A 55,535-nucleotide genomic window follows, 5' to 3' on the forward strand; every position below is an offset into this window, starting at 1 on the left:
CGGCATGGTCTACGTGCTCGAGGGAACCAGCGTGTCGCTGGCCCTGATGGCGGCCGACCAGATCCAGAAGCCGCTCGGGCTGCCCGATTCCGCCTTCAGCTACTTGCGCTCGCACGGCACGCTGGACCAGGTACACACGGCGCATTTCGCGCTGTTGATGGATCGGATCGAGGACACCCGGGACCAGGCCGACATCGTGCATGCGGCGCGCGCCTTCTTCCGGCTGTATGGCGATGTCTTTCGAAGCCTGCCGCTGCCGAAGACGAATGGGTTCGCCGTATCCTCGGCGGGGGTGGCACGGGGGGAGGGCGCGTGAAACCCAGAGACGCGCGGGTCCTGCTGACAGGCGCCGGCGGTGGCATCGGCCAGGCACTTGCCATGCAACTTGTAAAAGCCGGCGCGTCGGTGATGCTGGTGGGCCGCTCGCCTGCGCGGCTCTCCGCGCAGGCCCGCACGCTGATGCGCGAGTGCAACGTGCCGCGGCTGCAAATAGAGTGGTACGCCGCAGACTTGGCGCGTGTCGCGAGCCTCGGCGGCATCGCCGACGTGGCCGCAGGCTGGGCTTGCAACGTGGTGGTGCATGGGGCGGGTGTGCCGGCATTCGGCCGGCTCGAATCCTTCAGCGCGGCGGAGATGGGCCAGGTCCTGCACCTCAACCTGCTGGTGCCGATGCTGCTGACCCAGGCGGTGCTGCCGCATCTTCGCAGCCTTCCCCATGCCCGGATCATTTGTCTCGGCTCGGTGCTGGGGCGACTCGGCCTTCCGGGCTTCAGCGTGTACAGCGCGAGCAAGTTCGGCCTGCGCGGCTTTGCAGAATCGCTGCGCCGGGAACTCGGCGATACCCGCGTGGGGGTGCAGTACCTGGGGGCGCGCAGCACCCGCACCGCCTTCAACAGCGCGGCGGTGCAAAGCTACAACGACGCCACGGGCACGGCGATGGACAGGCCGGAGGTCGTCGCCAGCGCATTGATCGAATTGCTGGAGAGCGGCGCACCTGAGCGCTTCCTGGGTTTTCCCGAAAAGCTGGCCGTGCGCCTCAATGGCCTGGCGCCTACCCTGCTCGATGGCGCGTTCGACAAGCATCGCCGCAGCCTGCCGCCGGCCGGGGCGCCGCGGCCGCCGACCCTGGATTGCAAGGACATCGAGGGCACCATCTCCGTCGACGACAGCCACTCGCTGAAGAACAGCACGCTTTGAACAACGAAGGACCACAGATGATGAGCCGACCCGCTTTCCATCAGGCTGCGAGGCGCCATGCCCCCAGGCGTCGATGGCTGATCGCCCTCGCTGCACTCGTCCCGGTCACCGCACTGATGCCGAAGGCGGCGCGGGCCGCTGGCGCCGACGGGGCGGTCGCCGAACTGCAGCACGATTGGGAGGTGATTCGCTACCAGACCCCGCAGTCCGAGCGTGAGAAGCGTTTCGAGGCATTGGCCGCCAAGGCGCGGAAGGTGAGCGAAGCCTATCCCGACCACGCGGAGCCGCTGGTCTGGGAGGGCATCATCGTGAGTTCCTGGGCGGGTGAGAAGGGCGGACTCGGCGCCCTCGGGCTGGTGAAGCAGGCCAAGGACCTCTACGAGGCGGCCATCGCGATCAATGGCAAAGTGCTCGACGGCTCGGCCTACAACAGCCTGGGTGTTCTCTACTACAAGGTGCCGGGCTGGCCGGTGGGTTTCGGCGACAAGGCCAAGGCCAACGAGTTGCTGCAGAAGGCGCTGTCGATCAACCCGAAAGGCATCGATCCGAATTTCTTCTACGCCGAGTACCTGGTGGAGGTCAAACAGCCGGAGCAGGCCTTGCCCTATCTCGAACGCGCGCTCGAGGCGCCTCCCAGGCCCGGTCGGCAAGTGGCGGACAGCGGCCGGCGCGAGGAGGCCCGCGCCTTGATGGAGAAGATCAAGGCCAAGTAGGCAAGCCGCGGCGCCGCAGCCTCAGCGGCAGGCGGCCTCGAACTGCAGCGTCATCTTGACGCCCTGGCCGTTCGGGCCGGTGCCGAGGATCAACTCGAGTCCGTGCAGTTCAGCGATGCGCCGGACGATCGAGATGCCCAGCCCGCTGCCGCCCTCATGTTGGCCGTCGGGACGGTAGAAGCGCTCTCCGAGGCGCATCAATTGCTCGGGCGACAGCGGTGACCCCTCGTTCTCGATCTCGAGGTGCTCGCCGCTGAAGCGAAGCAGCACGGTCGTGCCCGTCGGCGCATAGCGAACGGCGTTGTCCAGCAGGTTGCGCAGCATCACCGTGAGCAGGTGCTCGTCGCCCAGCAGCGGCAGGGGATGGATGCCGCGCGGGGGCCAGTCGCAGGCCAGCTCGATGCGGCGGCGCTCGGCCAGCGCCAGACAGTCGCTCATGGCCTGCTCGACGATCTGGGGCCATTCAACTTCGGTCGCGAGCGACGGCTGCACGCCCGATTCGACGCGTGACAGCGACAGCATCTGCGTGACCAGCCGCCCCATGCGATCCAGGCCGACCCCCAGCTTCGCCTCCGCCTCCGCGCGCTCGGCGGTGCTGCCGGAGCGGCGCACCACGTCCCATTGCGCGCGCAGGACCGCCAGCGGCGTGCGCATTTCGTGGGCTGCGTCCGCCGTGAAGCGGCGCTCGCGGACCAACAGCTGTTCGATGCGTGCGAAAAGCCCGTTCATGGCGCCCAGCAGCGGCTTCAACTCGGCTGGCGCGCGATCGCCTGGCACCGGCCGCAGGTCCTCGGCCTTGCGGCCCGCAAGTTCGGCCGTGAGCTGGTGCATCGGCGACAGGGCGCGGCGCACCGCCCAGGCCATCACGCCGAGAAGGATGGGCAGCAGCAACACCCACGGCACCACCTGGGAGAGCGTAAGGCTATACACGAGTTCGTCGCGTTCGTAGGCGCCCTGACCGGCCGCGACCAGCCATCGGCCGTCGAAGGACTGCAGGTAATACACACGCCAGGCCCGGCCGTTGATCTCCTGGTCGACGAAGCCACTGGCGTCGGCGCGGTGCGGCAGTTCGGCGCCTTCGCGGTCGGAGATCATCAGGCGGCCCTGGGTGTCCCAGACCGCCACCGCGAGGTCGCGCACGTCGGATGCCCCGGCCTCCCTGCTGCCCTCGCCGGGGGCCGGCGGCAGCGGCGCGGGTGTGCGGGGGTAGTTGGTGCCCAGCGTCGATTGGATTTGCCGGGCGAGCCTGATCAGTTCGGTGTCGAAGAGCTCGTTGACTTCATGGCGGGCGCGGCTGATGGAGAAGTACAGCCCCACGAACCACACCAAAGGCGCGCAGACCAGCAAGTAGATGAGAAGGCGGCGCTGGAGGCTCATGAAGACTCGCCCGAACCAAGTGCGTAGCCGACGCCGCGCACGGTCCGGATGATGCCCGGATCGATCTTGCGCCGCAGGTGGTGAATGTGCACCTCGAGTGAATTGCTTTCCGGCTCGGCACCGCTCCAGTCGTAGAGCTTCTCGCGCAGGTGGGCCTTCGAGAGCACGCGCTGCGACTGGTTCAGCAAGGCCTCGAGCACCGCCAGTTCGCGTCCGGTGAGGTCGACCTGCTTGCCTTTCCAGCGCACCACCTTGCTGGCCGGGTCGTACTCGAGGTCGCCCTGCTGCCACACGGCTTGTGCCTGGCCCGCGGCGCGCCGGAACAGCGCTCGCAGGCGGGCGGCCAACTCGTCGATCGTGATCGGCTTGACGAGGTAGTCGTCGGCACCCGCATCGAGTCCGGCGATGCGCTGCTCGATGCCGTCGCGGGCGGTAAGGATCAGGATCGGCAGCTTGACGCCGCGGCCGCGCCAGTGCTCCAGCCACACCATGCCATCGCCGGCCGGCAGGCCGAGGTCGAGCACCACCGCATCGAACGGCGCGCCCGAGAGTGCCATGTCGGCGTCGGACCCGTTGCCGAACCAGTCGACCGCGTGGCCGAGTTGCCGGAGGCCGGCGGCCAGCGCGTCGCCCAAAAGGACATCGTCCTCGACGATCAACACACGCATGGAAGAACTCCGTGCCGCCAAACCCGGCAGCTCACCGCCATTATGCGAAGACACCGCATCAGACGGCCGTGCCGACCAGCGCTCCCACCGCCGCGGTCACCCCCATCACAAGCGCTCCCCAGAAGGTCACGCGCCAGGCGCCGATCGGCATGCTGGCGCCTCCGGCCCGCGCCGCGACGGCACCCAGCAATGCCAGGAATGCAACCAACAGGCTCGCCACCCAGGGCATCAGCCGTCCCGGATTGGCCACCGCGGCAACGACCAGCGGCAGTGCAGCGCCCAACGTGAAGCTCGCGGCCGACGCCACAGCCGCCTGCAAGCGCCGAGCGCTGGTCGCGTCAAGAATGCCCAGCTCGTCACGCGCAGGGGCGCCGAGGGCGCCGTGGGCCATCAGCTGTTCGGGCGACTTGCCGAGCCAGCGCATGGTGAAGCCTGCGCCCGACATAGATGGCCGGATCATGTTCGAGTTCGGTACGCTCTCGCGACAGGTCCGCGCGCTCGGTGTCGGACTGCGAATGCACAGAAACGTACTCCCCGGCGGCCATCGACATCGCCCCGGCCACCAGCCCGGCGACACCGGTGATCAGCACGCTGCCGTGCGTCGCGTCCGCGGCAGCGACGCCGATGATCAGGCTGGACGTGGAAACGATGCCGTCGTTGGCGCCGAGAACGGCGGCGCGCAGCCAACCTGTGCGCGTGGTGCGATGGCGTTCGGCATGGTGTCGCCAAGGTCTTTTCATCGGACTGGGGGCGCTGTCGCAGAGGGGGACTTTTGCGCGTCGTCTTCGGCGCCATTCGGCGCGAAGAGATCCAGGGCCGAACTGGCGGCCGATGCATCCAGCTTGAGCCGGTTGTCGTCAAACGCCTGGTAGAAGCCGAATTCGAGCGCGACAACGCCTGCGGCCAGGACCAGCATGACCGCCACCATCAGCGCGCCGGCAAACCTGGACGCCTGCGGGGCATTGCCCGAGCCCTCGGTTGTATTCATGGCCTTCTCCATGGAAAAGTCGACCTCGCAGCCCGACAGCTGCGACGGCCGGATGATCTCTGCCGGAGATTTGTTTTACGTTAAGGAGAGGCACGCCAGCGGGTCGACCTCGCGGCGGCGGCCTGTCATTAAACTAGCCGGATGACCGCCCAGGCCCCCTCCATCGTGCTCGGCTGCATCGCCGACGACTTCACTGGCGCTACCGACCTCGCCAACAACCTGGTGCGCGCGGGCATGCGCGTGGTCCAGACCATCGGCGTGCCGCAGGCGCCGCTCGCGGCCGACGTCGACGCCGTGGTGGTGGCGCTGAAGTCGCGCACCATCCCGCCGGCGGAAGCTGTGGCGCAATCGCTGGACGCGCTGCGTTGGCTGCAGGCGCAGGGCGCGCGGCAGATCTACTTCAAGTACTGCTCCACCTTCGACAGCACGCCCGCCGGCAACATCGGGCCGGTCACCGAGGCGCTGATGGATGCGCTTCAATGCGACTTCACGATCGCCACGCCGGCCTTCCCGGACAACAAGCGTACCGTCTTCAAGGGCTATCTGTTCGTGGGCGACGTGCTGCTCGACGAGAGCGGCATGCAGAACCACCCGCTGACGCCGATGACCGATGCCAATCTGGTGCGGGTGCTGCAGGCCCAGACCCGGCGCAAGGTCGGCCTGATCGATCACGTGGCGGTCGCGCAGGGTGCCGAGGCCGTCGGTGCGCGCATCGCGCAGCTGCGCAGCGAGGGTGTCGCCATCGCGATCGTCGACGCGGTCTCCAACGACGACCTGCTGCGCCTCGGCCCCGCCTTGGCCGCGATGCCGCTGGTGACCGCCGGCTCGGGCGTGGCGATCGGCTTGCCGGCCAACTTCGGCATCGCGCCGTCGTCGACCGCCAGTGCGCTGCCGGCGGCCGGCGGCCTTCGGGCCGTGGTGTCCGGCAGCTGTTCACTGGCGACCAACCGGCAGGTGGCCGACTTCGTCGCCGCCGGCCGGCCGGCGCTGGCGCTCGATCCGCTGCAGCTCGCGGCCGGCGGCGACGCGGTCGGCCAGGCGCTGGCCTGGGCCGCGCCGCTGCTGCCGGAGGGGCCGGTGCTGATCTATTCCACCGCCGAGCCTTCGGCCGTGAAGTCGGTCCAGGGACGCCTGGGTGTCGAGGAGGCCGGCGCCATGGTCGAACGCGCGCTCGCCGCGATCGCGCGTGGCCTGGTCGAGCGCGGCGTGCGGCAACTGGTGGTGGCGGGCGGCGAGACCTCCGGCGCCTGCGTGCAGGCGCTCGGCATCGCACAGCTCCAGATCGGCGGCCAGATCGACCCCGGCGTGCCCTGGTGCCACGCGGCGAGCGCGGCGGCCGGGGGGGCGGGCCTGCACATCGCGCTGAAGTCGGGCAACTTCGGCAGCGACGATTTCTTTTCCAAGGCCTTCGGCGCGCTGCGATGAACGAACACCGCGCCCGCGACGAAATCTGCCGCGTCGGCCGCAGCCTGTTCGAGCGAGGCTACGTGCACGCCACGGCCGGCAACATCAGCGTGCGGCTCGACGATGGCTTCCTGATCACGCCGACCGATGCCTGCCTCGGCTTCCTCGATCCGGCCAGGCTGGCGCGGCTTGACGGCAGCCTGCGCCAGACCCACGGCGACCGGGCCAGCAAGACCATGGCGCTGCACGCCCGCATCTATGGCGCCGCCAGCGCCTTCGATGCCGGCACGCGCTGCGTGATCCATACCCACAGCACCCATTGCGTGGCGCTCACGCTGCGCGAGACCGGTGGCGAGCTGCTGCCGGCACTGACGCCCTATTTCGTGATGAAGGTCGGCCGCGTGCCGGTGATCCGCTACCACCGTCCCGGCGCGCCCGAGGCTGCGGCACAAGTGGCCGAGGCGATCGAGCGCTACGGCGCCGCGGGCACGCCGATTCGTGCCGTGATGCTCGAGCGGCTCGGCCCCAACGTCTGGCAAGACACGCCGGCCGCGGCGATGGCGGTGCTCGAGGAACTCGAGGAAACGGCGCGGCTCTGGGCGCTTGCGCGCGCGGGGGGCGATCCGCCGAAACCGCTCGGCGAGGCCGAGATCAACGAACTGCGGCGCAGCTTCGGTGCCCGCTGGTAGCCGGTCCGCGACGCGTCGCTAGTGGACGAACATCTTCCGATGAAGGCGCCGCAACGACCACCAGATGCTCAGCGCCACGACGGGAATCGCCAGTGCGGCCGTTGTTTCAGGTGACAGCGGCCATCCGATCTTCTGGGCGCCCTTGGCCAGGTAGCTGACCAGGCCGACGATGTAATAGGTGATGGCGGCCACCGAGAGTCCTTCGACGGTGGCCTGCAACTTCAGTTGAAGGTCCTGCCGGCGGTTCAGGGCTTCGAGCAGGGCCTGGCTGCTTTGCTGCTGCTCGATCTCTACCCTGGTGCGCAACAGATTGCTCATCCTGGAGACCCGCTGGGACAGCGAGTCCTGCCGCCGGACCGCCCATTCGCAGGTCTTGCGCGCCGGCGTCAGGCGCCGCTCCATGAACTCGGCGATGCTCTGGAGTCCGTCCAGCCTGGCTTCGGCAATCTGGACGATGCGCTGGTCGAGCAACTCGAAATAGGCGCTGCTGGCGGAAAGTCTCGAATGCGTGGCCGCATGCTGGCTCTCGACCTCGCCGGCCAGGCGCGTGAGCCGGTCCAGCAGGGCCGGTTCCGCGTCACGCTCGGCGCTGCGGATGGCTTGCGCGAGCGCCGCCAGCTCGCCCTCCGCGCTGCCCAGCGCCTCGCCCGCTTGCCGCGCCGCCGGCAAGCCGAGCAGGGCTGCCATCCGATACGTCTCGATCTCGAGGATCCGCTGCACCAGCCGTCCGAGCCGGCGCGGCTGGAGCGCGTCGGCGAAAAGCAGGATGCGGGACGAGCCGTCCGCGTGGATGGCGAAGTCCGTGAACACCTGCGCCTGCTCGCCCGCCACGCTGGAACCCACCAGCGTCTGCTCGTTGAGCAAGTCCGCGACGCGGGCGTCGCCAGCGCTTCCACGTCCCCGGAATACCCAGAGATCGAGGCTGCAGAGGCACTGCCCGGGAAGCCCGTGGAGCCAGTCCTGCGGCACGGCACCGATCGCACTGGCCGGCTGGCGAGGATGCTGCGCTTCGGCGGGTCCGGGCACCGTGAAGGTCCAGGTGACGAACTCCGTGTGCAGCTCCCAGCGCAGCCGGACCGATCCGAACTCGACCCGCAGGTGCGTGGTGGCGACGTCAGGGGGCGCCAGATGATGGTCGCGCAGAAGGCTCGCAAGATGGGCGCGGCTCTGCGCCCGCTGCTGCGCATCCGCCAGCATCACGATATGCGCGATGCCCAGGGCGCCGGTCAGCGCTTCCGGCGGCCGGGCATGGACTTCGTTGTGCAGCTCCACGCGTTGCGGGTGCTGAATGACGCGGCTGTTGGATGGCATGGGCGACGAGCTCGAGACCTGGCGATGCGCAGAGCTGCGAGCTTAATGCCTGTGCGTCATGCCGAGGCGCGCCGCTCTGCCCTCACGATCAGGAGGAGGTCCGGCGGAGTGCCTTGTAGACGGCATCCAGCAACTTGTTCTCGGGATAGGGCTTCTGCAGAAAATCCACGGCGCCATCTCTGATGGCCTGGACCGCCGTCGGGATGTCGACGCTGCCGCTGATGAACACGATCGGTATGTCAATGCCCAGCTGGCGCAGCCGCTGCTGCAGCGCGCGACCGTCCATTTGGCGCATGTGCAGGTCGAGGACCAGGCAACCCTGCCAGGTGGGGTCGAAGGCGGCCAGGAATTCGACCGCTGAACCGAAGGCCGCGACCGCGAGTCCGGCCGCGCTGACGAGTTCGCGAACGGAGTCGCGACAAGCCGCATCGTCGTCGATGACAAACACTGTGGGCTGGCTCACCTCTTCCCCCTCGAAGGCCGTGCTGGGCGCCCGGTTGCTCAGACCGGGCGCATTCTTGTTGCTCGAAGCGTTGTCAAGTTAGCCGAAATCCGAATGCGGCGACATTGGTCCTTGGTGCATCGCAGCCCGAGCCTGACGTGTCTCCTCCACAGTTTTGATGAGGTTCCTTCCGCGGCAACAGGTGGCGCGGCCCGGCTCGTGCCATCGGGGGGGAGGCTGTGGCAGAACGGCCACAACCGGACCTTCCGGCGCACTGCCGGTGAATATCATCGGGTCGCAAACACGAAGGGATGGTTCCGCACCTGACGGTTGCCCACGGGGACCCCTCCGAGGCCGCCGCGGTCGCTGCAGAGTGCAGGGGCGTCTGGATGCATTTGGCGCCGTCGACGCAGACCGTGAAGGATTCCTCAAAATGACCCGCCGCGCCTGGCTCCGGCGTTCTCGGCCGGCGCCGCAGACGGGCATGCTATGGCTTCAACACTTCCTCATCGTTCACCATTGAGGCTTCCTTTTGCCGTTGCCGGCGTGACTCAATTCAACATCAGTGGCGTCAATCCATGATTACCTTGCGGCAGCTCATTTTCCTCTGCCTGCTGTTCTTGTTTCAGGTCGCGATATTCGGTTGGATCGAGTGGCGCTGGGGTGCACGACGGATCGAATGGCGCAAGGTCCTGCTCGCGGACTTGACTGCGGTCCTCTTCTTCGCGCTCGTAGTGCGACAGGCAGCAGGCTACCTGAATGGCTGGACCGGCATCTATGGCCCTTGGCCCGCAGCAATCGGCTCCTGGCCACTGCCGGTGCGTCTGGTGCTCTACCTGTTGGTCGCTGATTTTGGCGCCTACTGGATGCACAGGCTGGTGCACCTCAAGCCTCTCTGGCGGGTGCACCGCTGGCACCATTCGCCAACCCACATGTACTGGCTGGCCGGCAGCAGAACCTCCATCCTCCAGCAAGCGATATTCAATCTTCCCTATATTTTTGCCAGTCCGATTCTCGGCGTGTCTCCATTCTGGCTGGCCAATGCGCTGTTCTTCTTCTATGCGACGACCAACGGCTGGATGCACCTGAACGTGACCTGGCGCCTGCGCGGCCTCGACTGGATACTGGTCACGCCGCAAAGCCATCACATTCACCACAGCGACGACCCGTTGCACTACGGAAGCAACTTCGGCGTTCTGCTCTCGATATGGGACAGGATGTTCCGAACATTCACCAGCCCGAAAGACCTGTCTCCCGACTCGCTGAGGTTTGGCATCGGTGAGAAGGTTCCCGTCGCGAGGCTTGCCATCGGTCTCTAGCAAGTGTTGTCGACCGGGCACACCAGCACGAAGCTCTAAAGCGCGAAAGCGCGTACAGGTAGGATGCACGCATGGAATCCGCTGATGCCGCCACCTTTGATGAGTCCTATTACGCGCGCTACTATTTCGACAAGAAGACCAAGGTAGCCGACCCGCGGCACGTCGAACGGTTGGGTGCCTTCGTGAGCGCCTACCTGAAGTACCTGCGCGTCCCTGTCCAACGCGTGCTGGACGTCGGTTGCGGCGTTGGGCTGTGGCGGGATATCGTGGCCCGTCACTTTCCGCAGGCGACCTATCAAGGCGTCGAGATCAGCGAATACCTGTGCGCTCGCTACGGCTGGGAACGCGGCTCGATCGTCGACTACCAGGCTCAGGCGCCATTTGACTTCGTCATCTGCCAGGGCGTTCTGGCCTATCTGAGTCCTGTCGACCTCAAGCGTGCCTTGCGCAATCTCGGGACGTTGAGCCATGGCGCGCTCTACGTGGAGGCGGTGACGCTGGAGGACTACGAAAATGACATCGTCGACGAAGACCTCACAGACCCGCTCCTCTTTCGGCACCGCGCAGAGCTGTACCGGCAGGGGCTGTCGAGGAAGTTCAAGGGCTTGGGCGGCGGCCTATGGCTCAGCCGACGGGCCGATGTGCCGCTCTTTTCGCTGGAATGTGCGGTGGAATGACCGGTCATTGGGCAACGGCCTACGCGGGAAGCCGGCGCCCGCCGTCTTGAAGCCCCGCTGCGAGGGCGGCCCAATGACAAGAATCGCGCTGACTATTGTGGACAATGATTCCGTCACCACCGGGCTTGCCCCATCCGCTGCCTGCTCCCCGCAGGTCGACGCAAGAGATTCGCTGCCCGGCGGCACGCCGCTGGCCCCCAGTCGACCATGAACCATGATGTAGGCCTCGTGCTCCCGAACTCCCTGACCGCTGTTTTCGAGTCGCGCTGTACCGAACACTCAGACCGTCTCGCCTTCGTCTTCCTGAAGGATGACCTGTCCCCCGCTGAACAGTCGAGCTATGGGGATCTGTCGATCGACTGCCACCGCCTGGCCGCCCGTCTGGGTGCGCTCGCCCGGCCGGGAGAGCGCGTCCTGCTGGCCCTGCCGCCGGGTCTCGATTTCGTGCGTGCGTTCTGGGCCTGCGTGCTCTGTGGTTGCGTCGCGGTGCCGGTTCCGGCCCCCGACCCGGTGCGGCTGCTGCGTTCGGCGCCGAGACTGCGCGGCATCCTCGAGGACACCGGCGCCGCGCTGGTATGGACCGCAGCCGACCTGCTCGACAGCGCGCGCCAGGCGCTCGAGCCGTCCCTGTTCACTGCGGCGCGATGGATCTCGTCGGCCGAACTCGAGACGGTCGAACCCGGCATGCCTGGCCAGTTGCCGTTCGTCGACGCCGACGCATTGGCCTACCTCCAGTACACCTCGGGATCGACGCTTGCACCACGTGGCGTGCGCATCAGCCATGGGCAGGCGCTGGCCAACGTGCTGGCGCTCCACGTGGCGGGCCAACTCGACACCCATTCCCGCACGCTGACCTGGCTGCCGCACTTCCACGACTATGGGCTGGTCTGCGGGCTGCTGGTGCCCTTCCATGCCGGCGCCACCAGCTGGCTGATGTCGCCGCTGACCTTCCTGCGCCGACCGCTCAGGTGGCTCGAAGCCGTCGACGCCCTGCGCATCACGCACACCGGGGCGCCGATGTCGGCGTACGTGGCCTGTCTGCGGGCGCTCGCCGGTGCGCCGCTGGCCAGTGATCTTTCGTCGCTGGTGTCGCTCAGCTGCGGCGCCGAACCGCTGCGTGCCGATGCGATCGAGCGTGTTCTCGACGTGTTCGGTGCCGCCGGCCTGCGTCCCGAAGCCTTCATGCCCGCCTACGGCATGGCCGAGACGGTGCTGGGAGTCACCTTGTCGGCGACCCACCGGCCGCCGCGCATGATGGCGCTCGACGCCCAGGCGCTCCAGCAGGACCGCGTCCTGCCGGCGCGGCGCGACGGCGCCGCGGCCGTCCGCATGGTGGGTTGCGGCCTGCCGCTCATGCATACCACGCTGAGCATCGTCGACCCGGCGACCGGCGTCGTGGCAGCGCCCGACGCGGTGGGCGAGATCTGGGTGCAGTCGCCCAGCGTCGGCCAGGGCTATTGGCGCCAGCCGGAGCTGACCGAAGCCGGCTTCGGCGCGCGCCTGGCCGATGTCGACGGGCCTTTCCTGCGCACCGGCGACCTCGGTTTCATGGCCGACGGCGAACTCTTCGTCACGGGCCGGCTGAAGGACCTGGTGATCGTCCACGGCGGCAACCACTACCCGCAAGACATCGAGTGGACGGCCGAGCATGCGCACCCGGCGCTGCGGCCTGGCTACGGTGCCGCCTTCTCGGTCGAGACGCCCGACGGCGAGGCGCTGGTGCTGGCGCTCGAGACCGAGCGCCGAACCGGCGACGATGCCGCGCAGGCCGCAGCGGCTGCGGTGCGCCGTGCCATCGGCGAGGCGCACGGCCTGCCGGTCGAGGCGGTGGTGCTGGTGCGCTCCGGCTCGCTGCAGCGCAGCTCCAGCGGCAAGATCCAGCGGCGCGCCATTCGGCAGCGCTACCTTGACGGAACGCTCGACGTCCAGGCGGTCTTTGCACGGGAAGCGGCGCCGTCAGGCGCCGACGACACGGCCGACGAGCGACTCGCGACGACGATGCACTTGATGCCGCGCGCCGCCGCCGAACAGGAGGTCTGGGAGATCTGGCGCGAGGTGCTCGACACCACCGCCTTCGGCGTGCATGAGAACTTCTTCGAGTTGGGTGGCACGTCGCTTCTGATGGCGCAGGTGGCCTCGCGCGTGAGCCAGCAGCTCGGGGTCGAGCTGCCGCTCGCCGCGTTGTTCGACCACACCAGCGTGGCGGCGCTCGCCGACCATGTCACACGCCTGCAGGCCGAGCATGGCGGAGTCGCGCCGGTCGTGCCTGTGGCCATTGCGCGCATGCCGCGTGGCGCGCCGCTGCCGGTGTCGCTGTCGCAGCGGCGCATGTGGGTCATCCAGCAGTTCGATCCGGCTTCCACGGCCTACAACGTCGCGGTCTCGCTGCGCATCCGCGGTGCGCTCGATGTGGCGCTGCTGCAGCGCGCGTTCGACTTCATGGTCGAGCGCCACGAAAGCCTGCGCACGCGCCTCGTGCACAACGGTGTCGAGCCGATGCAGCTCATCGAACCGACGGCGAATGCGCCGATCGAACGGATCGACCTGGCTGCATGCCCCGACCGGCTGGCACGCGCCCGCGCGCTGCTGGCCGAGCGGCTGGACAGGCCCTTCGCACTCGACCGCGCACCGCTGCACCATGCCACGGTACTGCAGCTGGGCGCGAGCGACCACGTGCTGCTGTGGGTGATGCACCATGCCATCGCCGACAACTGGTCCTTCGCCGTGCTGATGCGCGAGGCGTTTGCCTCCTATGCGGCGTGGAAGGAAGGCCGGGCGCACGCGCTGGATCCGGTCCCGATCGAGTACGCCGACTACGCCGCGTGGCAGCGCAGCCCCGCGTCGGTGGCGCAGCGCCGGCCGCAGATGGACTACTGGCGCGGGCGGCTTGCGCACCTGCCGCCGCTCGACCTGCCGACCGACTTCGTGCGGCCGCTGCGCCCCAGCTTCCACGGCGCACGGGTTTCCGCCATGGTGCCCGTCGGCCTGCGCACCGCCATCCGCGCGTACGGCGCCCGGGTTTCGGCCACGCCCTTCGTCGTGCTGCTCGCGGCCTTCAAGCTGATGCTCGCGCGCCAGGCGCGCAGCACCGACATCGCCGTGGGCACGCCGGTCGCCAACCGCCACCGCTTCGCAGCCGAGCACCTGGTCGGCACGCTGGTCAATACGCTGGTGATGCGCACCGACCTCGGTGGCGACCCGAGCTTCGACACGCTCGTGCAGCGCGTGCGCGCCACCGCCATCGAAGCCTATGCGCATCAGGAAGCGCCCTTCGACGAGCTGGTCGAGTCGCTCGGCCACGATCGCGCCGTGCACGCCGAGGGACTGGTGCGCGTGCTCTTCAACGTGCTGAACGCGCCGCTCGGCCGGCTCGACCATGCCGGCCTGGAGGTGGAGGAATTCCCCTTCGACCGCGCCACAGCGCAGTTCGACCTGTCGGTGCACATCGACACCGAGTTCACGCACCGGGTGCACTTCGAGTACTCCACCGACCTCTACGCGCATGCCACCGTCGAGCGCATGCTCGAGAACTACCTCGCGCTGGTCGAGCGGCTGCTCGCCACGCCGTCGCTGCCGCTGTCGCAGATCCCGATCGTCTCGCCGGCCCAGCAGGCCGTCCTGCGCAGCGGCTGGAACGCCACGCAGCGTCCGTTGCCCGCGGCCCAGGTGGTACATCGGTACCTGAGTGTGGCCCGAGCGGTCGCCGACGACGCGGTGGCGGTGGTCGACGCGCGGGGCGCCGTGCTCTCGTTCGGCGAACTCGAAGCCCGCGGCAATGCCCTTGCGCGCTCGCTGCGCGCTCGCGGCATCGGCCGGGGCCACCGCGTGGGCCTGGGTGTCGCCCGCGATGCCAGCCTGTTGGTGGCGCTGCTGGGCGTGCTCAAGTCGGGCGCGGCCTATGTGCCGCTCGACCCGGGGTTTCCGGAGGAGCGCCTGCGTTTCATGGCCGCAGACGCCGGCCTGTCGGCACTCGTCACGCGCGGCGTGCCGGCAGAGTGGCTCGCCTCCGCCGGGGTGCCGGTGCTGGCGCTCGACATCGACCGCAACCTGGCGCCGGAGCAGGGCGAGGCGCTCGCGCCCGATGCGTCGCAGGATGCCGGTCCGCTGGACCCGGCCTACCTGATCTACACCTCGGGCTCGACCGGCCAGCCCAAGGGCGTGGCCGTGCCGCACCGTGCGGTCGTGAACTTCCTGGCGAGCATGGCCCGGGAGCCGGGACTCGACGCGCACGATCGCCTCGTCGCGGTCACGACGCTTTCCTTCGACATCGCGGTCCTAGAGTTGCTGCTGCCGCTGGCCGTCGGCGCGCGCGTCGTGCTGGCCGGCGCGGCGCAGGTGCACGACCCGCATTCGCTGCGGGCCCTGATCGCGCGCGAGCGCGCCACCGTCATGCAGGCCACGCCGACGCTCTGGCGCATGCTGCTCGGTGCCGGCTGGCATCGCCCTGACGGGGTGCCGCACTTCAAGGCGCTGGTCGGCGGCGAGGCGCTGCCGGCCGCGCTGGCCGGGCAGTTGCTCGACAGCGGGGTCGAACTCTGGAACATGTACGGGCCCACGGAGACCACCGTGTGGTCGAGCGTGTGGCGCGTGACGGCGCCGCGCGAGGGGATTTCCATCGGCCGGCCCATCGACAACACCGACATCCAGGTGCGCGACGCCGGCGGCCAGCTGTGCCCGATCGGCGTACCCGGCGAGCTTTGCATCGGCGGCGCGGGCGTGTCGCTCGGCTACCACCGTCGCGATGAACTCACTGCCGACCGGTTCCCGCCCGACCTCGACAGCCAGGAGCCGGGCGCGCGCTACTACCGCACCGGCGACCTGGGTCGCTGGCGCCATGACGGCTGGCTGGAGCACCTTGGACGGCTCGACCGGCAGGTGAAGCTGCGCGGCCTGCGCATCGAGCTGGGCGAGATCGAGGCTGCACTGCACGACCATGCGGCGGTGGCCGAAGCCGTTGTCGCAACCCATTCGCAGAGCGAGGACGACGTGCGGCTGGTGGCCTACATCGTCGCGCGCGGCGAGGCGCCCGACCCGACCGTGCTGCGCGACCATCTGCGCACTCACCTGCCCGAGTACATGCTGCCGCAGCACTTCGTGACGCTCGACGGCCTGCCGCTGCTGCCCAATGGCAAGATCGACCGGAATGCGTTGCCGCCGCCTCGGGTCGACCCGAGGCCGGCCAACCACGCCGAGCGTGCGGCTCCGAGCACGCCTGTCGAGTGCGCCATCGCCGAGGTCTGGTGCGAACTGCTCGGGGTCGACACCGTCGACCTGCGCGACAACTTCTTCGACCTGGGAGGTCATTCGCTGCTGGCGATGCGCGCGGTGATGACCATTCGCGAGCGCCATGGCTGGCGGATCCAGCCGCCACGCTTCGTCTACGAGACGCTGGGGCAGCTGGCCCGCGAAGAGAACCTCGACGCTGGCGAAGCCGCCCTGCGCGGCTTCGAACAGATGGCGAAGTAGCGCCGACCTTGGGCTGTGGGCGCGACAGTGCTCCCATGACTGAGTACGAACGGATCGGCAACCTTCAATCGCAGAAGCTGCACTCGAACCAGAACCAAACCGCCAGGCCCACGGCCAGCCACAGGATCACGATGAGGACCGCGCCGGCCGGACTGCTTGGCTTCGAACCCTGCGTCTGCATCCACCGATCTGCTTGGCTGCGGCATTCCGCCAGGACCTCAGGTGGCAGCAGCCAGATGGCCAACCAGATCAGGCCGGGAAGCAGCAGGACATCATCGACGTAGCCCAGCACGGGGACGAAGTCTGGAATCAGGTCGATGGGGCTCAGCGCATAGGCCACCACGAAAATGCCCAACGCCTTCGCGTACCAGGGCGTTCGAGGATTCTTGCCTGCAAACCAAAGCGTCACGCCGTCGCGTTTGATTCGCTTGGCCCAGGTCTTCAGGTCGGCACTGATTCTCATGGGCGCCAGCGTGTCTGGGGTCTTGGCCGACTGTAGCCTGTGCGGTCGTCGGGCACTTCAGCGTCGATGAGCTGGCGCATCCGCGCCGTGATGGCCGCGCCGAGCGCCTGCGCCTGGTCCGCTCCTGCGCTCGCCGGATGGCCGAAGCTGACCCTGGCGACCAAGCCCCGGTAGCGCGGCAGCGCCACCTGCAGTGCCGCGGCGAGCTTTTCCTTGTCGCGTGCCGTGCGGCGCAGCCGCGTGAGCGGATGCCGCTGGGCGGCCGGCGAGATGACATGGCTGACCAGCGCGGGCACGAACCGCGTGGCCGGTGCCAGCCGGGCGAACAGGGCATAGCTGCCGGACCAGTTCCGCAACGACGCCGTGGCCCGCTGCGCACCGAAGGTGGCGGGGTCGGGCTCGATCTCTCCGGCCGGGAAGGTCAGCAGGGCGCCGCCTTCGTGCAAATGCCGGGCGGCGGCCCGAACGACGGCCATCCGCCCGCCATCTTCATCATCCGGCAGGAAGATCAGCTGCCGCGCGACGTTCGGCAGGGCGCGAAGAAATGGCCGATCCGCAGCGATCACCCGCAGGTCGGGACGGCACGCGAGACTGGTGAAGAGTGCGACCGTGTCGGTCATTCCCGGGTGGTTCGCCAGGATGACCACGGGGCCTTGCGTCGGAACATGTTCCAGCCCCGAGGTGACGAGGCCGGCGGTCATCCGGTCCATCAGCCAGGCGCTGCCCTGCGCGAGGCCATGGTCGCCGACCCGGGTGTCGAACTCGTGCGCGGTCCGCGCGAAGCGGCGGGCCGCGGGCCGCAACAGGTGGCGCAACGGTGTGCCGCGCAGGCGCGACAGGCCGATCGCATCCAGCAGGTCGAGGATGTTGAGTTCGGTCAGGGTCTCGACCCATGGCGACGAGGCGGCGGTCATCTGACTACATCGTACGCACATGCCGGACCGACCGGCGGCTGCGCCGGGCGGGTCAGGACTTCGTCGCCAGTTCGCCGGCGCCGCCGAGCGCCTTCGACACCGCCACCAGCCCCAGCGCCAGCCGGCTCGTGCTCTCGGTGTACTCGCGCTGTGCCTGCAGCCAGGTGCGCTGGGCGTCGAGCTGCACCAGGAAGTCGGTCAGGCCGTGGTCGTAGCGCACCCGGGCCAGCTGGAGCGCGTCGCGGCTGCTGCGTTCGCGCTCGGCGAGCTGCACGTTGCGCAGCCGCTCGGCCGTGTAGGCGCTCAGGGCATCGTCGATCTCGTGCCAGGCCTTCAACACGGTCTGCTGATAGCTCACTGCCGCTTCCTGCTGCTGCAGCTCGCGCAGGGTCACGGTGGCGCGGCGGCGGCCGCCGTCGAAGATCGGCATCTGCAGGCTGGGACCGATGGACCATTGCCGGCTGCCCCAGTCGGCGAAGCTGTCGCCATCCACCGACTGGAAGCCGAAACCCGCGCCGATGGTGATGCGCGGGTACAGGTCGGCCACCGCCACGCCGATGTTGGCGGTGGCGGCGTGCAGCTGCGCCTGGGCGACCTGGATGTCGGGCCGGCGCAGTGCCATCTCCGAAGGCAGGCCCAGCGAAAGGTCGGGCAGGGCGGTGGCAGCGGCCGCATCGGACGGGGCCGCGAGCTGCGACTGCAGCGCACCGGGCCGGTCGCCGAGCAGCAGCGTGATCTGGTTGACGGCCAGCGCTTCCTGGGCCAGTAGCTGCGGCAGGCGCGCCCGCAGATCGGCCGCCTGCGCGCTCTGGCGCGTCACGTCGAGGTCGGTCGTCAGGCCGCCGTCGGCGCGGGCCTTGACCAGTTCCAGGGTCTCCTCGGAGGCGGCGATGTCGTCGCGGGCGATCTTGATCTGGTGCTGCGCCGCACGCAGCTCGAAGTAGCGGCGCGCGACCTCGGCCTGCACGCTGAGCTGCACCTGGGCGAGCAGGGCCTGCGAGGCGCTGACGTTGGCGTCCGCGGATTCGACCGCGCGCCGAATGCGGCCCCAGAGGTCGAGCTCCCATGAGGCATCGAAGCCGGCCTGGTAGAAGTAGTGCGGCTCGCTCAGCACCTGGATCAGTTGTTCCTGGTTGGGCGGATTGATGGCGTCGAGCAGCCGCCGGGTCTCGCCGTTCTCGCTCTGGCGCAGCCGGCTCACGCCGGCGCCGGCGTTGATCTGCGGGGCTTTCTGCGATTCGACGACGCTGCGCTGTGCGCGGCTCTGCAGGAAGCGCAGCGCGGCGGTCTGCAGGTCGGCGTTGGCGGCCAGCGCGCGCGCCTCCAGCGCATCGAGCACCGGGTCGCCGAACATCGTCCAGCCGGCGGGCGGCGGCGTGTCCGTGCGCGCCTGCGGCGGGATCAGCGCCGGCGAGCCGCCGTGCCAGGCGGCGAAGCTCGGCGGCGCCGCGGGCGTCTCGGGCTTGAAGTCGGGGCCGACCGCACAACCGGCCAGCGCCAGCGCCGCCAGCCAGGCCGCGCAGTACGGGGAGCGAAGAGAGCGCGTCATGTCGATGTCCTTGGAAGCTTCAGACCAGGCGATGGCGGAACAGCCAGGCGGCCAGCGGCAGGGTGATCGCCGCGATGATGAAAAGCGGGATGAGGTTGTGCCAGACCGTGAGCAGCCCGACGCCCTCGAGGTACACCCGCTGCACGAGATCGATGGCGAAACGCAGCGGGTTGGCCAGCGTCGCGATCTGCAGCGCGCGCGGCATGTTGCTCACCGGGGTGGTCAGGCCCGACAGCAGCATCATCGGCATGATCAGTACGAAGGTGTAGAGCATCGCCTGCTGCATATTGGCCGACACGGCCGAGATCGACAGCCCGATGCCCACGCTGGCGACCGTGAAGAAGACCAGGCCGGTGTAGAGCGTGAGCAGCGACCCGGCCATCGGCACCCTGAACCACAGCAGCGTCACCAGCAGCACCAGTGTGGACTGCACCAGCCCGATGAACACCGGCGGCACTGCCTTGCCGATCATGATCTCGGTCGGCGAGAGCGGCGTGACGAGCAGCTGGTCGAAGGTGCCCTGCTCGCGTTCGCGCGCCACCGACAGCGCGGTCAGCAGCAAGGTCTGGATCATGCTGAGCGCGGCGATCATGCCCGGCATGAAGTTCCAGCGCGTCTCCAGGTTGGGGTTGAACCAGGCGCGCGATTCGATCCGCACCGGCGCCTGCGCGCCGCCATGCCGCTGGCGCCACTCGGCGTTGAAGGCCTCCACGACGGAGCCGACGAAGCCCGCCGCCGAGCCGGCGGTGTTGGAGTTGCGCGCGTCGAGGATGAGCTGGATGGGCGCCTGCTCGCCGGCGTCGAGCTGCTGCTCGAACCGCGGCCCGATCTGGATGACGACCAGCGCCTCCTGGGCGTTGACGATGGGCGCGATCTGGACCGGCGAATCGAGCGTGGCGGCGCGCCGGAACACGCCCGTCCCGTCGAGCTTGGCGATCAGGGCGGTCGATGCGCCGCTGCGGCTCTGGTCGAGCAGCGCGTAGTCGACATGCGTCAGGTCGTAGGTGGCGGCGTAGCCGAAGAGCAGGCTCTGCATGAGTGCCGGCACGACCAGGATCACGCGGCTGGAGGGGTCCTTGAGGATGACCAGCAGTTCCTTGCGGCAAAGGTGCGCCACGCGCCGCAGGAATTCGATGAATGAGCCGTTCATGGTCGTTTGTCCTTCAGTCCAGCTTCTTGCGCGTGACGAAGCGCGCGACACCGAGCAGCACCACCGCATAGGCGAGCAGGATGGCGCAGTTGCGCAGGATCAGCGGCCACACGTTGCCCGCGAGGAAGAGCGTGCGGATCAGCTCCATGAAGTAGGTCGCCGGCAGCACCTGCCCGACGATGCGGACGGCCGTCGGCACGTTGCGCAGGTCGAACAGGAACCCCGACAGCATCAGCGACGGCAGGAAGCTCGAGATCAGCGCCACCTGGCTGGCGAGGAACTGGTTGCGCGTGACGGAGGAGATCACGAGGCCCACGGCGACGGCGACGATCAGGTAGAGCATCGCGCTGATGACGATGACGGCGAGCGAGCCGTACATCGGCACCTCGAACAGGAAGCGTGCCGCCACCAGGCACAGCAGCAGGCCGGCCATGCCGATGCCGAAGTACGGGATGATCTTCGCCAGCAGGATCTCCACCGGCCGCACGGGCGTGACGAACAGCGCCTCCAGCGTGCCGCGTTCCCATTCGCGCGCCATCACCAGTGCCGTGAGGAAGGCGCCGACCAGCGTCATGATGAGCACGATGAGCCCCGGCACCAGGTACCACGTGCTGTCGTTGGCCGCGTTGAACCACATGCGTTGCTCGATCGTGACTCTGCCGATGCCGGGCGGCGTCCCGCCGCCGGCGCGGTCCGCCGCGCGCAGGGCATCTTGCGCCAGCGCGCTGCTCGCATAGCGCAGCACGATGGTGGCCTTGCCCGCATCGGCGCCATGCACGATCAGTTGGATGCGCGCGTCGCCCGCCGCGAGCCGGCGCGAGAAGTCGCCCGGCACGCGCACGATGCCGTCGACCTTGCGCTGGTGCATGAGCGCCTCGGCCTCGCGCATGGATGTCAGCATGACCGGCGAGATGTAGGGCGTGAGCTGCAGGCCGGAGACTGCCTGTACCGCGGTGGGGGAGGTGTCTTCGAGCACCACCGCGATCGGCGCGTTCTTGACGTCGAGCGAGAGCCCGTAGCCGAAGATCAGGATCAGCAGGATGGGCAGCAGAATGCCGATCGCCAGGCTGCTGGGGTCGCGCATCAATTGGCGGGATTCCTTGCGCGTGAGCGCGATCAGCCGCGGCCAGAAGCGGCTGCGCGGCGCGTCGGGCTGCGGCTGGGCAGGTGCGGTCATGCGCTGGCTCCTCGCAGGGGCGTGGCCGGTGCCCGGTCGCGCGCCGGCGGCGTGGATCTCTGGCCGGCTTCGCGCGCATGCCTGACGATGTCGATGAAGGCGTCTTCCATGCTGAGCCGGCTGTCGGCCGCGCTGCCGGCCTGCACGCGCACCTCCCGCGGCGTGCCGATGGCGAGCAGCTTGCCGGCGTCCTGGATCACGATGCGGTCGCAGTACTCGGCCTCTTCCATGAAGTGGGTGGTGATGATCACGGTCACGCCGCTGGCGGCCAGCGCCGTGATGCGCCGCCAGAACTCGCGCCGTGCCAGCGGATCGGTGCCGCTGGTGGGTTCGTCAAGAAACAGGATCTCGGGTTCGTGCAGCAGGCCGGTCGCCATCGCCAGGCGCTGCTTGAAGCCGCCGGGCAGCTGGCCGCTGGTGGCGCCCTCCTGGCCGACCAGGTCGAACTGGCGCAGCACGGTCCGGATGCGATCCTGCAGACGGTCGCCGCGCAGGCCGTAGGCGCCGCCGAAGAATTGCAGGTTCTCGGCCACCGTGAGATTGCCGTAGAGCGCGAACTTCTGCGAGACGTAGCCGATGCGCGCCCGTGCCTGGGCGCGGGCGGTGCGCAGGTTGACGCCGGCCACCTGCAGGAAGCCGCTGCTGGCCGGCAGCAGGCCGCAGAGCATCCGGAAGGTGGTGGTCTTGCCGGCGCCGTTGGGGCCGAGCAGGCCGAATATCTCGCCGCGGCGAACGTCGAAGCTGGTGCTCGCCACGGCGGTGAAGTCGCCGAACTTGCGCACCAGGTCTTTCACCTGGATGACGACTTCGGCCGTGTCGGCGGCGACGGGCTGCGTTGCGGGCTGCGGGTGCTCGCCGGGGGCGGCCTGCTGCGCGCGCAGCAGCACCATGAAGCCGTCCTCGAGGCGCGCCGCCACCGGCTGGGCCGGTGCGCCGGCCAGCAGTGCGTCGAGTGCTCCGGCCGGCGCATGGGGCCGCCGGATGAAACGCACTTCGCCGCCTTGCGGCACGGCGTCGATGATCGATGCGGGCGCGTCGAGCAGGCGGGCCTGCAGCGTTCGCGGCGCGGTGCCCCTGGGCGGCGTGGCGACAAAACAGAGATCCCTCGCGTTGTCGCGGATCTCGCCGGGCGAGCCTCGCGCAATGAGCTTGCCGCCATGCAGCACGAAGACCTGGGCACAGCGCTCGGCCTCGTCGAGGTAGGCGGTGCTGACGATCACCGACAGATGCTCTTCGTCGACCAGCTGCTGCACGATCTGCCATAGCTCGCGCCGCGACAACGGGTCGACGCCCACCGTCGGCTCGTCGAGCAGCAGCAGCGCCGGCGAGCGCACCAGCGTGCAGGCCAGCCCCAGCTTCTGCTTCATGCCGCCGGAGAGCTTGCCGGCGGGGCGCGCGGTGAAGCGGCCGAGATCGGTCATCTCCATCAGGCGGGCGTAGCGCGCTTGCCGCGCGGCCCGGCCGACGCCGTGCAGGTCGGCGTAGAGGTCGAGGTTCTCCTGCACGCTGAGGTCTTCGTAGAGGCCGAAGCGCTGCGGCATGTAGCTGATGCGGTCCTGCACCGCCTGCGGATCCTTCGCGACGTCGATGCCGAGCACCTGCAGCGCGCCTTCGTCGGCCCGCATCAGGCCGGCGGCCAGGCGCAGCAGCGTGGTCTTGCCGGCGCCGTCCGGGCCGACCAGCGCGGTGAGGGTTCCGGCCGGCACTTCGAGCGACACGTCGTCGAGCGCGCGCACCGGGGCCGCCACGCCCTTGATCTGGAAGCGCTTGTGCAGGCCCCGGCCCGCGAGCGCCGGCCCGGTGCCGGCCATCAGGGCCTGCTCCCCGCGTTCGTCGAGCCCGCGTCCAGCGCGAGCCGCACCGTCACGGGCATGCCGAGGCGCAGCCGGTCGCCCGGGTCGTCGGCCAGCACCCGGATCTCATAGACCAGGCTGCTGCGCAACGCTTCGGTCTGCACGGTCTTGGGCGTGAACTCGGCCACCGACGAGATGTAGCCGACCTTGCCGCCCAGCGGCTCGCCGGGGTGGCTGTCGGTCGCCAGCGTGGCGGCCATGCCGGGCCTGATCCGGCCCAGGTCGGCCTCGGTGACATAGGCCCGGACCCACTTGGGATCGGTGATCGCTAGCGTGAACACAGGGCGCTGCGGCGACGCCATGTCACCGGGCTCCATGAGGCGCGCGCGCACCACCGCATCGATCGGCGCGACCAGCCGCGCTTCCTGCAACTGGTGCCGCAGCACCGCCAGGGCGGCGGTGGCCACATCGAGCTGCGCCTGGGCCTGCGCGATGTCTTCCTTGCGCGGGCCGGTGACCACCAGCTGCTGCGCCTTGCGTGCGTTCTCCAGTTGCGCGTCGGCGACCTTTCGGCGCGCCTGCGCGGCGTCCAGGTCCTGCTGGCTGACGGCGCGGCCGGCGGTAGTCTGGCGGATGCCCTGCATCCGCTCGAGCTGCTGGCGGGCCAGCTCGGCGTCGGCCTGCGCGGCGGCGACCTGGGCGCGCGATTGCGCCACCTCTTCGGGACGGCTGCCGGCCTTGAGCCGCTGCAGCACCTGCGCCTGGCTGGCGATCTGGGCCTCGGCCTGGGCCGCCTGAAGCTGCAGGGTGCGGGTGTCGAGCTCGCCCAGCACCTGCCCGGCCGTCACGCGGTCGCCTTCCTGGACCGAGAGCCTGGCGATGCGCTCGCTGCCATTGAAGGCCAGAGAGACCTGGCGCAGATCGACATTGCCGTAGAGCACGAGCTGGTGCGGATCGGCTGGCTGGCGGTTGAAGTACCAGGTGGCGAACGCGCCCGCAGCGAGGAGGGCGACGGCACCGGCAAGGAGGGGTTTCTTGTTCATGGGCGGCTCTCGGATGAGTGGCCTGATGATATCAAATTCAAATTCAAATTCAAACTCATTTTGGAGGGTGCGAACTGCTTGCCGCCCGCCGGGCCGGCACAAGTGGATTGCTGCCAAATTGCGTGAACTATGTCAATGTGGAGAGCGTTAACTTCCCGTGCCCGCCGGATCGGTGCACTGACTTCTCTTAAAGTCCAGCAAAAGGCAACGACGTTCGGAACAAGCCCGGGGAATCAGCCCCGCGCGTCCCGCGAAGCCCTTCATGACGTTCAAGAAACTCCGGATCACCGGGCCCGGGGCTGCCCCCTACCAGCTCGGCCAGCCCATGCATGTGTACGACGCCAACGTTCTGCTGGGAACGCTGGATCCCGTGCCCGTGAGCAATGGCGGAACGGAAATCCACATCGAGCATTTCCAGCCGACCCGGGTCGTGCGGGACGAGCAGCGGCATGTCGGGCGGCTGGTGTTCCTCGAGATCTGCGCCTTCGTTTCCGAGCACTTCCACCAGGTGCAGGCGATCAGCTTCGCGTTCACGCGCGACGTCAGCATCCTCGGCGGCGGCGTCCAGCAGGCCGCCGCCCGCATCGAGACCATGGACCGCATCGGCGCCATCAACGTCCAGATCCGCCCCAAGGCCGATGCGCTGCCGGGCCAGTTCGTCGTCACCGGCGTCTGGGCCTACAGCGAGTCCAGCATGGCGGCGCTGCGCGTCGTGCTCGAAGAGCAGCGCGCCCTCTATCGCGATCGCCCGATGGCCATCGGCGTGGCGGACAAGCCGGGTGTGCGGGCGGCGCTGCGGCGCCTGATCTCGCGGCGCAGCGGGTAGGGCGAACAGGCCCTCAGCGTCCTACGCCGAATGACGTCGGCGTCGCCCCACTTCGGCGTATTGACGCCCCGGCAGGCGCGGCAATACTCGGTGCCAGGCGACCCAAGGGGGATTTCCGTTGAATCCAGCCCGCATCCTCACGCTTCTGGCGCTGCTGCCCCTGGGCTGCGGCCTGGCCGGACACGCCCTCGCCGGCGAGCTGCGCGGCCGGGTGGTGTTCGCGGGCCCGGCACCGGCGCCGGTCAAGGTGCCGGTCACGATCGACCAGTACCTGTGCGGCAACGAGAAACCCGCCGACGACCTGCAGCTGTCCGCCGCCAAGGAGATCCGCAACGCGGTGGTCTGGATCGAGACGCCGCCGCCGGGCGCGCCGCTGCCGCCTCGCACCGAGAAGGTGGAACTCGACCAGAAGGGCTGCACCTTCGTGCCACGGGTCGTGGTCGTGCCGGTCGGCGGCACGGTGGATTTCCTCAACAGCGACCGGCTGCTGCACAACATCCACGCGACGCCGAAGCGCAACGTGTCGTTCAACCGCACGCAGCCGATGGGGCGGACGATCCCGGTCACCTTCGCCGAGCCCGAGATCGTGCGCATCAACTGCGACCTGCATGCCTGGATGGTGGCCTGGGTGGTGGTGGCGGCGCACCCCTACTATGCGGTCACGGGCGCCGACGGGCGCTTCGCCTTCGACAAGCTGCCGCCGGGACCCTACAAGCTGCAGATCTGGCACGAGCGCCTCGGCATGGTGCCGGCCAGCGTGACGGTCGGCGACCAGCAGCCGGCGCAGGTCACGGTCGAGATGAAGCCGCGCTGAGCGGCCCGGCACAGGTTCTCAGGGCAGCACGCTGATCTTCTTCGACGCCTCCCAGGCCGCGGAATGGGTGGGCTCGGCCACCGCGCGCAGCGAGCCGCCCTCGTCGAGTGCCACCGTGAAGGTCACGGTCGGTGCCGAATACACCGGGTGCAGGTAGGCGCGCGCGATTTCCACCGAGTCCTTGTAGAGCGCGATGTAGCGCACGAAGTGCTCCTGCAGCGAGGGGTGCTGCGAGCCGACACCGACGTTCACCGTCACGTTGAACCAGGCACCGCGCCGGACGCTGTCGGGCGCGGTGATCTTCGGTGTGTGCTTGGGGTCGACGGCGGTGTGGATCTGCCGGAACTCGGGCGTGAACTGCTGCGCCTGGTCTTCTTCGGCCCGCGCCGGCGCAAAGGAGGCGAGCAGCCCCAGCAGCAGCAGCATGTGGCCGCCGCGGGCGGCCGTGCGGATGGTCTTGGTCATGCGACCTCCCTGGCGTTGGCCTCAGAGACCTGGCAGGAACTGCTTCACCATGGCGAGCAGCTCGCTCGGGCTGTAGGGTTTGGCGAGATAGGCCGCGGCGCCCGCCTTCATCGCCTTCTCGCGGTCGCCGCTCAGGGCGTACGAGGTGATGACGATGATCGGGATGTGGCGCGTCGGCGCCTCGGTGCTCAGGAGGCGGGTGGCGTCGAGTCCCGACATCTTCGGCAGTTGCACGTCCATCAGGATCAGGTCGGGCAGCTCCTGCCGCGCCAGGGCGACTCCGGTCTCGCCGTCGCCCGCTTCGATCAGGCGGCAGGGCGATCGGCTGAGCAGCTGCCGCACGATCTTGCGGTTGTACTCGTTGTCCTCGACGTAGAGGATCTTGCGCTCGCTCATGAACCGCCTTCGCCCGCGCGCAGCGGCACGGAAAACATGAACCGGGAGCCCTTGCCCGGTTCGCTCTCGACCCAGATGCGGCCGCCCAGCCGCTCGACGAACTTCTTCGAGATGCTGAGGCCCAGCCCGGTGCCGCCGAACTCCCGCGTGATGGTGGTGTCGACCTGGCGGAACTCGGTGAAGATGTTGTCGAGCTCGTGGGCCGCGATGCCGATGCCGGTGTCGGCGACGCAATAGACCAGCTGGTCGCCGACCTGCTCGACGGCGATGTCGACGCTGCCCTGGCGCGTGAACTTCAGCGCGTTGCCCGCCAGGTTGGTCAGGCACTGGGTGAGACGGCCGCTGTCGCCGCGCGCCACCGGCAGGTCGTCAGGCACATGGGCGGTGAACGCCAGGCCCTTCTCGGCCGCGATCGAGCGCAGCGAGCTGCGCACCGTGTTCACCACGTCGCCGACCGAGTAGTCCTCGAGCGCGACTTCCATCCGGCCGGCCTCGATCTTCGACAGGTCGAGCACGTCGTTGATGAGCCGCAGCAGGTTGCGTCCGTTGACCTGGATGTCGGTCAGCGGCTCCTTCAGCACCTCCGGCACCTCGCCATAGATGCCGTCGATCATCATCTCGCTGAAGCCAAGGATCGCGTTCATGGGGGTGCGCAGCTCGTGGCTCATGTTGGCCAGGAACTCGCTCTTGGCCTGGCTGGCGCGCGACAGCTGCTCGTTGAGGTCCACGAGCTTGGCGGCGGCCTGCCGCTGGGAGTCGTCGAGACGATGCAGTTGCTGGCTCATGTGGTTCATCCGGTCGGCGAGCGTTCCGAATTCGTCACGGTTGGGGACCGAGATTTTGCGCCCGAAGTTGCCCGCCGCGACATCGTCCAGATAGCCATGGGCCGCGCGCACCGGCAGGATGAACGACCAGGAGATCACGAAGCCGCAGAGCCAGGCCAGCAGCACGGCGCTGACCGCGAACACGCAGGTCAGCACCAGCGCGCGGCGGTTGGCGGCGTCGACGCTGTCGCGCAGGCGCGCCATCCGGTTCTGCTCCGCGTCCACCAGCTGGCCCATGCGCTGCGCGATCTCGGCGTCGAGGCGCTCCTCGCGCTGCAGCAGCTCGTCCGTGATGTCCGCCAGCTTGCCGTCGCGGATTGCATTGGCGATGTCGGCCACCACGCCCATGGCGTCGTCCTGCGAAGCGCGGATCTGGTCGATCAGCCCCTTCTGGCCCGCGGTCGCGGCGGTGTCGAGCTTGGCCAGGGTCTCGTTGAAGCGATTGTTCTCGCGCAGTATCCGCTCGATCGAGGCCTCGTCCTTCGACAGCAGCGCCAGCGCCGTGAAGTGCATCTGCCGGCCCAGCGCGTACTGGCTCTGCTGCGACCAGCTGACCCGCTCGTGGGCCTGGTCGAGCAGGCGGCTCTGGGCGGTGGTGTTCAGGTGCAGCAGCAGGCTGGCGACCGCCATCGCGATGAACAGCAGCGTGATGATCAGGAAGGCGACCAGCAGCTTGGTGTGGACCGAGGCCCGGACGTGCGCGACCCGCAGCACCAGCCAGGCAAATGGTGACCGCTTGAGCACGCGCGTAACAAGCTGTTCAAGTTTGATGGCCAGGCCTCCGCTGCGCAGGCCGCATCGCCTTGTGGATCGGGTGCGAAGCCGCTACAGTTTTTGCTCAGGGAGAACCGACGGTGAGAACCCCCCCACGCATCCTCATCGTCGACGACAACGCGACCAACGTCAAGGTTCTGCAGGCACGCCTCGGCAGCGAGGGCTACGAGGTGGTCTCGGCCGCCGACGGCGAAGAGGGCCTCGCCGCCGCCCGGACCCTGGCACCCGACCTGATCCTGCTCGACCTGATGATGCCCAAGATCGATGGCATCGAGGTCTGCAAGCGGCTGCGAGCCGATCCCGCATTTCCGTTCACGCCGATCATCATCGTCACCGCCATGGCCGACCTGAAGGACGTGGTGGCGGGGCTCGAGGCCGGCGGCGACGAATACCTCACCAAGCCGGTGGACCACGCCGCCCTCGCGGCGCGGGTGCGCTCGATGCTGCGCATCAAGGCCCTGCACGACGAGGTCGAGGCTCTGGTGGCGCAGATGAAGGGCTGGAACGCCACGCTCGAGCAGCGGGTGGCGACCCAGGTCGCCGAGCTCGAGCGGGTGGGCCGGCTGCGGCGTTTCTTTTCGCCGCAGCTGGCCGAGGCGATCGTCAGCGGCGGCGCCGAGGACCCGCTGCAGAGCCATCGGCGCGAGATCACGGTGGTGTTCCTCGACCTGCGCGGCTTCACCGCCTTCGCCGAGATCGCGGAGCCGGAGGAGGTCATGGGCGTGCTGCGCCAGTACCACGGCGCGGCCGGCGAACTGATCCTCGCCCACGAGGGCACGCTCGAGCACTTTACCGGCGACGGCATGATGATCTTCTTCAACGATCCGGTTCCGGTTGCCGACGCCGCCGAGCGCGCGGTCCGGATGTCGCTGGCGATCCGCGAGCGCATCGGATCGCTGGCCGACGCGTGGCTGCGGCGCGGCTATTCGCTCGGCCTGGGCATCGGCATCGCCCAGGGCTTCGCGACACTGGGCGCGATCGGCTTCGAAGGGCGTTGGGACTACGGCGCGATCGGCACCGTGACCAACCTCGCCGCGCGGCTGTGCGGCGAAGCGGCGAGCCACCAGATCCTGATCTCTCGCAAGGTCCATGCGCAGCTCGAGCCGATGCTCGAGGTCGACCCGGTGCCGGCGCTGAACCTGAAGGGCTTCCAGCGCCCGGTCGACGCCTTCAGCGTGCGCGGCATCAAGTCCTAGAGGAACTCCTCGTCGATCAGCCTCGAGAGCAGCGACAGGCGCAGCCGGGTGCCCCAGGTCAGGCTCGGCTCGGCCTGGTGCACGATCTCCTGCGCGCCGCCCTGCGACACCCACTGCAGCCGATTCCCGGCGCCCAGGCTGCGCACCTGGTAGCTCTGGGCCTGGTGGTCGCGCTGCAGCAGGCTCGCGACCTGGCCGGCCAGTTCGGCGCTGTCGACGACCAGGCCCATCTCGGTGTTGGAATGGGCCGAGCGGCGGTCCATGTTCATCGAGCCGATCGAGAGCCATCGCCCATCGACCACCGCGAGCTTGGCGTGCAGGCGGCCCAGCGAGCCCCGGGGGCCGTCGGCAGCCTCGTGCGCATCGCCGTCGTCGGGCATCAGTTCGTAGAGCGCGACGCCCATGTCGAGCAGCGCAGTGCGATAGCGGGCGTAGCCGAAGTGCGCCAGCGGCTCGTCGGTGGTCGCCAGCGAGTTGGTGATGAGCGAGACCCTGACCTGCTCGCCGGTGGCGCGTTGCAGCACGTCCAGGGTGCGGCGGCCGGGCACGAAGTAGGGCGACGCGATCAGGACGTCGGAATGCGCCGCCTGCATCAGCGCGAGCTGGCCTTCCATGACCGGGCCGTCGGCCTGCGCGGCGGTGTCCTCGTCGATCTTTCGCGGCGGGTCGGCCAGCACGCGCACGGCGGCCGGGTGCAGCGCGACATGGCCGGCGGCCAGCTGGTCGCCGACGCTGCTCTGGTCCAGCGGGTCGCGCGCCGTGACCGGCCGCCGCCCGGTCGCGCCGGCCGCGCGCACGTGGTCGTCGAAATTTCGGCGGCCGGTCGCCGGCGTGGCGGTCGGCGACGCCAGCGCTTCGATCGGATAGGCGTGCCGGCTGTTCCAGTAGGCATCGAACACCGCCGCCAGCTCGTGCACCACCGGGCCCGCCGAGAGAACGTCCATGTCGATGAAGTTGACCGGCCCGCTGCGGCCGAAGTAGTCGTCGCCGATGTTGCGTCCGCCGATGATCGCGAAGCTGCTGTCGGCGATGAACAGCTTGTTGTGCATGCGTCGATTGATGCGCGAGAACTCGTGGGCCGAGAACAGCACCCGGCCGCCGACGCTGCCTTCGCGCACCGGCAACGGATTGAACAGGCGCAGCTCGACGTTCGGCCGCGCCGCGAAGCCCGCCAGCAGGGCGTCCTGGCCGGCCGCCTGCAGGTCGTCGACCAGCACCCGGACCCGCACGCCGCGGCCCGCGGCCTCGCACAGCGCGGCCAGGAATTCGCGCCCGGAGGCGTCGTCGGCAATCTGGTAGTACTGGACATCGATCGACCGCTCGGCGGCGTGGGCCAGCGCGATGCGGGCCTCGAAGGCCTGGTCTCCGGCCGGCAGCAGGCGCAGGCCGGAGCGCCGGCTGGCGTCGGCCGGCACGGCCTCGGCGGCCAGCGCCGCCAGCCGGGTGTGGTCGACATCGGTGCGGGCCACCGACACCGGCCGCTCGACTTCGGCGGGCAGACTGGCGCAGGCCGTCAGCATCGCGCACCACCCCAGCAGGACCAGCGCCAAGGTGGCGATGCCCATGGCGCGCACCCGGCGCAGCGAAAGATGCTTGATCCAGGCGGTCATGGAGGCTTAATCTAGAGAAGGGCGCCCGTTCCGGCGAGTGCGCAGTGCGCCGCGCCGGTGTGACAAAAGTCACACCCAGGCGGGGCCCAGGCCCGAAGCCATGGCCATGGAGGTGGGAGATGGGTTCACTGGACCAGGACGCCGGCGAACGGCTGCCGCAGCCCCTGCTCGACGCCATCGCGCCGTACGGCGTCGTCCGTGCCTTTCCGGCCCAGGCGATCCTGATCAATGAAGGCGACGCCACCGATTCGCTCTACGTCGTGCTGAGCGGGCGGGTGAAGGTCTACGCCAGCTCGGAGGATGGCCGCGAGCTGGTGCTGAGCGAATACGGGCCCGGAGGCTACTTCGGCGAGCTGTCGCTGGACGGCGAGCGTCGCTCGGCCTCCATCAAGGCGATCGAGGCCTGCACCTGCCGGGTCGTCCAGGGCGCCGAACTGCGCCGGTTCCTCGAGAGCCACGCCGACTTCGCGATGCACCTCAACCGCAAGCTGATCCGCATGGTGCGGCGCCTGACCGAGCAGTTGAGCAGCATCGCGCTGCAGGACGTCTACGGTCGCGTGGTGCGGCTCCTGAACGAGCTGTCGGAGCCGGTCGGCGAGGAGCGCGTGTTGCGCCACAAGCTGACCCAGCAGGACATCGCCGACCGCATCGGCTGCTCGCGCGAGATGGTCAACCGGGTGATGAAGGAACTGACGGCCGGCGGCTATGTCGCGCATCGCGACGGCCGGATCGCGATCCTGCGCAAGCTGCCGGTGGCGTGGTGAGGCGGCGCGCGAGCAGGTCCATGCATGGCGGCATGGTCCCGCATCTGGTTGTATTCTCTGTCACATGCAGAAACGGATAGGGGTGGTTTTCGTCTCGCGAAGGAACACGCTGCGAAGCATCCTGGCCGAGGCCTGCCTCCGTTACCTGGACCGGGAGCGACGCTTCGCGGCCTACTCCTGCGGCCAGCCCGGGCAGGTCGGCCGCACGGTGCATCCGGCCGCCGCCAGTGCGCTCGCCAGCGCCGCGATCGCACTTGCGCCGTCGCCGCCCCGCAGCTGGGACGATCTGGTCCGCCTGAGCTCGCTCAGGGCGGATTTCGTGATCTCGCTGGACCCCTCGGTGGAAGAGCTGGAGCCGCGCTGGCCCGGCCAGCCCGCCATGGCCGAATGGGCCTACCCCGATCTCGCCGCGACCGGCGCGGAGGCCGGGGTCATGTCCCATTCGGCGACCTTGATGCTCTATTCGCTGCGGCGTCGCCTCGAACTGCTGGTCAGCCTGCCGATGGCGGGCACGGACAAATCGGCCTTGCACGCCGATGTCAGGGACCTGGCGCACTTGCGCTGACGCCCAACCCGCCGAGTCTATCGATGGCAACCGCTTTTCCGCCATCGCCCGGGTGGCCTACCTCTCCCGTGGGATACGTCCTGCAAGCGCGACGCAATCGATAGGAGTACAAAGCGGCGAGCCCCCATGGTTTCGATGAAGGAGGATCCGATGTTTGGTTTCTTTCAGGCCGGTCGAAACGGCCATCTGCGGCGCGTCATGACTTTGCTCGAAGAAGCGCACATGGCGCGTATCGAGCACCAGGCCGCGGCCGAGCATCATGGGGCGCTGGCGCGCATGTACGCCGAGCGTGCGAAAAGGCTCGAGCGCGAAGTCTATGGCACGGGTTCGGCGTCCGCTTCGGCAGAAGGCGGGGCAGCCCACAAGTCGGCCGACGACAAACAGGTCGTCTACGCGCTTGACGCCAGCCGCCGCCTGGACGGTCAGTCGAAGTCGTCGTAAGGACTGCGGCTGCCGACCGAACGCGGCCGGCGACACAATGGTGTCTTTGGTGTTTCGTTCCGGAACGCCACGGGACCCATCATCGACATGAGCCAGATCACCATCTATCACAACCCCGCCTGCGGCACGTCGAGAAACGTGCTGGCGCTGATCCGCGACGCGGGCCAGGAGCCCACGGTCGTCGAATACCTGAAGCACCCGCCCGACCGGGCGACGCTCAGGCAACTCGCCGCCGCCACGGGCGGCTCCGCGCGCGCGCTGCTGCGCCAGAAGGGCACGCCCTACGACGAACTCGGCCTGGGCGATGCGAAATGGTCGGACGAAGACTTGATCGGCTTCATGCTGGCGCACCCGATCCTGATCAATCGGCCGATCGTGGTGACGCCGCTGGGCACGCGCCTGTGCCGCCCCGCCGAAGCAGTGCGCGAGATCCTGCCGCGCGCGTAGACGGCTGCCGATGGGCGCTGGACCCGCTGGGCGGGCTCAGGTCCGTGCCGGGGCCTTTGCGCCGATGCCGGCGCCGCTCGGCGCGGCTGGCCCGGCCTGGGTCACCCGCCAGATGCCGAAGCACACCAGCACCAGGGCGAGGCCGTTGCGCCACTCCAGGACGCTCTCGCCGAGAAAGACCGCCGACAGCAGCGCGCCGAACACCGGCACCATGAAGTTGAAGGCGGTGACGAGGCTCACGCGGTTGTACTTGAGCAACAGGCTCCAGATCGAGATCGCGAGCGACGACAGCAGCGCCAGGTACGCCAGCAGGGCCGAAGACGCCAGCGTGAAGCCCGTCAACCCGCCGCCCATCGCATAGCCGGCCGCCAGCAGAGCCGCACCGCCGATCGCCAACTGCCAGCCGGTCATGACGATCGGATCGATGCCCTGCGAGATGCGCTTGCCATAGATGCTGGCGGCCGCCAGCACGAAGGCCGCGATCACCACGAAGCCCTCGCCGAGCAGCGTGAAGTCGAGGTCGAGCAGGCCGCCGAGACCATGGCCCAGGTTGACGACCATCACACCCGCGAAGCCCACCGCGCAGCCCACCGCCTTGCCGTAGGTGAGGCGGTCGTTGCGATACAGGAAGTGCGCCATCAGCACGCTGAAGAAGGTGCCCGTGGCGTTCATGATCGAACCCTTCACCCCGGTGGTGTGGGCCAGGCCAATATAGAAGAAGACGTACTGCAGCGTGGTCTGGGCCAGCCCCAGGAACGCGATCTGCCCCCACGCCCGGGCACCGAGTCCGCGGACCGGCTTGCCGCTGAGCGCGGCGTAGGCCACCAGGGACAGGCCGGCGATCGCGAACCGCCAGCCAGCGAACACCAGCTTGGATGCGATGTCGGACGGGGCGATGCCGAACAGCGCGTAGCCGTTCTTGATCGCGGGGAAGGAACTGCCCCACAGCAGGCAGCAGAACAAGGCGAGCAGGAAGACGACCTTGCGGTCGGCGAGAAACGGGTGGCGGGGGGACGGCAAGGCGGGGCTCCGGAGGCGGTATGACGAGGCGTCGATCTGCCCCAAAGCGGTGCATTCTATTCGTCCGGCAACGGGGCTGCTTCGGGCCACGGTGTCGACTCGCGTGAATGCAATCGGACAATTTGGGTCCGATATTGATCCGAGTACTATTGCTTTATCGCCTGGTGTCAGCCATTGAACCAGAATTGTTTGCTCGGACCAGGCCTTGGCTTGGGAAATGAATCGTGAAAATCCGCTTGATCATTGCTGATGACCATCCTCTCATCCGAATCGGGCTGAAGATGCTTCTGAAAGATAAATCGGAAATTTCTTTAATTGCGGAGGTTAATTCTTCAATTGCATTGTTGAATGCGCTGCGGCATCAATCGCCCGATCTCCTGGTCACCGATTTTTCGATGCCCGATGGCGAGACGCCCGATGGCCTTGGTTTGATCCAGCGATTGCGGCGCGACCATCGGGACCTGCCGATCATCGTGCTCACGATGATCTCCAACGCGGGCGTGCACGCCACCATCCTGCGCAGCGGCGTCCGCGGCCTTGTCGACAAGTCGTCCGATATCGGCGAGGTTCTGCTGGCCATCGATGCCGTCACTGGGGGACGGGACTACGTCAGTCCGTCGTTCCGAAAGGGCCTGTTCGAAATGACGGACCCATTCCGCGACGGGATGGCGGCTCGCCTGTCGCCGCGCGAAACCGAGGTGCTGCGACTGTTTGCCTCCGGGCTGACTGTGTCGTCGATTTCCGAGCGGCTGTCGCGCAGCGTCAAGACGGTGAGCAGCCAGAAATCGGTCGCGATGATGAAACTGGGCCTGAAGAGCGACCACGAAATTTTCTTCTATGCGCGCGAGCACGGCATGGAGGGCTGACTGGACGTGGCACCGTGCGTATGAGGTTTTGCGCGGTTTTTCGGGGCTATTTTTTAAGAATATTCCGATGGGTTTCGGGGGCTTGAGCTTTTAGATTTCATCTCGTGCGTATTGGGCAGTCAACCTCTGCGACCACGTGGGAAAAATCTTGAAATTGAATTCCGAACATTTCGACGTCGAGTACGTGGAGGCCGTCGTGGGTCCCGCCCCGGATGCCTGCGGGGCTGAGAGCCTTTTGTGCAACTATCCCGGGCCGGGTTTTCTTCGCCTTCGCTGGGCCGAGTGGTGCGGCCTGGCGCGCGACCGCAAGGGGAACTGGCTCGAGTTGCCCGACACATCGGCGCAAAGGGCAGCGCACAAGGTCAGGGTCGCGATCGTCAAGGGCGGCTCCATGGCGCCGGTGTTCGTCGTCGATGCGCTGCGCGTGGACCCGCCCGCACTGACGGGACCGGCTCACGAGGTCAGGCCGTTCTCGCTGGCGTAGACGAAGATGTCGAGGTCGTTCTTGAGTCCGAGCTTGATCATCGCGTCGTTCTTCTGCCGGCTCACGGTCTTGATGCTGCGCGACAGGCGCTCCGCGATCTCCGACACCGTGAGCCCGGACGCAAACAGGCGCAGCACTTCGACTTCACGCGGTGAAAGCCGCGCGGATTCGCCGGTGTCGCGGTCGAACCGGCTTTGGCGCAGGCCCTCCCTGAAGGTCTCGCTAACGTAGTTGCGGCCCTGCACCACCGCCTGGATGGCCAGAGCGATCTCGGCCATGCCCGCCCCCTTGTCGATCAGGCCGCGCGCACCGGCTTCGAGGATCGTGCCATGCACGCCGACATTGGCGAGCATGGTCAGCACGATGATGGGCAACGCAGGATGGTCCCGGCGCACCCTCTGGATCAGCCCGAGGCCATCCGCCGCCTGTCCGCCGGGCATCGAAAAATCAGTGATCAGCAGGTCGGCGGGGGTTTCGCGCAAGACCGTCAGGAGACGGTCCGCCGAGTCGGCCTCGGCCACCACGGCGAGGCTCGGGTCGTTGCCGAGCAGTGAACGCACACCTGCCCGGATCAACGGATGGTCGTCGGCGAGGATCACGCGCAGGGTCATGGCGGCATGGGCGTCGTCCAGAGGATGTGACGATACCGTCAATGCGCGGATCGTTGAAGTTCTTTCTGATCCTTCTCAGCGAACAGTCCTCGAAATGACTCGGATCTTCCGGACTACTCGATGATCCGGAACTGGTCGAGGTAGTCGGTCTTCAGGGTCAGGCCGAGGCCGGGCTTGTCGTCGTCGAGTTGCAGGAAGCCGTTGTCGGCCACCGGTTCGCCGTCGAAGATGTAGTAGAACAACTCGTTGCCGACTTCGACATCGTGCATGGGGAAGTACTCGCTCATCGGCGATGCCAGCGTGCTCATCGTCAGGTGGTAGTTGTGCATCTGGCCGGCATGCGGGATGACGGGCACCGACCACGCCTCGCACAGTGCGTTGATCTTGTGCGCCGCCGTGATGCCGCCGACGCGGTTGGTGTCGTACTGCACCACGCTCACCGCCTTGCGCTCCAGCAACTGCTTGAATCCGTAGAGGCTGAACTCGTGCTCGCCGCCCGAGATCGGGATCGCCGTGAGCGCATTGAGTTCGGCGTAGCCGTCGATGTCGTCGGCGATCACCGGCTCCTCGACCCAGCGCGGCTGGAACTTCTCGAGCTTGGGCAGCATGCGCTTCGCGTACTCGACGTTCCAGCCCATGTAGCACTCGAGCATCAGGTCGTTCTCATAGCCGATGACTTCGCGGATGGCCTCGACCGCCTTCAGGTTCTCGGCCACGCCCCGGGTGCCGTGGGCCGGCCCGAAGCCGAAGCGCGACTTGAACATGGTGAAGCCCTGGTCCATGAACTTCTGCGCCTCGCGCTGCATCTCGTCGAGGTCGGTGCGGTAGAGCTTGGAGTAGTAGCACGGGATCTTTTCCTTCGTGCGGCCGCCCAGCAGCTTGAACACCGGTTTGCCGACCGACTTGCCGAGGATGTCCCAGATCGCCAGGTCGACCGCCGAGATCGCCGCCATGGTCACGCCCTTGCGGCCCCAGGCATGGGTGGCGCGGTACATGCGCTGCCCCAGGTACTCGTAGTCCCATGGGTCTTGCCCGACCACCAGCGGCGCCAGGTACTGGTCGATGATGGCCTTGGCAATGGCGGGGGCCAGCGCCACGTTGCCGAGGCCGACGATGCCGTCGTCGGTCTCGATCTCGACCACGGTCCACGCATGGAAGCGGAAGGTGCTCATGGTCTCGGCCGGCGAATAGAGCAGGTCCATCGCGTTGGAGCAGAAGTTGCCTTGCGGCGGCACGGTCTTGCCTTGCCATTGGAAGACGCGGGCGCGGACGGATTTGATCTTCATGGTGTCTCCGGGTTGAAAGGGATCAGGCGGTCTCGCGGTTGGCGAGCCGGTGCGCGCTTCCCATGCGGCTCGCGATGCGAAATGCCTGCCAGGTGGCTTCGACGCTGGCCTTGCCCTGGCCGGCGATGTCGTAGGCGGTGCCGTGGGCCGGCGTGGTGATCGGGATCGGCAGCCCGCCCTGCACCGTCACGCCGCGGCTGAAGCCGAGCAGCTTGATCGCGATCTGGCCCTGGTCGTGGTACATGGTCACGATCGCCTGGTAGTCGCCGGCCTGCGCCTTCAGGAAGATGGTGTCGGCGGGGAAGGGACCGTCGAACGGGGCCTCGCTGGGCCAGTCGCGCGCCTGCAATGCCTTGACCGCGGGCGCGATGATGTCGAGTTCTTCGCGGCCGCAGACGCCGCCGTCGCCGCCGTGGGGATTGAAGGCTGCGATCGCGACCCGCGGCCGCTCGATGCCGCTGGCCCGCAGCGCGCGGTAGATGAGCTCGGCCGCCTGCTCGATGCGTTCGGCCGTGATGTACTGCGCGACGTCCTTCATCGGCACGTGCGAGGAGATCCGCGAGGTCCAGAGGTCGCCCAGGGTATTGAACTCGCAGAAGTAGCCGGTGACGCCGAGGTAGGCGGCGAAGTGGTGCAGCTCGTCCTCGTGCTGCATGCCGCCGATCCTCATCGCCTGCTTGTTGAGCGGCGCGAAGCAGATCGCGTCGACCTCGCCGGCCAAGGTCGCGTCCATGCAGCGGTCGAGCACCTGGAGCACCGAGCGGCCGCCCGCCGCCTCGGCGCGGCCGCGGTGAACCTGCGACGGGTCGATGCTGTCGATTGCGAGGAAGGCCGGGCGCCCGGTGTCGCCGCGTTCGCGCACGACGGCGAAGGAAGGCACGATGTCGGTCTCGACCGTCAGGCCGGCGATGCGCTGGCCGTCCTCCCACAGCCAGCGGTCACCGACCAGCACGATGTTGGCGAGCGCAGTGGCCTCGGGCCGGGCGAGCAGGCGGGCGATCAGCTCGGCGCCGATGCCGGCGGGGTCGCCGAGGGTGAGTGCGACGACGGGCAGGGGTGAGGGTTGCATGGTCAATCCAGCCGGATGCTGTTCTTCTTGATGATGTCGCCGAAGCGCTTGTATTCGGCCGCGTGGAAGGCCGCGAACTGGGCCTGGGTCATGGGCGTGACCTCGGCGCCGATGGCGTCGAGGCGGGCCTGGGTCTCGGGCATCGCGAGCACCTGATTGACGGCGTCGTGGACCTTGTCCTGCACCGCCTTCGGCGTCGAGGCCGGCATGTAGATGCCGTACCAGGCGCTCATCTCCACGCCGGGCACCCCGGCCTCGGCCAGTGTCGGGACGTTCGGCAGCTGCGGATTGCGCTTGGCCGCGGTGACCGCCAGCGGCCGGATCTTGTTGTTGCGGATCTGCCCGATCACCGATGGCAGGGTGTCGAAGCTCAGCTGCACCTGGCCGCCGATGAGGTCGATCAGGGCCGGTCCGCTGCCTTTGTAGGGCACATGCGTGATGTCGATCCGGGTCGCGTCCTTGAACATCTCGGCCGCGATGTGCTGCGTGCTGCCGGCGCCGCTTGTCGCGAAGTTGAGCTGGCCCGGCTCCTTCCTGGCGAGCTGCACCAGCGCCGACACCGAGTCGACCGGCAGTGTGTTGCTGACGACCAGCACGTTGGGCACCGCACCGACGAAGGCCACCGGGACCAGGTCGCGGTTGTTGTCGTAGCCGAGCTTGATGAGGTGCGGCGCGATCGCATGGGCGGTGACGACCCCCATCACCATGGTGTGGCCATCGGTGGCCTTGGCGGTGGCGTCGGCGGCCAGGGTGTTGGAAACGCCCGGCCGGTTCTCGACCACCATCGGCTGCTTCAGCAGCGGGCCCAGGCGGTCGGCCACGGCGCGCGCCATGGCGTCGGTGCCGCCGCCGGGCGCCGAGCCGACCAGGATGCGCAGCGGGCGGGTCGGCCAGTCCTGGGCCTGGGCCAGGCCGGCCGTGCAGGCGAGTGCGAGCGCAGCCGTCACCGCGGCGATTTGTCGCTTCATGTGCTTGTCTCCAGTGGATGTGTCGAACCGAAGCCTGGATGTTAGGAACGCGATTGATTCCCGTAAACTGAAAGCTCGTCATCAATCAATAACCAGGGGTGATCAATCGTGGGTTCGATCGATCGGCAGCAGAGCACGCCGCAGCTGCTCAACCGTCTGCGCATGCGGCAGATCGCCCTGATCCTCGCGATCGACGAGAAGCGCACCTTGCGGGCCGCCGCCCTGCAGCTCGGCATGACGCAGCCGGCCGCCACCAAGATGCTGCATGAACTCGAAGACGCCCTGGGCCAGCCCTTGTTCGAGCGCGTCGGCCGCGGCCTGCAGCTGAACGATGCCGGGGCCCGCGCGACCGGCTACTTCCGCGGCATTCGCGGCAGCATGGAGGCGCTGAACCGCGAGCTGGGCGAACTGCGCCTGGGCAGCGCCGGCAAGTTCTCGGTCGGCAGCATCATGGCGGCCTCGCCGGGGCGGCTGTCCGAGGCGCTGCTCGGGCTCAAGGCGCTGTTTCCGCTGCTGGCCATCGAGATCGCGGTCGACACCAGCGACCGGCTGCTGGCCCAGTTGCGCGAAGGCGTGCTCGAGGTCGTGATCGGCCGTCGGGTCGGCCCGCCGCAGTTCGAGTACAGCTTCACGCCGATCGAGGACGAGGGCCTCGCGGTGGTGGTCGGCAACGATCACCCGCTGGCGCGCCGGCGGCGGGTCGAGTTCGAGGCGCTGCTGGCCTATTCGTGGGTCCTGCAGCCCACCGGCAGTCCGATGCGCGATGTCATCGAGCACGAGTTCCGCGACCATGATGCGGCGCTGCCGCCGGGCCTGGTCGAGACCGGGTCCATCCTGACCGCCATCAACCTGATCCGGCGCTCCACGCTGGTGGCGGTGATCCCCGAAGCGGTCGCGCAGCGCGATGCGGCGCACGGCGTGCTGCGCATCCTGCCCTACCGCATCCGCCAGAAGCTTCCCGCCTACGGGAGTCTGGTGCGCAAGGACTGGCCCTTGAGCCGGCCCGCCGAGCAGTTCCTGGAACTGCTTCATCGGTCGCCTGGAACGCGAGCACCTGCCGATTCGAGAGCCTGAACAGATCGGATGCTCATTGCCGCCAACGGGGCTTGCGCCGCCGTGGCTCGAAGCAGCAGACTTCGGTGTTCCAGCAAAGGATTCACCATGACGCAGTCCCATGATCTCCAAGTCACCGTGGAGGCCCTCGTTCAACAGGGGAAGGGCATCCTGGCCGCCGACGAGAGCGGTCCCACCATCGCCAAACGGTTCACGGCGATCGGCGTCGAATCGACGCCCGAGAACCGCCGGGCTTACCGCAGCCTGCTCCTGGCTGCACCCGGGCTGGGCGAGTTCGTCAGCGGCGTCATCTTGTACGAGGAGACGCTGGGGCAGTGCGCCGAGGACGGCGAGCCGTTGCCGGCGCTGGCCGCGCGCCAGGGCATCGTGCCGGGCATCAAGGTCGATACCGGCAAGGGCCCGCTGGCGCTCGCACCGGGCGACGAGATCACCCACGGCCTGGACGGGCTCGCCGCGCGCCTCGAAGACAGCGTGAAGCTGGGCGCGCGCTTCGCGAAGTGGCGCGCCGTCTACAACGTCTCCGACAGCTTGCCGAGCCGGGCGGCGGTCGAAGCCAATGCAGAGTCGCTTGCACGCTACGCAGCGATCTGCCAGACCCAGGGCGTGGTGCCGATCGTCGAGCCGGAGGTGCTGATCGACGGCGACCACAGCCAGGCGCGCTGTGCAGCGGTCACGCAGGAGGTTCTGCTCGCGGTGTTTGGCGCCTTGCACCGCCATCGCGTGGCGCTCGAGCACATGCTGCTCAAACCCAGCATGGTGGTGCCCGGCAAGGCCCATGCGCAGCGGGCGGGACCGGGGGATGTGGCCGAGGAGACGCTGCGCGTGCTGCGGCGCACGGTGCCCGCGGCCGTGCCGGGCATCGTCTTCCTGTCGGGAGGACAGTCGCCGGCCGAAGCGACAGCCAACCTCGATGCGCTCAACCGGCAGGGGCCGCAACCGTGGCGATTGAGCTTCTCCTATGGGCGGGCGCTTCAGGATCCGGTGCTGCAGGCGTGGCGAGGGCAACCCGCCCAGGTTCACGCCGCACAGGAAGCGTTGCTCAAGCGAGCCCGATTGAACGCACTGGCAAGCCAGGGACGCTACGGCGCCGAAATGGAAGACGGGTCCTGAGGCGCGAGGCCGTCGTCCGGCCCTCGCGGCTCAGCGCAGCATCCAGGCGGCCGCGCCGTCGAGGACTTCGGCCATCACTTCGGCGTCGCTGCGGCCCGAGCGGACCAGCACATGAAAGGAATGATCGGCCTCGGCGATGCGCAACAGCGTCGCGGTGGGACCGAGCTCGGCCACCAGCTTCTCGATCCGGTCGAACTCCGCCAGCTTGTCGCGCGTGCCCTGGACGAACAGCATCGGCACCCGGACATCGAACAGATGACGCGCGCGCTCGTTCGACGGTGCGCCGGCCGGATGCAGCGGAAAGCCCAGGAACACCAGGCCGGCGACGCCCGGCAGCGGCGCCAGCGACTGCGCCTGCGAGGTCATGCGGCCGCCGAAGGACTTGCCGCCGGCGAACAGCGGCAGCGAGGGAAACCGGCCCGCGGCATGCGCCACGGCGGCGCGCACCGCGGCCTGGGCGATCGCCGGCGGATCGGTGCGCTTCGAGCCGCGCTCCATGTAGGGGAACTGGTAGCGCAGCGTCGCGATGCCGCGCTGTACAAGGCCGTCGGCGGCCTCGGCCATGAAGGCATGCGCCATGCCGGCGCCGGCCCCGTGGGCGAGCACGTAGCAGGCGCGCGGCGCCGGCGGTGACTGCAGCAGGGCGGAGACGGTCTGCCCGTCATCGAGGGTGAGGGTGGCGGGCTGGGCGTCGGTCGTCATGGGTGGGTCTCCGGAAGTCTGCGCCGGCTCGAGTTTTGCACGAGGACGTCAATACGCAATATGGCGGTGCGCGGCTCGGCCGTTTGCATCGGCTTGCGCGCCTGGCCGGGCCGGCCCGGACGCGACAATGCGAGCTCCGTCGCTGCAGTCCCCGTCGTGCGCATTCTCCTTGTCTCCGACCTCCACTACGCGTTGCCCCAGCTCGACTGGGTGGTGCGCTCGGCCCCTTCCTTTGATCTCGTGGTGCTCGCGGGCGATCACCTCGACGTCAGCTCGCCGGTGTCGCTCGATGCCCAGTCGGTCGTGCTGCTGCGCTACTTTTCGCTGATGCGTCCGGCCACCTCGCTGGTGGTGGCGTCGGGCAACCACGACCTGACGGGGCCGGACCAGCACGGCGAACGGGCGGCGCTGTGGCTGGCGGAGTGTCGCCGCGCCGGTGTCTCGACCGACAGCGAATCGCTGGCCATCGGCGACACCCTGATCACCATCTGCCCCTGGTGGGATGGCCCGGCCGGGCGCGCGGCGCTCGAACTGCAACTGGCCGCGGATGCCGCGAGACGCCCCGCGCGCTGGGTCTGGATCTACCACTGGCCGCCGCTGGGCTCGCCGACCTGCTGGACCGGCAAGCGTGAATATGGCGACGCCGACCTGGCGGCCTGGATCGCGAAGTACCAGCCCGAGCTGGTGCTCTGCGGCCATGTGCACGAGCCGCCATTCAAGCCGGCGGGCGCCTGGGCCGACCGCATGGGCGCGACTTGGGTCTTCAACGCCGGCAAGCAGATCGGCCCGGTGCCGGCCCACATCGTGATCGACCTGGCGGCCGGCACGGCTTCGTGGCACTCGATGATGGGCGAGGAAGCGCTGGCGCTGGAGGCCGAAAGCGCCCCCTTGCGTTCGGTGTTCTGAGCCTCGACCGGCGTGGCCGGGCGTCAGTAGTCGGGGTTGGGTTCGCGCGCCGAGCCGGGTCGCGCCGGCGGCCCCTGGCGGTGCGCCAGGTGGCCCAGCACCTCGGAGACCATGGCCAGGCCCGGCGAGTCGCCGTACTGGTGCTTGAGGTCGACCAGGTAGGTGGTGACGAGATTCAGGCGCTCGGCCAGGCCGGCGGCAATCACCCGGGTGATCGCCGGGTCGCTCATCAGAAAGGCTCGGCCGTCGGCTGCGAAGCGAACGATGCTGGGGGCGCTCGCCACGACCGTGGCGCTGTAGGGCGAATCGAGCAGCAGCGAAATCTCGCCGATCGCGGCCCCGGGACGGCTGACCGAATTGATCGCAACGCCAGCCTTGCTGACCATCAACGTGCCCGAGACCAGGATCCAGAGGCCATCGCCCGCGTCGCCTTCGCGCACCACCGTGTCGCCGGCCGCGAGGGTGATTTCAGGCAGACCCGCCGAGCGCTGAAGGAGTTCGTCCATGCGCAGATGTTAGGTCAACGGCCGCCGGACGCGCGTTCGGGACCTCGCCGTCCTACTTGGCGGGTGCGGCTTTCGGCCACGGCAGCAGCCGACGGCGTGGCTGCTGAGCCTTCGCGGCTGGGCCGGCGGCCGCGGCGGCCGGTTTGCCCTCGGCCTGGCTGCAGCTCGAGGGTGCGCCGCTGAAGGGGCGCAGCATCGGCGCCAGCAGCGTGAGCCCCCCGGTCGCCGCCGCCGCGCCGACGTTGGCCGCCTGGCGCACGGCGCCGCGCGGGTTGATGCTGAGGACGGGCGCGTCGAGCGGGCCATGCAGCACCAGCAAGTCGACCAGGCTGCCGGGATTCAGGTCGAGGCCGCGCTTGACCTGCGGACGGAACGCCAGCGAGAGGGTGCGCCGGGCGAGATTGATCTCGCCGCTGGCGGAGATGGCCATCTGCCGCGTCTCCACGGCAATCGAGCGGTCGATGGCCGCCACCCCGTTGCGCAGCGGAAGCCGCACCACGGCGCACTCGACGACAAGGTTGTCGCGCGACTGGCCGGTCGGGATCAGGGCGTCGATCAGCCGGGCCAGGATGTCGCGGTCCATCGAGGCGGTCCGGCCCACCAGCCCGACATCGCGCGCGGTCAGCAGCGCTTCGCCGGTCGACGTTTCCGCCAGCGCCCAGGCCGTGCGGCCGCTCATCGCCAGCTTGGCGTCGAGGTTGGCGCGCCCTCCCTTGAAGAGCCGGGCGCCGGCGCGCCCGGCCTCCAGCGCTTCGATCGCCATCGACCTGGCGCTCAGCTGAAGATCGATCCGCGGCGCCGCACCTGGCGGCAAGCCGACCCGGAGCTGGCCGCGGGCCTGGCCGCCCGCGATTCCGAAGCTGAACGGCTCGATCTGCAGGCGCCCGGGTTCGAAGGCGACCCGAGCCTGGATCGCCGACAGTGGCGGCAGGCCTGCGACCTTCCACGTCGGCGCCGCGAGCTCGGCCTCGAGCCGGACGGGCGAGCTTGCTGCGGCCTTCAGACTGGCGCTGCCGCTCAGGCGCTGGCCGGCCAGCGACAACTGCATCGCGTCGGCGCGCCATTGCCCCGGCGTGTGCGTGAGGGTGGTCTTCCACTCGAGGGGCAGCGGGACCGTGGCCGCCGCGGCGCCCAAGGGCGCCAGCGCCTTGGCGGAGCTGACCTGGAGCGACAGCTTCGCGTCCAGCGCCCCGGCGTGCTTGCCGGTCCCCATGCTGCCCTGCAGCGACGCCGAGATGCCCTCGCCCGTGGCTTGCAGGTCGAGTGGCCATTCGGGAGCACCGGCCAGCAGGGCATCCAGAGGGCCGGTGTGGCCTTCGATGGCCCAGCGCTGAGCGCCCAGCGCCAAGCCCGCGGTCAGCTGGCTGCGCCCGTCGCCCGCCGACTCGGCGAGCAGCGATTCGATGTGCAGTTCCTGGGCCGCGCGATCGCGCCCCTGGCGATAGCTGATGCGGGCATCGGTCGCGGCCAGCCGGTCCAGGGAGATCCGTGGCACCGCCTTGCCGGCGCCGGCGCCGGCGCCGGCAGCGCCGGGCGGTGCGGCCAGGCGCCAGTTGTAGTGGCCGCTGCCATCGGACTCGAACCGCAGCTCACCGCCCTCGATGGCGACGCTGCGGATGCGCACGATGCCCGACAGCAGGTCGCGCAGATCGATCTCGAAGCCGATGTGGCGGGCCCGCAGCATGTCGGGCTCCGTGCCCCATTCGGCATTGGCGAGTGCCACCTGGGTGGCGTCGATCGTGAGCCGGGGCAGCAGATGGAGCGTGAGTTCGCCGTCGATGCGAAAGTCGCGCCCGGTCGCCGCCGTCACGCTGTCCGCGAGCATCGCCGCCAGCCGCTCTGGCGGATAGGCTCGCCGCAAGGCGACCCAGGCCGCGGCCAGCAGCAGGCCAAGGATGCACAGTGCGATCAGCACCCAGCGCGCGATGCGCCGCGCGCGGCCTGGGCGCTTGCGGGTGGGGCTGTTCTCCATCCGCGCATTCTGCGGCCTGCCCGGGTCACTTGAAGAGCTGGTCGCGGATCGTCTCGGCCGACTTGCGCAGCTGGGCCTCCATCTCCTGGGCGATGTCGTCGCTGCGCCGCTTGCGCAGATAGACCGCCACCGCACCGACGAGCACCGCAGACAGTGCGACAAACCCGTAGACGCCCACTTCCATCGCCAGTTCTCCCGATTCTTGGCTGGATTGCCAACGAAAGGCCCTCCGCCGACTTTCGTCCGTGCGGAGGGCCTCCGCGGTTCCGGAGTGCCCATGGGGTGTTGCCGAAACCGTGGAGCGACTATGTGGCGGGCTCGTGGCCCCAGGGTTCAGCGGCGAACTGAAGAACGGGACGGACGTGTCCTACTCCGTCGACGCCGGCCTCGCCGCGACCGCGACGGATGCCGGCATACTGTTGCGCTCAACGAGGAAGAGACGACACCGTGGCCCCAGCTGAACTGACCTTCGTGTACAAGGGCTACCGGGTGCTGGCCTTCACCAGCCCGTCGCCGTATCGGCGCTATTGGGCGTGGGTGTCCTTCGACCTCTTCCCCGGAATTCCCGGCGCCCATCCGCGGCATCTCGTGCCCGGCGAGTTTTCCGATCCGCAAGCCGCCCTCATCGCCGCCGACGGCTACGCCAAGAGCAAGATCGATCGCGGCGAGGTGTGGGGCTGAACGGCCCCCGCGCCGCTCCCTGAATCTCTTCGACTGACGTCGCGTCCGCAGCGACGCGGGACACCCTGCGTCTGTCAAAGCGCTGACATGTGCCGCGGCCATCATTGTGGCATCCAGAGTGTTTGTGGAAATTCGTGCAAATGCAAAAGTTGCCTCATCGGCAACGAGACGCACCCGGCGCGCTCTGGAGCTTCGCCCACCCGACATCCGCTCACGAAAGAAAGAGATTCCATGCATGCGCGTTTCGCTTCCTCCAATTCCGAACCCCGGCCCGGTTGGCGCGCGGTTCTGCTCGGCCTCGCGACCGTCTTCGCGCTGAGTGCCTGCGGCGGCGGCGGCAGCAGCGGTGCGATCCCTCCGGTCGCCGGCGGCACCGCTACCTCGCCCGGGACCTCCGGCACGCCCGCCACGCCGGTGACGCCGGACACCTCCGCCAAACCCGAAATGCGCTGCGCGCCCTGATCCCCGTACCCCCTCATGACTTCACGACGCAACTTCCTGCGCGGCGCCGCCACCACCGGCATCGCCGCCGCCACGCTCGCCTCCTTTCCGCCGGCCATCCGCCGCGCCCTCGCCATTCCGGCCAACAACGCGACCGGAACGATCATGGACGTCGAGCACGTCGTGATCCTGATGCAGGAGAACCGCTCGTTCGACCACTACTTCGGCACCCTCGCCGGCGTGCGTGGCTTCGGCGACCGGTTCACGATCCCGCTGCCCAACGGCCGCACCGTGTGGGAGCAGGAATACCTGGCCGGCCAGATCGTCACGCCCTACTACCTCGACAGCACCAAGGGCAACGCGCTGCGTGTCAAGGGCACGCCGCACGACTGGAACGACGGCCAGAACGCCTGGGACGGCGGCCGCCTGAGCAAGTGGCCCACCTACAAGAAGACATCGACCGCGCCCTTCACGCAGTCGATGGGCTACTACCGGGAGGCCGAGCTGACGTTCCAGTTCGCGCTGGCCAATGCCTTCACGGTGTGCGATGCCTACCACTGCTCGATGCACACCGGCACCAACTCCAACCGCAGCTTCCACTGGACCGGCACGAACGGACCGACCGGCGCCAACGTGGCGATGGTCACCAACGAATGGGACGACATCGGCCCCTCGACCCAGGGGTACGACTGGACCACCTACCCCGAGCGCCTCGAGAAGGCCGGTGTCAGCTGGATCGTCTACCAGAACATGCCGTCGAACTACACCGACAACCCGCTGTGCGGCTTCAAGCAGTACCGCCTCGCCAACGAGGCCTCGGGCAAGCCCGTGAGCCACGACGGCAGCGTGGTGTCGCCGGCCTATGACCCGGCCTCCGACAACGTCGGCAACCCGCTCTACAAGGGCATCGCCAACACGATGCCGGACGGTGGCTTCCTCGCCACCTTCAAGCAGGACATCCTGAACCGCAAGCTGCCGCAGGTCAGCTGGGTGGTCGGGCCCTCGACCTACTCGGAGCATCCGAGCCCGTCGAGCCCGGTGCAGGGCGCCTGGTACATCCAGGAGGTGCTGGACGCGCTCACCGCCGTGCCCGAGGTCTGGAGCAAGACCGTGCTGATCGTCAACTTCGACGAGAACGACGGTTTCTTCGACCACGTGCCTTCGCCCTCGGCGCCATCGAAGGACGCGGGCGGCATTGCCGCCGGCAAGACCACGCTAGTCGACGCCGACATGGGCGTCGAGTACTTCACCCATCCGGCGCCTCCCGGCACGGTCGACCAGGACACGCCGGACGGCCGCGTGTACGGCCCCGGCATGCGCGTGCCGATGTATGTCATCTCGCCCTGGAGCCGCGGCGGCTGGGTCAACTCGCAGGCTTTCGACCACACTTCGGTGCTGCGCTTCCTCGAGGCCCGCTTCGGCGTCAAGGAGACCAACATCAGCGCGTTCCGGCGCGCGGTGTGCGGCGACCTCACGAGCGTCTTCAATTTCGCGACCCCTAACACCGAGGTGCTGCCGACGCTGGCCGGGCGCACGACCAAGGCCGCCGCCGACACGCTGCGTGCGTCGCAGGACGCCCTGACCCAGGTGGCGCTGCCCGGCACCGCGACCTTGCCGAAGCAGGCCACCGGCACGCGGCCCTCGCGCGCGCTGCCCTACGAGCTGCACACCAGCGCGCGCTGCAACGCCGCGAGCGGCAAGGTGCAGCTGCTGTTCGCCAACACCGGCAAGCAGGCCGCCGTGTTCCACGTCTACGACAAGCTGCACCTGGACCGCTTGCCGCGCCGCTACATGGTCGAGGCGGGAAAGACGCTGGACGACAGCTGGGCCGCGATGACCGACGACGCCGGGCTGTACGACCTGTGGGTGCTGGGCCCGAACGGTTTCCACCGCCACTTCAAGGGCGACCTCAATGCGCTGCGCGCCAACGACGTGGCGCAACCCGAAGTGCGGGTGTGCTACGACATCACGAACGGCAACGTGTACCTGACCATGATGAACGCGGGCAAGAAGGCGGCCGGCTTCACGGTCAAGGCCAAGGCCTATCGCGGCGATGGCCCGTGGGCGGCCTCGGTCGCCGGCAACACCACGGTCGACCAGCACTGGGACCTGGCCGCCAGCGGCCAGTGGTATGACTTCGCCGTGACCTGCGACACCGACCCGCGCTACTACCGGCGCTTCGCCGGCCGGGTCGAGACCGGCAAGCACACGGTCAGCGATCCGGCGATGGGCATGGCGGACCTCTGACCGGGGCGGCGCCGCGGCGTGCAATCATGGCGCTCGTTGCCGCGGCGCCCAGACCCTCCTTCCCATGCTCCAAGAAGAACGCTTTCTCCGCATCCGCAGCCTGCTGGCCACCTTCTCTCGCCTGAGCGTCGACCGCGTCGTGCAGGACCTGTCCGTCTCGCGCGAAACCGTGCGGCGCGACCTGCTCGAGCTCGAAGGGCTGGGCGAGCTGCGCCGGGTGCATGGCGGCGCCGTCGCCACGCCGCCCGAGCCCGAGCCGCCGCTGGCGCTGCGGTTGATCGCGCGCCAGAAGGAAAAGCGCTCCATCGCCCGGGCCGCCGTGGCACTGCTGCGGCCCGGCCAGACCTTGTTCCTCGATGCCGGCAGCACCACGTCGATCCTGGCCGAGGAGATCGCGACGCTCAGCGGCATGACCGTGATCACGAATTCGCTGGCCATCGCACTCAAGCTGGCCGGTGCCGACGAAGGCCGGGCCTCGCGCAACGAGGTGCGCCTGCTGGGCGGCGCCATCGACGTGAAGACGCAGGCCACGCATGGCGAAGGCACGCTGGAGGACATCCGGCGCTTTCGTGCCGACGTGGCGCTGCTGTCGCCGGTGGGCCTGCATCCGAAGCACGGCGCGATGAGCTTCGAGCACCACGAAGCCGCCGTCGCGCGCGCCATGTCGGAACAGGCGCAGCAGGTGGTGATCCTGGCCGACCACAGCAAGATCGGCCAGGCCAGCCGCGTGACCTACATCCGAAGCGCCGACATCGACATCGCCGTCACGGACGCCAGGGCGCGCGAGATCGGCGCGCTCGCGGCCCTGCGCAAGGCGTGCCCGCGCGTGATCGTCGCCTGAGGCAAGGGTATTCACCAAGCGGGCCGAAAGACGACATATTCGTATGATGTCCGGGCCCTCTGCGCGCCGGACGACGTGCAGGGAGCGCACGGCGCATTGTTCGTCCGTTGGCCGGTCGCCCCGACCGAGTCCTCCGAAGGAGACAGCAATGATCATTCGCACACGCATCGCCGCGGCGGTCGCCGCATGCCTCGCCACCGGTGCCGTCATGGCGGCCGGACCGGCAGTGGTCAGCGGACCCGGCGAGAACCCGGCCTGCTTCAAGCCCTGGGACGCCAGCACCAAGTACTTCCAGTGGCCCGCCAAGAAGGGGCCTTACCGCATCGCGCTGGCCAATGGCTTCGTCGGCAACACCTGGCGCATCCAGATGATCAAGATGGCCAAGGCCTACGCGGCGACGCCGGAAATGAAATCGCAGATCAAGGAATTCAAGATCGTCTCCACCGGCACCGACGTCGCTGCCCAGATCGCGGCCATGGACAACTTCATCAACTCGGGCTACGACGCCATCGTGACGATCGCGGTGAACCCGACGGCCTTCGCGCCGGTCATCAAGCGCGCCAATGCCGCCGGCATCGTCGTCGTGCCTTTCGACAACGTGCTCGACAGCACCGAGGTGATGATGGTCAACGAGGACCAGACCGCGATGGGCGCGCAGTCGGGCGAATGGCTGGTGAAGAACATCCCGTCGAAGAGCGGCCGGCTGCTCGAGGTGCGCGGCGTTCCGGGCAACTCGGTCGACCGCGACCGCCACCTGGGCTTTCGCAAGGTGGTCGAGGCGCCGGGCAACAAGTTCGAGGTCGTCGAAGTGGTCGGCAACTGGGACGACGGCACGGCCCAGAAGGCGGTGGCCGATGCCGTGGCGGTGCACAAGAACTTCGACGGCATGTACACCCAGGGCGGATCGACCGGTTCGGTGCGGGCGCTGATCGATGCCAAGCACAAGATGATCCCGGTGGCCGGCGAGGCCGAGAACGGCTTCCGCAAGCTGTGCGTCGAGCGCGCCAAGGACGGGCTGCTGTGCACCTCGCTCGGTCAGTCGCCGGGGCTGGTCGCGATCTCGATGAAGGCGGCCGTCGCGGCGCTGCAAGGCAAGGTGATGCCGCAGCTGATCTCGGTGCCGATTCCGACCGCCACCCACCCCGACTTCAAGGCCGGCGAGAACTACTTCCCCGATCTGTCGGACAACTTCTTCACCACCAACGACTTCCCGCCGTGCGGCGTGACGCTGAAGGCGACCGACATCATGTCGAAGGACGAGAAGAACAACTGACACGACGGACATTTCGATTTGGACCCGGTCCTCGAGCTGGTCGACGTCTCCAAGCGCTATGGCGGAGTGCGGGCGCTCGACCGCGCGCAGTTCGCCTGTGCGCCCGGGCGCATCCATGCGCTGCTGGGAGAGAACGGTGCGGGCAAGTCGACCCTGATCAAGATCATGGCCGGGGTCGTGCAGCCCGACGAGGGCCGCATCGTCCTCGAGGGGACCGATCGCCGCTTCGTTCATCCGCAGCATGCCGTGGCGGCGGGCATCGCCTGCATCTTCCAGGAGCTGTCGCTGATGCCGCACCTGAGCGTGGCCGACAACATCTGCATCACCAATCCGCCGACCCGCCTCGGCCTCATCGACCGCCGGGCCCAGCGCCGCGTGGCCGAGGCGGCGCTGGCCCGCGCCGGGGCGCAGGACATCCATCCGCTGGCGCCGGTCGACAGCCTCTCGCTGTCGCGCCGCCAGATGGTCGAGATCGCCAAGGCCCTGTCGCGGCAGCCGAAGATCCTGATCCTCGACGAAGCCACCTCGGCCCTCACCGCCGCCGACGTGCAGCGGGTCTACGGCCTGCTCAAGCGGCTGCGCGACGAGGGCCTGGCGATCGTCTACATCTCGCACCGCATGAACGAGATCGCCGAGCTGGCGGACGAATGCTCGGTGTTCCGCAACGGCCGGCACGTGGCGACCTTCGCCGCCGGCAGCCAGAGCGACGCGCAGACGGTCGAGATGATGATCGGCCGCGACATCGCGCATGCCTTCCCGCCCAAGCCGCCGCCGCGCGCTGCCGCCGAGACGGCGCCGCCGGCCCTGGACGTGCGCGGCCTGTCGTGGGGCGGCCGGCTGCACGACATCCGGCTGGCCGTGCGGCCGGGCGAGATCGTCGGGCTCGGCGGGCTCGATGGCCAGGGCCAGCGCGAGTTCTTCCTGGCGCTGTTCGGCGTCTTGCGCGGGGTGGCCGGAGAGGTGCGCCAGGGCGGCGATCCGGTCTCGGCCGGCAGCCCGCGCCAGGCCAAGCGGCGCGGGATCGGCATCGCCCTGGTGCCGGAGGACCGCAAGACCGACGGCCTGATGCTGCCGATGTCGGTGCGCGACAACCTGAGCTTCGCGGCGCTCGATCGCCTGAGCCGGGCCGGTGTCGTCATCGCGTCGGTGGAGGCCGAGGCCACCGCCGCGATGGTCCGCAGGCTGTCGATCAAGGCGCCCGAACTCGGCGACCCGGTGGCGACGCTGTCGGGCGGCAACCAGCAGAAGGTGGTGATCGCGAAATGGCTGATGAACGCGCCGCGCATCGTGCTGCTGAGCGACCCCACGCGCGGCATCGACGTCGGCACCAAGCAGGAGATCTATGTGCTGCTGCGGCGCCTGGCCGAGGAGGGCGCCGCCGTGTTGCTGTATTCGACCGACTATGCCGAGCTGATCGGCTGCTGCGACCGTGTCGCCGTGTTCTTCGACGGCCGCATCTTGCGCTGGCTGGCCGGCGCCGAGCTGACCGAGCACGCGCTGGTGGCCAGCGCGCTCAATCTCACGGCGGAGACCTTGCACTGATGCGCGAGGACTGGCGCTTCCGGTTGCGCGAGCAGCGCGCCTGCTGGACCGCCGCCGCCCTGTTCGTGCTGATCTTCGCGCTCTACATCGGCAAGCACCAGACCGGCTGGACCGTGCCGGTGCTCACCACCGCCGCCAACAAGGGCGTGCTGCTGGCGATCGTCGCGATGGCGCAGACCTTGCCGGTGCTGACCTCGGGCATCGACCTGTCGGTCGGCATGGTGTTCGTGCTGGCGAACTGCCTCGCCTCGCACCTGGTGGTCGGCACGCCCTTGCAGGCGGCGGCCGGCGTGCTCGTCGTGCTGGCCACAGGCGCGCTGTGCGGCTGGATCAACGGCGCGATCATCGTCTATGGCCGGCTGCAGCCGATCATCACGACGCTGGCCACCGGCGCGGTCTATTTCGGACTTGCGCTGGGCCTGCGGCCGGTGCCGGGCGGCGACGTCCATGCCGGCCTGGCCGACGCGCTCACCGGCGCGCTGCCGGGCGGCGTCCCCGCGATGTTGGTGGTGCTGCTCGCGGTGGTCCTGGGGGTCTGGGTCCCGTTTCGCCGGTCGGCGGTCGGCCGCTCGGCACTGGCGATCGGCTCGGCCGAAGCGGCGGCCTACATGTCGGGCGTGAACATCGGCCGCACCCGTCTCGTGACCTACACGCTGGCCGGATTGCTGGCGTCGATCGGCGGGCTGCTGCTGACCTTCGTCACCTATTCCGGCGAGGCCTCGGCGGCGATCGGTGGCGTCTACACCCTGAACTCCATCGCCGCCGTTGTCATCGGCGGCACCTCGCTCGCCGGCGGCGCGGGCAGCGCCATCGGCTCGGTGTTCGGCGCGCTGGTGCTGCGCACCATCGGCGACCTGCTCTTCGTGTTCGATCTCGAGCCGCTGTGGCAGCCGCTGTTCCAGGGCGTCATCCTGCTGGCCGCGGTCAGCCTCGGGGCGCTGCGGCTGCTGAAGGTCGACAACCGGCTCGACCTCTTCAAGTGACGTCGCCATCGTGACCGCGCTCGCCCTTCGCCTCCGGCGCTCCCGCCATTTGCCGGTCGTCGCGGCGGCGGCCTGCACGCTCGGGCTGCTGCTGGTCGGCAGCCTCTACTCGAGGAACTTTCTTTCGGCGGACTACCTGTTGCTGCAACTGCAGATCGCCTCGTTCCTCGGCCTCGTCGCGACCGGCGCGATGCTCGTCATCCTGCTCGGCGGCATCGATCTGTCGGTGCCCTGGCTGGTGACGGTCGGCGGTGTCATGTCGGCGGCCGCGGCCGGCTGGTGGGGCCCAGCCGGCGAGTGGCTCGCGATCCCGTTCGGCATTCTCTGCGGCTGCCTGTTCGGAATCGTCAACGGCATCGGAGTGGCCTACCTGCGCGTGCCGTCGATGATCTTCACGCTCGGCATCAATGCGGTGGCCCAGGGCCTGATCGTGGTCCAGACCGGCGGCTTCGCGCCGCAGGACCGCGCCACGCCGGCGATGCACCTGCTGGCCACCGGGCGCTCGCTGCTCGGCATTCCCAACCCGCTGCTGGTGTGGATCGTGGTGGGCGCCTGCACCCTGTTCCTGTTGCACCGCACCACGCTGGGCCGCGCCATCTACGGCGTCGGCAACAGCGAGCGCGCCGCCTACCTGTCGGGGGTGGACACGCGGCGGGTCACCCTGCTGTGCTTCGCGATCGCCGGCGCCTGCTCGGCGGCGGCCGGCGTGCTGCTCACCGGCTATTCGACCAAGGCCTACCAGGCCATGGGTGACGCCTACCAGCTGCCCGCGATCGCCGCCGTGGTGCTGGGCGGGACCCACATCCTCGGCGGCCGGGGCTCGTATGTCGGCACGGTGGTGGGCGTGATCCTGATCACGCTGCTGCAGTCGATCCTCTCGGTGATGCAGATCCCCGAGATGGGGCGCCAGGTGATCTACGGCGCGGTCATCATCGCGATGCTGCTGATGTATGGCCGGGGGCGCCGGCATTCGCAGTAGGCTCCAGCGGATAGCCGGCCTCGCGCCAGGCCTTCATGCCGCCATCCAGCGCCACCGCGTGCAGGAAGCCCATCTCCCGCAGGGTCGCCGCCGCCAGGGTCGAGATGTAGCCCAGCTCGCAGCAGGTCAGGATGCGCCGCGTCGGGTCCGGCAGCTCCTGGTTGACGCGCAGCTCGAGCTGCCCGCGCGGCAGCAGCCGGGCGCCGGGGATGTGGCCGGCCTCGAAGGCATCGCGTTCGCGCACGTCCAGCACGATCAGGTCGTCCTCGACGGCCTCGACGCGCCCCTTGAGCTCGACCAGCGACATGAAGGGCACCGACGAGGTGGCTTCGGCCAGCAGCCGGGCCACGGTCTTGCCGCCGCTCATGTTGGTGCGCAGGGCTTCCGTGATGTGGGTCGGCATCGTGAGGTTGAGGCTGCGCATCATCTCGACGAAGGCCGCCCGCTCGCGCTTCTGCAGCCGTGGGTTCGACACCAGTTCCTCGCCAATCGTCGAATGGCTGCGGCCCTTG

At 68.8% G+C, this 55,535-nt stretch carries 53 protein-coding genes and 2 pseudogenes (2 of these 55 cut by a window edge); 28 read left to right on the forward strand and 27 right to left on the reverse strand.

From position 1 onward, the window contains the following. The 3 genes in view from QZH52_RS14300 to QZH52_RS14310 are tightly spaced (at most 20 nt apart) and all read left to right on the forward strand, a layout consistent with a single transcriptional unit that may run on beyond the window. Positions 1-316, forward strand: the end of a protein-coding gene (locus tag QZH52_RS14300) for an iron-containing redox enzyme family protein (RefSeq protein WP_301810095.1). 389 nt of this gene lie to the left of the window's left edge; the window shows 316 of its 705 coding nt (coding positions 390-705); its start codon lies off the left edge, out of view; its stop codon occupies positions 314-316. Then, positions 313-1,197 (forward strand): SDR family oxidoreductase, encoded by an 885-nt coding sequence (locus QZH52_RS14305; protein ID WP_301810097.1) that lies wholly within the window; start codon positions 313-315, stop codon positions 1,195-1,197. The genes QZH52_RS14300 and QZH52_RS14305 overlap by 4 nt, the downstream gene beginning before the upstream one ends. A 20-nt stretch (positions 1,198-1,217) precedes the next feature. Continuing rightward, positions 1,218-1,910: a tetratricopeptide repeat protein gene (locus QZH52_RS14310; RefSeq protein WP_436411584.1), complete on the forward strand. Its 693-nt coding sequence runs from the start codon at positions 1,218-1,220 to the stop codon at positions 1,908-1,910. A gap of 21 nt (positions 1,911-1,931) precedes the next feature. On the opposite strand, the gene QZH52_RS14315 is transcribed toward QZH52_RS14310, so the two are convergent. From QZH52_RS14315 to QZH52_RS14330, 4 genes and pseudogenes are all read right to left on the reverse strand, one after another. Continuing rightward, complete coding sequence (locus QZH52_RS14315) at positions 1,932-3,287, reverse strand: ATP-binding protein (protein WP_301810100.1); 1,356 nt, start codon at positions 3,285-3,287, stop codon at positions 1,932-1,934. Further along, positions 3,284-3,955: a response regulator gene (locus QZH52_RS14320; protein WP_301810103.1), complete on the reverse strand. Its 672-nt coding sequence runs from the start codon at positions 3,953-3,955 to the stop codon at positions 3,284-3,286. The genes QZH52_RS14315 and QZH52_RS14320 overlap by 4 nt, the downstream gene beginning before the upstream one ends. A 58-nt stretch (positions 3,956-4,013) precedes the next feature. Beyond that, a pseudogene (locus tag QZH52_RS14325) lies at positions 4,014-4,695 on the reverse strand (VIT1/CCC1 transporter family protein). Next, a complete protein-coding gene (locus QZH52_RS14330; protein WP_301810107.1) occupies positions 4,692-4,955 on the reverse strand; it encodes a hypothetical protein in 264 nt (87 codons plus the stop codon). Before QZH52_RS14330 ends, QZH52_RS14325 begins: the two are co-directional and overlap by 4 nt. A gap of 129 nt (positions 4,956-5,084) precedes the next feature. Between QZH52_RS14330 and otnK the strand changes: the two genes are divergently transcribed. After that, positions 5,085-6,368 carry a 3-oxo-tetronate kinase gene (gene otnK, locus QZH52_RS14335; protein WP_301810109.1) on the forward strand — a complete coding sequence of 428 codons (1,284 nt, stop codon included), beginning with the start codon at positions 5,085-5,087 and terminating at the stop codon, positions 6,366-6,368. Then, complete coding sequence (locus tag QZH52_RS14340) at positions 6,365-7,036, forward strand: class II aldolase/adducin family protein (protein WP_286530981.1); 672 nt, start codon at positions 6,365-6,367, stop codon at positions 7,034-7,036. Before otnK ends, QZH52_RS14340 begins: the two co-directional genes overlap by 4 nt. Positions 7,037-7,054: 18 nt before the next feature. Here the strand turns inward: QZH52_RS14340 and QZH52_RS14345 are convergent, their stop codons facing one another. After that, positions 7,055-8,347: a DUF3422 family protein gene (locus QZH52_RS14345; protein ID WP_301810114.1), complete on the reverse strand. Its 1,293-nt coding sequence runs from the start codon at positions 8,345-8,347 to the stop codon at positions 7,055-7,057. Between the two features lie 88 nt (positions 8,348-8,435). Further along, positions 8,436-8,810 (reverse strand): response regulator transcription factor, encoded by a 375-nt coding sequence (locus QZH52_RS14350; protein ID WP_301810118.1) that lies wholly within the window; start codon positions 8,808-8,810, stop codon positions 8,436-8,438. 557 nt (positions 8,811-9,367) lie between these two features. Here QZH52_RS14350 and QZH52_RS14355 point away from each other — a divergent pair. The 3 genes from QZH52_RS14355 to QZH52_RS14365 all read left to right on the forward strand — a co-directional run bounded on the left by QZH52_RS14355 (position 9,368) and on the right by QZH52_RS14365 (position 16,251). Then, positions 9,368-10,108 carry a sterol desaturase family protein gene (locus tag QZH52_RS14355; RefSeq protein ID WP_301810119.1) on the forward strand — a complete coding sequence of 247 codons (741 nt, stop codon included), beginning with the start codon at positions 9,368-9,370 and terminating at the stop codon, positions 10,106-10,108. Positions 10,109-10,179: 71 nt separating this feature from the next. After that, on the forward strand, positions 10,180-10,785 hold the full coding sequence (locus QZH52_RS14360) for a class I SAM-dependent methyltransferase (protein ID WP_301810123.1): 606 nt from the start codon (positions 10,180-10,182) through the stop codon (positions 10,783-10,785). Between the two features lie 207 nt (positions 10,786-10,992). Continuing rightward, positions 10,993-16,251 carry a non-ribosomal peptide synthetase gene (locus QZH52_RS14365; RefSeq protein ID WP_301810127.1) on the forward strand — a complete coding sequence of 1,753 codons (5,259 nt, stop codon included), beginning with the start codon at positions 10,993-10,995 and terminating at the stop codon, positions 16,249-16,251. Positions 16,252-16,315: 64 nt separating this feature from the next. On the opposite strand, the gene QZH52_RS14370 is transcribed toward QZH52_RS14365, so the two are convergent. The 7 genes from QZH52_RS14370 to QZH52_RS14400 are packed head-to-tail and all read right to left on the reverse strand — an operon-like array spanning position 16,316 to position 24,340. Continuing rightward, complete coding sequence (locus QZH52_RS14370; RefSeq protein ID WP_301810130.1) at positions 16,316-16,714, reverse strand: YkvA family protein; 399 nt, start codon at positions 16,712-16,714, stop codon at positions 16,316-16,318. Next, entirely contained in the window at positions 16,711-17,628 is a 918-nt protein-coding gene (locus QZH52_RS14375) for a 1-acyl-sn-glycerol-3-phosphate acyltransferase (protein ID WP_301810133.1), read from the reverse strand. Before QZH52_RS14375 ends, QZH52_RS14370 begins: the two co-directional genes overlap by 4 nt. 52 nt (positions 17,629-17,680) lie before the next feature. Further along, positions 17,681-19,177, reverse strand: a complete 1,497-nt coding sequence (locus QZH52_RS14380; protein WP_301810135.1) for an efflux transporter outer membrane subunit — start codon at positions 19,175-19,177, stop codon at positions 17,681-17,683. A 19-nt stretch (positions 19,178-19,196) separates the two neighbouring features. Continuing rightward, entirely contained in the window at positions 19,197-20,327 is a 1,131-nt protein-coding gene (locus tag QZH52_RS14385) for an ABC transporter permease (RefSeq protein ID WP_301810138.1), read from the reverse strand. A 13-nt stretch (positions 20,328-20,340) separates the two neighbouring features. Then, positions 20,341-21,504 carry an ABC transporter permease gene (locus QZH52_RS14390; RefSeq protein ID WP_301810140.1) on the reverse strand — a complete coding sequence of 388 codons (1,164 nt, stop codon included), beginning with the start codon at positions 21,502-21,504 and terminating at the stop codon, positions 20,341-20,343. Next, entirely contained in the window at positions 21,501-23,315 is a 1,815-nt protein-coding gene (locus tag QZH52_RS14395) for an ATP-binding cassette domain-containing protein (protein ID WP_301810141.1), read from the reverse strand. Before QZH52_RS14395 ends, QZH52_RS14390 begins: the two co-directional genes overlap by 4 nt. After that, complete coding sequence (locus QZH52_RS14400) at positions 23,315-24,340, reverse strand: HlyD family secretion protein (protein WP_301810143.1); 1,026 nt, start codon at positions 24,338-24,340, stop codon at positions 23,315-23,317. The genes QZH52_RS14395 and QZH52_RS14400 overlap by 1 nt, the downstream gene beginning before the upstream one ends. Before the next feature lie 262 nt (positions 24,341-24,602). On the opposite strand from QZH52_RS14400, the gene QZH52_RS14405 reads away from it, so the two are divergent. Further along, complete coding sequence (locus tag QZH52_RS14405) at positions 24,603-25,166, forward strand: hypothetical protein (protein ID WP_301810145.1); 564 nt, start codon at positions 24,603-24,605, stop codon at positions 25,164-25,166. A gap of 118 nt (positions 25,167-25,284) precedes the next feature. Continuing rightward, the gene (locus tag QZH52_RS14410) at positions 25,285-25,980 is read left to right on the forward strand and encodes a carboxypeptidase regulatory-like domain-containing protein (protein ID WP_286530996.1); all 696 of its coding nucleotides are present in this window, start codon (positions 25,285-25,287) and stop codon (positions 25,978-25,980) included. A gap of 18 nt (positions 25,981-25,998) precedes the next feature. Here QZH52_RS14410 and QZH52_RS14415 read toward each other — a convergent pair whose 3' ends face one another. From QZH52_RS14415 to QZH52_RS14425, 3 genes are read right to left on the reverse strand one after another with little or no spacing between them, the layout of a single operon-like run. Continuing rightward, positions 25,999-26,445, reverse strand: a complete 447-nt coding sequence (locus QZH52_RS14415; RefSeq protein WP_301810150.1) for a desulfoferrodoxin family protein — start codon at positions 26,443-26,445, stop codon at positions 25,999-26,001. A 21-nt stretch (positions 26,446-26,466) separates the two neighbouring features. Beyond that, positions 26,467-26,841, reverse strand: a complete 375-nt coding sequence (locus QZH52_RS14420) for a response regulator (protein WP_301810151.1) — start codon at positions 26,839-26,841, stop codon at positions 26,467-26,469. Next, a complete protein-coding gene (locus QZH52_RS14425; RefSeq protein ID WP_301810152.1) occupies positions 26,838-28,409 on the reverse strand; it encodes a sensor histidine kinase in 1,572 nt (523 codons plus the stop codon). Before QZH52_RS14425 ends, QZH52_RS14420 begins: the two co-directional genes overlap by 4 nt. A 110-nt stretch (positions 28,410-28,519) precedes the next feature. Between QZH52_RS14425 and QZH52_RS14430 the strand changes: the two genes are divergently transcribed. After that, positions 28,520-29,635, forward strand: coding sequence for an adenylate/guanylate cyclase domain-containing protein (locus QZH52_RS14430; protein WP_301810153.1), 1,116 nt, complete (start codon positions 28,520-28,522; stop codon positions 29,633-29,635). Here QZH52_RS14430 and QZH52_RS14435 read toward each other — a convergent pair. Continuing rightward, positions 29,632-31,245, reverse strand: a complete 1,614-nt coding sequence (locus QZH52_RS14435) for a phospholipase D-like domain-containing protein (protein ID WP_301810154.1) — start codon at positions 31,243-31,245, stop codon at positions 29,632-29,634. The genes QZH52_RS14430 and QZH52_RS14435 overlap by 4 nt on opposite strands. 119 nt (positions 31,246-31,364) lie before the next feature. Between QZH52_RS14435 and QZH52_RS14440 the strand changes: the two genes are divergently transcribed. The 4 genes and pseudogenes from QZH52_RS14440 to arsC all read left to right on the forward strand — a co-directional run. Continuing rightward, the gene (locus QZH52_RS14440; RefSeq protein WP_301810156.1) at positions 31,365-32,009 is read left to right on the forward strand and encodes a Crp/Fnr family transcriptional regulator; all 645 of its coding nucleotides are present in this window, start codon (positions 31,365-31,367) and stop codon (positions 32,007-32,009) included. 82 nt (positions 32,010-32,091) lie between these two features. After that, positions 32,092-32,574 (forward strand): arsenate reductase/protein-tyrosine-phosphatase family protein, encoded by a 483-nt coding sequence (locus tag QZH52_RS14445; RefSeq protein ID WP_301810159.1) that lies wholly within the window; start codon positions 32,092-32,094, stop codon positions 32,572-32,574. Positions 32,575-32,700: 126 nt separating this feature from the next. Beyond that, positions 32,701-33,015, forward strand: coding sequence for a hypothetical protein (locus QZH52_RS14450; RefSeq protein ID WP_286520406.1), 315 nt, complete (start codon positions 32,701-32,703; stop codon positions 33,013-33,015). An 87-nt stretch (positions 33,016-33,102) separates the two neighbouring features. After that, positions 33,103-33,456, forward strand: a pseudogene (gene arsC / locus QZH52_RS14455) (arsenate reductase (glutaredoxin)); the annotation flags it as partial. Between the two features lie 42 nt (positions 33,457-33,498). On the opposite strand, the gene QZH52_RS14460 reads toward arsC, so the two are convergent. Next, entirely contained in the window at positions 33,499-34,482 is a 984-nt protein-coding gene (locus QZH52_RS14460; RefSeq protein ID WP_301810166.1) for a DMT family transporter, read from the reverse strand. Between the two features lie 224 nt (positions 34,483-34,706). Here QZH52_RS14460 and QZH52_RS14465 point away from each other — a divergent pair, with 224 nt between their 5' ends. Continuing rightward, entirely contained in the window at positions 34,707-35,348 is a 642-nt protein-coding gene (locus tag QZH52_RS14465; RefSeq protein ID WP_301810167.1) for a response regulator, read from the forward strand. A 148-nt stretch (positions 35,349-35,496) separates the two neighbouring features. Continuing rightward, positions 35,497-35,832 (forward strand): hypothetical protein, encoded by a 336-nt coding sequence (locus QZH52_RS14470; RefSeq protein ID WP_301810169.1) that lies wholly within the window; start codon positions 35,497-35,499, stop codon positions 35,830-35,832. On the opposite strand, the gene QZH52_RS14475 is transcribed toward QZH52_RS14470, so the two are convergent. From QZH52_RS14475 to QZH52_RS14490, 4 genes are all read right to left on the reverse strand, one after another. After that, positions 35,802-36,485 (reverse strand): response regulator, encoded by a 684-nt coding sequence (locus tag QZH52_RS14475; protein ID WP_301810171.1) that lies wholly within the window; start codon positions 36,483-36,485, stop codon positions 35,802-35,804. The genes QZH52_RS14470 and QZH52_RS14475 overlap by 31 nt on opposite strands. A gap of 71 nt (positions 36,486-36,556) precedes the next feature. Continuing rightward, positions 36,557-37,729, reverse strand: a complete 1,173-nt coding sequence (locus QZH52_RS14480; protein ID WP_301810173.1) for an L-rhamnonate dehydratase — start codon at positions 37,727-37,729, stop codon at positions 36,557-36,559. 22 nt (positions 37,730-37,751) lie between these two features. Further along, positions 37,752-38,798 carry a 4-hydroxythreonine-4-phosphate dehydrogenase PdxA gene (locus QZH52_RS14485; RefSeq protein ID WP_301810177.1) on the reverse strand — a complete coding sequence of 349 codons (1,047 nt, stop codon included), beginning with the start codon at positions 38,796-38,798 and terminating at the stop codon, positions 37,752-37,754. Between the two features lie 2 nt (positions 38,799-38,800). Continuing rightward, on the reverse strand, positions 38,801-39,766 hold the full coding sequence (locus QZH52_RS14490) for a Bug family tripartite tricarboxylate transporter substrate binding protein (RefSeq protein ID WP_301810179.1): 966 nt from the start codon (positions 39,764-39,766) through the stop codon (positions 38,801-38,803). A gap of 108 nt (positions 39,767-39,874) precedes the next feature. On the opposite strand from QZH52_RS14490, the gene QZH52_RS14495 reads away from it, so the two are divergent. Both QZH52_RS14495 and QZH52_RS14500 read left to right on the forward strand, forming a co-directional pair. Continuing rightward, positions 39,875-40,840 (forward strand): LysR family transcriptional regulator, encoded by a 966-nt coding sequence (locus QZH52_RS14495; RefSeq protein ID WP_301810180.1) that lies wholly within the window; start codon positions 39,875-39,877, stop codon positions 40,838-40,840. A gap of 87 nt (positions 40,841-40,927) precedes the next feature. Continuing rightward, entirely contained in the window at positions 40,928-41,950 is a 1,023-nt protein-coding gene (locus tag QZH52_RS14500; protein ID WP_301810183.1) for a class I fructose-bisphosphate aldolase, read from the forward strand. A 30-nt stretch (positions 41,951-41,980) separates the two neighbouring features. Here QZH52_RS14500 and QZH52_RS14505 read toward each other — a convergent pair whose 3' ends face one another. Continuing rightward, entirely contained in the window at positions 41,981-42,652 is a 672-nt protein-coding gene (locus QZH52_RS14505) for an alpha/beta hydrolase family protein (RefSeq protein WP_301810185.1), read from the reverse strand. A 156-nt stretch (positions 42,653-42,808) separates the two neighbouring features. On the opposite strand from QZH52_RS14505, the gene QZH52_RS14510 reads away from it, so the two are divergent. Then, positions 42,809-43,558, forward strand: coding sequence for a metallophosphoesterase family protein (locus tag QZH52_RS14510; RefSeq protein ID WP_301810187.1), 750 nt, complete (start codon positions 42,809-42,811; stop codon positions 43,556-43,558). A 23-nt stretch (positions 43,559-43,581) separates the two neighbouring features. On the opposite strand, the gene QZH52_RS14515 is transcribed toward QZH52_RS14510, so the two are convergent. Genes QZH52_RS14515 through QZH52_RS14525 form a run of 3 tightly spaced genes read right to left on the reverse strand, consistent with a single transcriptional unit; the run spans position 43,582 to position 46,220 of the window. Further along, positions 43,582-44,064, reverse strand: coding sequence for a cyclic nucleotide-binding domain-containing protein (locus QZH52_RS14515; RefSeq protein ID WP_301810190.1), 483 nt, complete (start codon positions 44,062-44,064; stop codon positions 43,582-43,584). 52 nt (positions 44,065-44,116) lie between these two features. Then, complete coding sequence (locus QZH52_RS14520; RefSeq protein ID WP_301810192.1) at positions 44,117-46,036, reverse strand: AsmA family protein; 1,920 nt, start codon at positions 46,034-46,036, stop codon at positions 44,117-44,119. 25 nt (positions 46,037-46,061) lie between these two features. Then, positions 46,062-46,220, reverse strand: coding sequence for a hypothetical protein (locus tag QZH52_RS14525; RefSeq protein WP_301810194.1), 159 nt, complete (start codon positions 46,218-46,220; stop codon positions 46,062-46,064). 263 nt (positions 46,221-46,483) lie between these two features. Between QZH52_RS14525 and QZH52_RS14530 the strand changes: the two genes are divergently transcribed. The 8 genes from QZH52_RS14530 (at position 46,484) to QZH52_RS14565 (ending at position 55,023) form a co-directional block, all read left to right on the forward strand. After that, positions 46,484-46,717 carry a hypothetical protein gene (locus tag QZH52_RS14530; RefSeq protein WP_286520390.1) on the forward strand — a complete coding sequence of 78 codons (234 nt, stop codon included), beginning with the start codon at positions 46,484-46,486 and terminating at the stop codon, positions 46,715-46,717. 231 nt (positions 46,718-46,948) lie between these two features. Continuing rightward, complete coding sequence (locus QZH52_RS14535) at positions 46,949-47,179, forward strand: hypothetical protein (protein ID WP_301810198.1); 231 nt, start codon at positions 46,949-46,951, stop codon at positions 47,177-47,179. A 15-nt stretch (positions 47,180-47,194) separates the two neighbouring features. Beyond that, the gene (locus tag QZH52_RS14540) at positions 47,195-49,405 is read left to right on the forward strand and encodes a phosphocholine-specific phospholipase C (protein WP_301810201.1); all 2,211 of its coding nucleotides are present in this window, start codon (positions 47,195-47,197) and stop codon (positions 49,403-49,405) included. 64 nt (positions 49,406-49,469) lie between these two features. Beyond that, positions 49,470-50,246, forward strand: a complete 777-nt coding sequence (locus QZH52_RS14545; RefSeq protein WP_301810203.1) for a DeoR/GlpR family DNA-binding transcription regulator — start codon at positions 49,470-49,472, stop codon at positions 50,244-50,246. Between the two features lie 148 nt (positions 50,247-50,394). Then, positions 50,395-51,519, forward strand: a complete 1,125-nt coding sequence (locus QZH52_RS14550; RefSeq protein WP_301810205.1) for a sugar ABC transporter substrate-binding protein — start codon at positions 50,395-50,397, stop codon at positions 51,517-51,519. A gap of 18 nt (positions 51,520-51,537) precedes the next feature. Next, a complete protein-coding gene (locus tag QZH52_RS14555; RefSeq protein WP_301810208.1) occupies positions 51,538-53,061 on the forward strand; it encodes a sugar ABC transporter ATP-binding protein in 1,524 nt (507 codons plus the stop codon). Next, on the forward strand, positions 53,061-54,044 hold the full coding sequence (locus tag QZH52_RS14560; protein WP_301810210.1) for an ABC transporter permease: 984 nt from the start codon (positions 53,061-53,063) through the stop codon (positions 54,042-54,044). Before QZH52_RS14555 ends, QZH52_RS14560 begins: the two co-directional genes overlap by 1 nt. A 10-nt stretch (positions 54,045-54,054) precedes the next feature. Then, positions 54,055-55,023: an ABC transporter permease gene (locus QZH52_RS14565; protein WP_286531029.1), complete on the forward strand. Its 969-nt coding sequence runs from the start codon at positions 54,055-54,057 to the stop codon at positions 55,021-55,023. On the opposite strand, the gene QZH52_RS14570 is transcribed toward QZH52_RS14565, so the two are convergent. Then, positions 54,974-55,535: the 3' portion of an MBL fold metallo-hydrolase gene (locus QZH52_RS14570; protein WP_301810215.1), read on the reverse strand. It continues 512 nt past the right edge of the window; only the last 562 of its 1,074 coding nucleotides appear in the window; its start codon lies off the right edge, out of view — the gene reads right to left on this strand; the stop codon is at positions 54,974-54,976. The genes QZH52_RS14565 and QZH52_RS14570 overlap by 50 nt on opposite strands.

The organism is Variovorax ginsengisoli, assembly GCF_030486595.1.
Classification (GTDB): Bacteria; Pseudomonadota; Gammaproteobacteria; order Burkholderiales; family Burkholderiaceae_C; genus Variovorax; species Variovorax ginsengisoli_B.

What these genes read in the sequence shown, in the direction of transcription:
- QZH52_RS14310 (WP_436411584.1), top strand. Translation starts at nt 1,218, where the DNA reads ATGAGCCGACCCGCTTTCCATCAGGCTGCGAGGCGCCATGCCCCCAGG.
- QZH52_RS14315 (WP_301810100.1), bottom strand. Translation starts at nt 3,287, where the DNA reads ATGAGCCTCCAGCGCCGCCTTCTCATCTACTTGCTGGTCTGCGCGCCT.
- QZH52_RS14320 (WP_301810103.1), bottom strand. Translation starts at nt 3,955, where the DNA reads ATGCGTGTGTTGATCGTCGAGGACGATGTCCTTTTGGGCGACGCGCTG.
- QZH52_RS14330 (WP_301810107.1), bottom strand. Translation starts at nt 4,955, where the DNA reads ATGGAGAAGGCCATGAATACAACCGAGGGCTCGGGCAATGCCCCGCAG.
- otnK (WP_301810109.1), top strand. Translation starts at nt 5,085, where the DNA reads ATGACCGCCCAGGCCCCCTCCATCGTGCTCGGCTGCATCGCCGACGAC.
- QZH52_RS14340 (WP_286530981.1), top strand. Translation starts at nt 6,365, where the DNA reads ATGAACGAACACCGCGCCCGCGACGAAATCTGCCGCGTCGGCCGCAGC.
- QZH52_RS14345 (WP_301810114.1), bottom strand. Translation starts at nt 8,347, where the DNA reads ATGCCATCCAACAGCCGCGTCATTCAGCACCCGCAACGCGTGGAGCTG.
- QZH52_RS14355 (WP_301810119.1), top strand. Translation starts at nt 9,368, where the DNA reads ATGATTACCTTGCGGCAGCTCATTTTCCTCTGCCTGCTGTTCTTGTTT.
- QZH52_RS14360 (WP_301810123.1), top strand. Translation starts at nt 10,180, where the DNA reads ATGGAATCCGCTGATGCCGCCACCTTTGATGAGTCCTATTACGCGCGC.
- QZH52_RS14365 (WP_301810127.1), top strand. Translation starts at nt 10,993, where the DNA reads ATGAACCATGATGTAGGCCTCGTGCTCCCGAACTCCCTGACCGCTGTT.
- QZH52_RS14370 (WP_301810130.1), bottom strand. Translation starts at nt 16,714, where the DNA reads ATGAGAATCAGTGCCGACCTGAAGACCTGGGCCAAGCGAATCAAACGC.
- QZH52_RS14375 (WP_301810133.1), bottom strand. Translation starts at nt 17,628, where the DNA reads ATGACCGCCGCCTCGTCGCCATGGGTCGAGACCCTGACCGAACTCAAC.
- QZH52_RS14380 (WP_301810135.1), bottom strand. Translation starts at nt 19,177, where the DNA reads ATGACGCGCTCTCTTCGCTCCCCGTACTGCGCGGCCTGGCTGGCGGCG.
- QZH52_RS14385 (WP_301810138.1), bottom strand. Translation starts at nt 20,327, where the DNA reads ATGAACGGCTCATTCATCGAATTCCTGCGGCGCGTGGCGCACCTTTGC.
- QZH52_RS14390 (WP_301810140.1), bottom strand. Translation starts at nt 21,504, where the DNA reads ATGACCGCACCTGCCCAGCCGCAGCCCGACGCGCCGCGCAGCCGCTTC.
- QZH52_RS14395 (WP_301810141.1), bottom strand. Translation starts at nt 23,315, where the DNA reads ATGGCCGGCACCGGGCCGGCGCTCGCGGGCCGGGGCCTGCACAAGCGC.
- QZH52_RS14400 (WP_301810143.1), bottom strand. Translation starts at nt 24,340, where the DNA reads ATGAACAAGAAACCCCTCCTTGCCGGTGCCGTCGCCCTCCTCGCTGCG.
- QZH52_RS14405 (WP_301810145.1), top strand. Translation starts at nt 24,603, where the DNA reads ATGACGTTCAAGAAACTCCGGATCACCGGGCCCGGGGCTGCCCCCTAC.
- QZH52_RS14415 (WP_301810150.1), bottom strand. Translation starts at nt 26,445, where the DNA reads ATGACCAAGACCATCCGCACGGCCGCCCGCGGCGGCCACATGCTGCTG.
- QZH52_RS14420 (WP_301810151.1), bottom strand. Translation starts at nt 26,841, where the DNA reads ATGAGCGAGCGCAAGATCCTCTACGTCGAGGACAACGAGTACAACCGC.
- QZH52_RS14435 (WP_301810154.1), bottom strand. Translation starts at nt 31,245, where the DNA reads ATGACCGCCTGGATCAAGCATCTTTCGCTGCGCCGGGTGCGCGCCATG.
- QZH52_RS14440 (WP_301810156.1), top strand. Translation starts at nt 31,365, where the DNA reads ATGGGTTCACTGGACCAGGACGCCGGCGAACGGCTGCCGCAGCCCCTG.
- QZH52_RS14450 (WP_286520406.1), top strand. Translation starts at nt 32,701, where the DNA reads ATGGTTTCGATGAAGGAGGATCCGATGTTTGGTTTCTTTCAGGCCGGT.
- QZH52_RS14480 (WP_301810173.1), bottom strand. Translation starts at nt 37,729, where the DNA reads ATGAAGATCAAATCCGTCCGCGCCCGCGTCTTCCAATGGCAAGGCAAG.
- QZH52_RS14485 (WP_301810177.1), bottom strand. Translation starts at nt 38,798, where the DNA reads ATGCAACCCTCACCCCTGCCCGTCGTCGCACTCACCCTCGGCGACCCC.
- QZH52_RS14490 (WP_301810179.1), bottom strand. Translation starts at nt 39,766, where the DNA reads ATGAAGCGACAAATCGCCGCGGTGACGGCTGCGCTCGCACTCGCCTGC.
- QZH52_RS14500 (WP_301810183.1), top strand. Translation starts at nt 40,928, where the DNA reads ATGACGCAGTCCCATGATCTCCAAGTCACCGTGGAGGCCCTCGTTCAA.
- QZH52_RS14505 (WP_301810185.1), bottom strand. Translation starts at nt 42,652, where the DNA reads ATGACGACCGACGCCCAGCCCGCCACCCTCACCCTCGATGACGGGCAG.
- QZH52_RS14515 (WP_301810190.1), bottom strand. Translation starts at nt 44,064, where the DNA reads ATGGACGAACTCCTTCAGCGCTCGGCGGGTCTGCCTGAAATCACCCTC.
- QZH52_RS14520 (WP_301810192.1), bottom strand. Translation starts at nt 46,036, where the DNA reads ATGGAGAACAGCCCCACCCGCAAGCGCCCAGGCCGCGCGCGGCGCATC.
- QZH52_RS14525 (WP_301810194.1), bottom strand. Translation starts at nt 46,220, where the DNA reads ATGGAAGTGGGCGTCTACGGGTTTGTCGCACTGTCTGCGGTGCTCGTC.
- QZH52_RS14535 (WP_301810198.1), top strand. Translation starts at nt 46,949, where the DNA reads ATGCATGCGCGTTTCGCTTCCTCCAATTCCGAACCCCGGCCCGGTTGG.
- QZH52_RS14540 (WP_301810201.1), top strand. Translation starts at nt 47,195, where the DNA reads ATGACTTCACGACGCAACTTCCTGCGCGGCGCCGCCACCACCGGCATC.
- QZH52_RS14545 (WP_301810203.1), top strand. Translation starts at nt 49,470, where the DNA reads ATGCTCCAAGAAGAACGCTTTCTCCGCATCCGCAGCCTGCTGGCCACC.
- QZH52_RS14550 (WP_301810205.1), top strand. Translation starts at nt 50,395, where the DNA reads ATGATCATTCGCACACGCATCGCCGCGGCGGTCGCCGCATGCCTCGCC.
- QZH52_RS14560 (WP_301810210.1), top strand. Translation starts at nt 53,061, where the DNA reads ATGCGCGAGGACTGGCGCTTCCGGTTGCGCGAGCAGCGCGCCTGCTGG.